This window comes from Streptomyces sp. NPDC058872, assembly GCF_042743065.1.
In the GTDB taxonomy this organism is placed as follows: Bacteria; Actinomycetota; Actinomycetes; order Streptomycetales; family Streptomycetaceae; genus Streptomyces.
Genome location: NZ_JBHYMK010000035.1, coordinates 1 through 56906, shown reverse-complemented (window position 1 = coordinate 56906; position 56906 = coordinate 1). Strand labels below are relative to the sequence as shown.

At 72.5% G+C, this 56906-nt stretch carries 45 protein-coding genes, 6 tRNA genes, 1 rRNA gene and 1 riboswitch (1 of these 53 running past the window's edge); of the genes, 33 read left to right on the top strand and 19 right to left on the bottom strand.

The features are described from left to right. Nucleotides 1-579, top strand: the 3' portion of a protein-coding gene (purQ, locus tag ACFW22_RS22295) for a phosphoribosylformylglycinamidine synthase subunit PurQ (protein ID WP_360797885.1). Its footprint begins 102 nt before the window's first position; only the last 579 of its 681 coding nucleotides appear in the window; its start codon lies beyond the left edge, outside the window; it ends in the stop codon at nucleotides 577-579. After that, nucleotides 579-2828: a phosphoribosylformylglycinamidine synthase subunit PurL gene (gene purL / locus ACFW22_RS22290; protein WP_386407381.1), complete on the top strand. Its 2250-nt coding sequence runs from the start codon at nucleotides 579-581 to the stop codon at nucleotides 2826-2828. Before purQ ends, purL begins: the two co-directional genes overlap by 1 nt. A 71-nt stretch (nucleotides 2829-2899) precedes the next feature. On the opposite strand, the gene ACFW22_RS22285 is transcribed toward purL, so the two are convergent. Then, nucleotides 2900-3304 (bottom strand): nuclear transport factor 2 family protein, encoded by a 405-nt coding sequence (locus ACFW22_RS22285; RefSeq protein WP_386407378.1) that lies wholly within the window; start codon nucleotides 3302-3304, stop codon nucleotides 2900-2902. Nucleotides 3305-3370: 66 nt separating this feature from the next. On the opposite strand from ACFW22_RS22285, the gene ACFW22_RS22280 reads away from it, so the two are divergent. The 4 genes from ACFW22_RS22280 to purM all read left to right on the top strand — a co-directional run bounded on the left by ACFW22_RS22280 (nucleotide 3371) and on the right by purM (nucleotide 7894). Then, on the top strand, nucleotides 3371-4159 hold the full coding sequence (locus ACFW22_RS22280) for a sterol carrier family protein (RefSeq protein ID WP_386407375.1): 789 nt from the start codon (nucleotides 3371-3373) through the stop codon (nucleotides 4157-4159). A 63-nt stretch (nucleotides 4160-4222) separates the two neighbouring features. Next, nucleotides 4223-5041, top strand: a complete 819-nt coding sequence (locus tag ACFW22_RS22275) for an META domain-containing protein (RefSeq protein WP_386407372.1) — start codon at nucleotides 4223-4225, stop codon at nucleotides 5039-5041. 216 nt (nucleotides 5042-5257) lie between these two features. After that, the gene (gene purF, locus ACFW22_RS22270) at nucleotides 5258-6784 is read left to right on the top strand and encodes an amidophosphoribosyltransferase (RefSeq protein WP_384873948.1); all 1527 of its coding nucleotides are present in this window, start codon (nucleotides 5258-5260) and stop codon (nucleotides 6782-6784) included. A 42-nt stretch (nucleotides 6785-6826) separates the two neighbouring features. Next, nucleotides 6827-7894, top strand: a complete 1068-nt coding sequence (gene purM / locus ACFW22_RS22265; protein ID WP_386407369.1) for a phosphoribosylformylglycinamidine cyclo-ligase — start codon at nucleotides 6827-6829, stop codon at nucleotides 7892-7894. A gap of 229 nt (nucleotides 7895-8123) precedes the next feature. Here purM and ACFW22_RS22260 read toward each other — a convergent pair whose 3' ends face one another. Further along, complete coding sequence (locus ACFW22_RS22260) at nucleotides 8124-8378, bottom strand: DUF3073 domain-containing protein (RefSeq protein ID WP_053648317.1); 255 nt, start codon at nucleotides 8376-8378, stop codon at nucleotides 8124-8126. A 304-nt stretch (nucleotides 8379-8682) separates the two neighbouring features. Further along, a complete protein-coding gene (locus ACFW22_RS22255; RefSeq protein WP_386407366.1) occupies nucleotides 8683-9774 on the bottom strand; it encodes a Leu/Phe/Val dehydrogenase in 1092 nt (363 codons plus the stop codon). 155 nt (nucleotides 9775-9929) lie between these two features. Between ACFW22_RS22255 and ACFW22_RS22250 the strand changes: the two genes are divergently transcribed. Beyond that, the gene (locus ACFW22_RS22250; protein WP_386407363.1) at nucleotides 9930-10790 is read left to right on the top strand and encodes a hypothetical protein; all 861 of its coding nucleotides are present in this window, start codon (nucleotides 9930-9932) and stop codon (nucleotides 10788-10790) included. Nucleotides 10791-11360: 570 nt separating this feature from the next. Then, nucleotides 11361-11567, top strand: coding sequence for a developmental transcriptional regulator BldC (bldC, locus tag ACFW22_RS22245; RefSeq protein WP_003949541.1), 207 nt, complete (start codon nucleotides 11361-11363; stop codon nucleotides 11565-11567). Nucleotides 11568-11900: 333 nt separating this feature from the next. On the opposite strand, the gene ACFW22_RS22240 is transcribed toward bldC, so the two are convergent. The 3 genes from ACFW22_RS22240 to hrpA all read right to left on the bottom strand — a co-directional run bounded on the left by ACFW22_RS22240 (nucleotide 11901) and on the right by hrpA (nucleotide 16345). Next, nucleotides 11901-12092, bottom strand: a complete 192-nt coding sequence (locus tag ACFW22_RS22240) for a DUF6274 family protein (protein ID WP_386407360.1) — start codon at nucleotides 12090-12092, stop codon at nucleotides 11901-11903. Nucleotides 12093-12217: 125 nt separating this feature from the next. Beyond that, a tRNA-Asp gene (locus ACFW22_RS22235) sits at nucleotides 12218-12291 on the bottom strand. Between the two features lie 67 nt (nucleotides 12292-12358). Next, on the bottom strand, nucleotides 12359-16345 hold the full coding sequence (gene hrpA / locus ACFW22_RS22230) for an ATP-dependent RNA helicase HrpA (RefSeq protein WP_386407357.1): 3987 nt from the start codon (nucleotides 16343-16345) through the stop codon (nucleotides 12359-12361). Nucleotides 16346-16491: 146 nt separating this feature from the next. Between hrpA and ACFW22_RS22225 the strand changes: the two genes are divergently transcribed. From ACFW22_RS22225 to ACFW22_RS22215, 3 genes are all read left to right on the top strand, one after another. Further along, nucleotides 16492-16845 carry a hypothetical protein gene (locus ACFW22_RS22225; RefSeq protein WP_386407354.1) on the top strand — a complete coding sequence of 118 codons (354 nt, stop codon included), beginning with the start codon at nucleotides 16492-16494 and terminating at the stop codon, nucleotides 16843-16845. 62 nt (nucleotides 16846-16907) lie between these two features. Beyond that, nucleotides 16908-17705, top strand: coding sequence for a DsbA family protein (locus ACFW22_RS22220; RefSeq protein WP_386407351.1), 798 nt, complete (start codon nucleotides 16908-16910; stop codon nucleotides 17703-17705). Next, nucleotides 17702-18535, top strand: coding sequence for a cytochrome c biogenesis CcdA family protein (locus ACFW22_RS22215; RefSeq protein ID WP_386407348.1), 834 nt, complete (start codon nucleotides 17702-17704; stop codon nucleotides 18533-18535). Before ACFW22_RS22220 ends, ACFW22_RS22215 begins: the two co-directional genes overlap by 4 nt. A gap of 132 nt (nucleotides 18536-18667) precedes the next feature. Here the strand turns inward: ACFW22_RS22215 and ACFW22_RS22210 are convergent. The 3 genes from ACFW22_RS22210 to ACFW22_RS22200 form a co-directional block, all read right to left on the bottom strand. Next, nucleotides 18668-18741, bottom strand: a tRNA-Phe gene (locus tag ACFW22_RS22210). Nucleotides 18742-18795: 54 nt separating this feature from the next. Continuing rightward, nucleotides 18796-18869, bottom strand: a tRNA-Asp gene (locus ACFW22_RS22205). A 39-nt stretch (nucleotides 18870-18908) separates the two neighbouring features. Next, a tRNA-Glu gene (locus ACFW22_RS22200) sits at nucleotides 18909-18981 on the bottom strand. 127 nt (nucleotides 18982-19108) lie between these two features. Between ACFW22_RS22200 and ACFW22_RS22195 the strand changes: the two genes are divergently transcribed. From ACFW22_RS22195 to ACFW22_RS22175, 5 genes are all read left to right on the top strand, one after another. Continuing rightward, the gene (locus tag ACFW22_RS22195) at nucleotides 19109-19459 is read left to right on the top strand and encodes a metallopeptidase family protein (RefSeq protein ID WP_386407345.1); all 351 of its coding nucleotides are present in this window, start codon (nucleotides 19109-19111) and stop codon (nucleotides 19457-19459) included. A gap of 220 nt (nucleotides 19460-19679) precedes the next feature. Next, the gene (locus ACFW22_RS22190) at nucleotides 19680-20282 is read left to right on the top strand and encodes a hypothetical protein (RefSeq protein ID WP_386407342.1); all 603 of its coding nucleotides are present in this window, start codon (nucleotides 19680-19682) and stop codon (nucleotides 20280-20282) included. Nucleotides 20283-20480: 198 nt separating this feature from the next. After that, nucleotides 20481-22481, top strand: coding sequence for a DEAD/DEAH box helicase (locus ACFW22_RS22185; RefSeq protein ID WP_386407339.1), 2001 nt, complete (start codon nucleotides 20481-20483; stop codon nucleotides 22479-22481). A gap of 207 nt (nucleotides 22482-22688) precedes the next feature. Further along, nucleotides 22689-22761, top strand: a tRNA-Lys gene (locus ACFW22_RS22180). A 161-nt stretch (nucleotides 22762-22922) separates the two neighbouring features. Beyond that, the gene (locus ACFW22_RS22175; protein WP_386407336.1) at nucleotides 22923-23156 is read left to right on the top strand and encodes a hypothetical protein; all 234 of its coding nucleotides are present in this window, start codon (nucleotides 22923-22925) and stop codon (nucleotides 23154-23156) included. A 127-nt stretch (nucleotides 23157-23283) separates the two neighbouring features. Here the strand turns inward: ACFW22_RS22175 and ACFW22_RS22170 are convergent, their stop codons facing one another. Together ACFW22_RS22170 and ACFW22_RS22165 are read right to left on the bottom strand one after the other, a co-directional pair. Then, entirely contained in the window at nucleotides 23284-23496 is a 213-nt protein-coding gene (locus tag ACFW22_RS22170; RefSeq protein WP_386407333.1) for a DUF4287 domain-containing protein, read from the bottom strand. 69 nt (nucleotides 23497-23565) lie between these two features. Continuing rightward, entirely contained in the window at nucleotides 23566-24219 is a 654-nt protein-coding gene (locus ACFW22_RS22165; RefSeq protein ID WP_386407330.1) for a DUF998 domain-containing protein, read from the bottom strand. A 277-nt stretch (nucleotides 24220-24496) separates the two neighbouring features. On the opposite strand from ACFW22_RS22165, the gene ACFW22_RS22160 reads away from it, so the two are divergent. Continuing rightward, nucleotides 24497-25861, top strand: a complete 1365-nt coding sequence (locus ACFW22_RS22160; protein ID WP_386407327.1) for a diacylglycerol/lipid kinase family protein — start codon at nucleotides 24497-24499, stop codon at nucleotides 25859-25861. Between the two features lie 57 nt (nucleotides 25862-25918). Further along, entirely contained in the window at nucleotides 25919-26500 is a 582-nt protein-coding gene (locus ACFW22_RS22155; protein ID WP_386407324.1) for a phosphatase PAP2 family protein, read from the top strand. 24 nt (nucleotides 26501-26524) lie between these two features. On the opposite strand, the gene ACFW22_RS22150 is transcribed toward ACFW22_RS22155, so the two are convergent. Then, on the bottom strand, nucleotides 26525-27493 hold the full coding sequence (locus tag ACFW22_RS22150; RefSeq protein ID WP_386407321.1) for a sigma-70 family RNA polymerase sigma factor: 969 nt from the start codon (nucleotides 27491-27493) through the stop codon (nucleotides 26525-26527). Nucleotides 27494-27687: 194 nt separating this feature from the next. Here ACFW22_RS22150 and ACFW22_RS22145 point away from each other — a divergent pair, with 194 nt between their 5' ends. The 9 genes from ACFW22_RS22145 (at nucleotide 27688) to ACFW22_RS22105 (ending at nucleotide 35836) form a co-directional block, all read left to right on the top strand. Further along, the gene (locus tag ACFW22_RS22145) at nucleotides 27688-28182 is read left to right on the top strand and encodes a rhodanese-like domain-containing protein (RefSeq protein WP_386407318.1); all 495 of its coding nucleotides are present in this window, start codon (nucleotides 27688-27690) and stop codon (nucleotides 28180-28182) included. A gap of 54 nt (nucleotides 28183-28236) precedes the next feature. Further along, nucleotides 28237-28310: transfer RNA gene (locus ACFW22_RS22140), tRNA-Met, on the top strand. Between the two features lie 101 nt (nucleotides 28311-28411). Next, nucleotides 28412-29155: a MerR family transcriptional regulator gene (locus ACFW22_RS22135; protein ID WP_386407315.1), complete on the top strand. Its 744-nt coding sequence runs from the start codon at nucleotides 28412-28414 to the stop codon at nucleotides 29153-29155. A 167-nt stretch (nucleotides 29156-29322) separates the two neighbouring features. Next, nucleotides 29323-29685, top strand: a complete 363-nt coding sequence (locus ACFW22_RS22130) for a hypothetical protein (RefSeq protein WP_386407312.1) — start codon at nucleotides 29323-29325, stop codon at nucleotides 29683-29685. A gap of 66 nt (nucleotides 29686-29751) precedes the next feature. After that, nucleotides 29752-30807, top strand: a complete 1056-nt coding sequence (locus tag ACFW22_RS22125; RefSeq protein WP_386407309.1) for a PLP-dependent cysteine synthase family protein — start codon at nucleotides 29752-29754, stop codon at nucleotides 30805-30807. Next, nucleotides 30804-32033 (top strand): MFS transporter, encoded by a 1230-nt coding sequence (locus ACFW22_RS22120; protein ID WP_386407306.1) that lies wholly within the window; start codon nucleotides 30804-30806, stop codon nucleotides 32031-32033. The genes ACFW22_RS22125 and ACFW22_RS22120 overlap by 4 nt, the downstream gene beginning before the upstream one ends. Nucleotides 32034-32141: 108 nt before the next feature. Next, nucleotides 32142-33353, top strand: a complete 1212-nt coding sequence (locus ACFW22_RS22115; RefSeq protein ID WP_386407303.1) for a PP2C family protein-serine/threonine phosphatase — start codon at nucleotides 32142-32144, stop codon at nucleotides 33351-33353. A gap of 212 nt (nucleotides 33354-33565) precedes the next feature. Beyond that, a riboswitch (cyclic di-AMP (ydaO/yuaA leader) is annotated at nucleotides 33566-33730 on the top strand. An 11-nt stretch (nucleotides 33731-33741) separates the two neighbouring features. Continuing rightward, nucleotides 33742-34848 (top strand): M23 family metallopeptidase, encoded by a 1107-nt coding sequence (locus tag ACFW22_RS22110; protein ID WP_386407300.1) that lies wholly within the window; start codon nucleotides 33742-33744, stop codon nucleotides 34846-34848. Nucleotides 34849-34891: 43 nt separating this feature from the next. After that, entirely contained in the window at nucleotides 34892-35836 is a 945-nt protein-coding gene (locus tag ACFW22_RS22105) for an aldo/keto reductase (protein ID WP_386407297.1), read from the top strand. Between the two features lie 274 nt (nucleotides 35837-36110). Here ACFW22_RS22105 and ACFW22_RS22100 read toward each other — a convergent pair whose 3' ends face one another. From ACFW22_RS22100 to ACFW22_RS22085, 4 genes are all read right to left on the bottom strand, one after another. Continuing rightward, nucleotides 36111-37442 carry a PrsW family intramembrane metalloprotease gene (locus tag ACFW22_RS22100; RefSeq protein WP_386407294.1) on the bottom strand — a complete coding sequence of 444 codons (1332 nt, stop codon included), beginning with the start codon at nucleotides 37440-37442 and terminating at the stop codon, nucleotides 36111-36113. 56 nt (nucleotides 37443-37498) lie between these two features. Next, complete coding sequence (gene trmB, locus ACFW22_RS22095; protein ID WP_386407431.1) at nucleotides 37499-38218, bottom strand: tRNA (guanosine(46)-N7)-methyltransferase TrmB; 720 nt, start codon at nucleotides 38216-38218, stop codon at nucleotides 37499-37501. Nucleotides 38219-38375: 157 nt separating this feature from the next. Continuing rightward, entirely contained in the window at nucleotides 38376-39560 is a 1185-nt protein-coding gene (gene lhgO / locus ACFW22_RS22090) for an L-2-hydroxyglutarate oxidase (protein WP_386407291.1), read from the bottom strand. Nucleotides 39561-39635: 75 nt separating this feature from the next. After that, nucleotides 39636-41078, bottom strand: coding sequence for an MFS transporter (locus ACFW22_RS22085; protein ID WP_386407288.1), 1443 nt, complete (start codon nucleotides 41076-41078; stop codon nucleotides 39636-39638). Nucleotides 41079-41648: 570 nt separating this feature from the next. Between ACFW22_RS22085 and ACFW22_RS22080 the strand changes: the two genes are divergently transcribed. Both ACFW22_RS22080 and ACFW22_RS22075 read left to right on the top strand, forming a co-directional pair. Further along, nucleotides 41649-43853, top strand: a complete 2205-nt coding sequence (locus tag ACFW22_RS22080) for an asparagine synthase-related protein (protein ID WP_386407285.1) — start codon at nucleotides 41649-41651, stop codon at nucleotides 43851-43853. A gap of 235 nt (nucleotides 43854-44088) precedes the next feature. After that, a complete protein-coding gene (locus ACFW22_RS22075; RefSeq protein WP_386407282.1) occupies nucleotides 44089-47451 on the top strand; it encodes an ATP-binding protein in 3363 nt (1120 codons plus the stop codon). On the opposite strand, the gene ACFW22_RS22070 is transcribed toward ACFW22_RS22075, so the two are convergent. Both ACFW22_RS22070 and ACFW22_RS22065 read right to left on the bottom strand, forming a co-directional pair. Then, nucleotides 47438-49555 (bottom strand): sigma-70 family RNA polymerase sigma factor, encoded by a 2118-nt coding sequence (locus ACFW22_RS22070; protein WP_386407279.1) that lies wholly within the window; start codon nucleotides 49553-49555, stop codon nucleotides 47438-47440. The two genes, ACFW22_RS22075 and ACFW22_RS22070, sit on opposite strands and share 14 nt — an antisense overlap. Nucleotides 49556-49760: 205 nt before the next feature. Next, nucleotides 49761-50546 carry a TetR/AcrR family transcriptional regulator gene (locus ACFW22_RS22065; RefSeq protein ID WP_386407428.1) on the bottom strand — a complete coding sequence of 262 codons (786 nt, stop codon included), beginning with the start codon at nucleotides 50544-50546 and terminating at the stop codon, nucleotides 49761-49763. Between the two features lie 358 nt (nucleotides 50547-50904). On the opposite strand from ACFW22_RS22065, the gene ACFW22_RS22060 reads away from it, so the two are divergent. Next, complete coding sequence (locus ACFW22_RS22060) at nucleotides 50905-52269, top strand: NAD(P)/FAD-dependent oxidoreductase (RefSeq protein WP_386407276.1); 1365 nt, start codon at nucleotides 50905-50907, stop codon at nucleotides 52267-52269. 106 nt (nucleotides 52270-52375) lie between these two features. Continuing rightward, nucleotides 52376-54007, top strand: coding sequence for a SpoIIE family protein phosphatase (locus ACFW22_RS22055; RefSeq protein ID WP_386407273.1), 1632 nt, complete (start codon nucleotides 52376-52378; stop codon nucleotides 54005-54007). A 7-nt stretch (nucleotides 54008-54014) separates the two neighbouring features. On the opposite strand, the gene ACFW22_RS22050 is transcribed toward ACFW22_RS22055, so the two are convergent. Next, a complete protein-coding gene (locus ACFW22_RS22050) occupies nucleotides 54015-55283 on the bottom strand; it encodes an MFS transporter (protein WP_386407270.1) in 1269 nt (422 codons plus the stop codon). Nucleotides 55284-55437: 154 nt separating this feature from the next. Here ACFW22_RS22050 and ACFW22_RS22045 point away from each other — a divergent pair, with 154 nt between their 5' ends. Then, the gene (locus ACFW22_RS22045) at nucleotides 55438-56004 is read left to right on the top strand and encodes a MarR family winged helix-turn-helix transcriptional regulator (protein WP_384883516.1); all 567 of its coding nucleotides are present in this window, start codon (nucleotides 55438-55440) and stop codon (nucleotides 56002-56004) included. 633 nt (nucleotides 56005-56637) lie between these two features. Next, nucleotides 56638-56906, top strand: a 16S ribosomal RNA gene (locus ACFW22_RS22040); the annotation flags it as partial.

The following is a 56906-nucleotide window of genomic DNA, read 5'->3' as shown; positions in this document are numbered from 1 at the left end:
CACCGGGACAAGGACCTCAAGCAGGTCGACGCCGTGGTCCTGGCCGGCGGCTTCTCCTACGGCGACTACCTGCGGGCCGGAGCCATCTCCCGCTTCTCGCCGGTGATGGAGACGATCATCGAGCAGGCGAAGGCGGGCATGCCCGTCCTCGGCATCTGCAACGGCTTCCAGATCCTCACCGAGGCCCATCTGCTGCCGGGCGCGATGCTGCGCAACAACCACCTCCACTTCATCTGCCGCGACCAGAAGCTGCGGGTGGAGAACGCGGAGACCGCCTGGACCTCGGACTACGTCCAGGGCCAGGAGATCGAGGTCCCGCTCAAGAACATGGACGGCCGGTACGTCGCCGACGAGCGCACGCTCGACGAGCTGGAGGCCGAGGGGCGGGTCGCCTTCCGCTACCTGGACGTGAACCCCAACGGCTCGCTGCGCGACATCGCGGGCATCACCAACGCCGCGGGCAACGTGGTCGGCCTCATGCCGCACCCGGAGCACGCCGTCGAGCCGCTGATCGGCACCGGCAAGACGGACGGCCTCGGTTTCTTCACCTCGATCCTCAAGAAGCTGGTCAACGCCTGATGAGCCTCGACACCGTCAAGCACGCGAGCGAGACGCCGGACAGCGAGCAGCCCTGGAAGGAGCTCGGCCTCAAGGAGGACGAGTACGCGCGCATCCGCGAGATCCTCGGCCGCCGTCCCACCGGCGCCGAGCTCGCCATGTACTCCGTCATGTGGTCGGAGCACTGCTCGTACAAGAGCAGCAAGGTCCACCTGAAGCAGTTCGGCGAGAAGACCCCCGAGAACGACGCCATGCTCGTCGGCATCGGCGAGAACGCGGGCGTCGTCGACGTCGGCCAGGGGTACGCGGTCACCTTCAAGGTCGAGTCGCACAACCACCCCTCGTACATCGAGCCCTACCAGGGCGCGGCCACCGGCGTGGGCGGCATCGTCCGCGACATCCTCGCCATGGGTGCCCGCCCGGTCGCGGTCGTCGACCCGCTGCGCTTCGGCGCGGCCGACCACCCCGACACCAAGCGCGTGCTGCCCGGTGTCGTCGCCGGCATCGGCGGCTACGGCAACTGCCTGGGCCTGCCGAACATCGGCGGCGAGGTCGTCTTCGACTCCTGCTACCAGGGCAACCCGCTGGTCAACGCCGGCTGCATCGGCGTGATGAAGCACGAGGACATCCACCTCGCCAAGGCCTCCGGCCCCGGCAACAAGGTCATCCTCTACGGCGCCCGCACGGGCGGCGACGGCATCGGCGGCGTCTCGGTCCTCGCGTCCGAGACCTTCGACGACACCAAGCCGACCAAGCGTCCCGCCGTCCAGGTCGGCGACCCCTTCCAGGAGAAGCTCCTCATCGAGTGCACCCTGGAGATCTTCCGGGAGAAGCTGGTCGCGGGCATCCAGGACCTCGGCGGCGCCGGTCTCTCCTGCGCCACCTCCGAGCTGGCCTCGGCCGGTTCCGGCGGCATGCGGGTCGAGCTCGACACCGTTCCGCTGCGCGACGCGACGCTCTCGCCCGAGGAGATCCTCATGAGCGAGTCGCAGGAGCGCATGTGCGCGATCGTCGAGCCGCAGCACGTCGACCGCTTCATGGAGATCTGCGAGAAGTGGGACGTCACCGCCACCGTCATCGGTGAGGTCACGGACGGCGACCACCTGGAGATCTTCTGGCACGGCGAGCTCATCGTGGACGTGCCCCCGGGCACGGTCGCGCACGAGGGCCCGACCTACCACCGGCCCTACGCGCGCCCGGAGTGGCAGGACGCCCTCCAGGCCGACGACGCGGGCAAGCTGCCCCGCCCGCAGAACGGCGCCGAGCTGAAGGACCAGGTCCTCAAGCTCGTCTCCTCCCCGAACCAGGCCTCCAAGTCCTGGATCACGGACCAGTACGACCGCTTCGTGCAGGGCAACACCGTCCTGGCGCAGCCCGAGGACGCGGGCATGGTCCGGATCGACGAGGAGTCGAACCTGGGCGTGGCCATGGCGACCGACGGCAACGGCCGGTACGCCAAGCTCGACCCGTACACCGGTGCGCAGCTCGCGCTGGCGGAGGCGTACCGCAACGTCGCCGCCTCCGGCGCCAAGCCGCTGGCCATCTCGGACTGCCTGAACTTCGGCTCGCCCGAGGACCCGGCCGTGATGTGGCAGTTCGCCGAGGCCACCCGCGGTCTCGCGGACGGCTGCCTCCAGCTGGGCACCCCGGTCACCGGCGGCAACGTCTCGCTGTACAACCAGACCGGTGACGTGGCCATCCACCCGACGCCCGTCGTGGCCGTCCTCGGTGTGATCGACGACGTCAACCGCCGCACCCCGATCGCCTTCGCGGAAGAGGGCCAGCTCCTCTACCTGCTGGGCGACACCAAGGAGGAGTTCGGCGGTTCGGCCTGGTCCGAGGTCGTCCACCAGCACCTCGGCGGCATGCCGCCGGCCGTGGACCTCGACCGGGAGAAGCTGCTCGGCGAGATCCTGATCTCGGCCTCCCGCGACGGCATGATCGACGCGGCGCACGACCTGTCCGACGGCGGTCTGGTGCAGGCGGTCGTCGAGTCCTGCCTGCGCGGTGGGAACGGCGCGCGCCTGGTCGTCCCGGAGGGCCTGGACGCCTTCACCTTCCTCTTCAGCGAGTCGGCCGGCCGTGCGGTCGTAGCCGTCCCGCGCAGCGAGGAGCTCCGCTTCACCGACATGTGCGGTGCACGGGGCCTGCCGGCGACCCGGATCGGCGTCGTGGACGGTGACGCCGTGGACGTGCAGGGCGAGTTCGCGCTCTCCCTCGCCGAGCTGCGCGAGGCGCACGAGGCGACGATCCCCGGCCTGCTGGCCTGATCGTCCGCACACAGACGGTGTGAGCCCCCGCCCCGGTCCCGGGGCGGGGGCTCACACCGTACGGTCGCCGTTCAGTCGTCCTGGGAGAAGAAGGCGTCCAGGACGGCGATGTCCTCGGCGCACTCGTCGATGTCGGAGATCTTCCCGCCGATGATCGTGAAGAAGAGCGCGCCCCTCATCTCGATCCCGCGGTCGCCGTGTTCGCCGAACAGGGTGTGGCTCGAGACGGCATGGCCCCGGCCGTCGACGTACACGCCCTTGAGGTCGACGCGCAGGGTGCCGTTCGTGTACTCGGCCAGGTCCCGGTACAGGCCGAGGACGTTGTCCCGGCCCTTGAAGTGCCCGCCGAACCGGGTGCTGCCGGGGGCGTGGTGGGTGCAGTCGCTCGTCATGAGGGCGCCCAGCGCCTCCATGTCACCCTTGCTGAACGCTTCGTAGCCCCGGCGCACCAGGGCGGCATCGGGGTGCTGGCTCATGGTTCTGTCACAGCCTCTCGCGAAGGGGTTCCCCCCTCCTTCCAGTCTCGGGGCTACCCTCTGGCCATGCCACCCGCCAAGAAGCGCCCCCGCCGTTACGACTCCGCCAGGACCCGGGCCGCCGTGCTGGCGCAGTTCCGGAACGTGCGGGAGGCGGTGGCCGCGCTGACGCCCGAACAGCTCGACGGGCCGACGCGCTGGGGGGAGTGGACGGTGCGTGACCTGGTGGCGCACCTCGCGCTGATGGTCGACTCGGTTCCCCGGTTGCTCGCCGAGCCCGCGCCGGCCGTACGGGAGGTGGACCTGCTCGACTGGGCGTCGAGGACGGCGACGGCCGCCGGGCGGATCGACGAGCAGGCCCGCGGGGTCGACGCCGCGGACCCGGTCGGACTGTGCGCGCGGGTGGCGGAGGAGTGCGAGCGGGCGCTGGTCGGGGCGGCGGACGAGCGGCTCCTGCCGCTGGGGATCGGGGCCATGGCCCTCGGGGACTTCCTCGTCACCCGCACCGTCGAGCTGGTCGTCCACACCGATGACCTCAACGCGGCGACCGGCGCGGACGTCCCGTACGACCGGCAGGCCCTCGCCGCGTGCACCCGGCTCCTCGCCGACACGCTCGCGGCGCGGGCACCGGGCGGTGCGGTCGAGGTGCGGATCCCGCCCCATGCGGTGGTGCAGTGCGTGGAGGGACCCCGACACACCCGTGGCACCCCGCCCAACGTGGTGGAGACGGACCCGCTGACCTGGATCAGGCTCGCGACCGGCCGCGCGGAGTGGGCGACGGAACGGGACGGGGCCCGGGTCAGCGCGAGCGGCGAGCGGGCGGACCTGGCGGACCTGCTGCCCCTGATGGGCTGATTCCCGGGAGCGGACGGTGCGGGGCCGGGGGAACCGGATCGTGCGGGCGGCCGTCCCACTGCCATGCCGAAGCCACGTGCACGCGTCGTCCTGCTCCCGCTGCTCCTCCTGCTCTCCGCCTGCGGTGCGGAGGGGGGTGCGGGTTCTGCCGGTGGGGACCTCGCCTCCCCGGACCTGCCGGTCGTCGGCACGCACTGGACGGTCGAGGCCGTCACGGTCGACGGCCGCAGATCGGTCGCGCCCGGTGGCGCCCGCATCGACGTCGAGGACGGGCGGGTCCGGGGGAACAGCGGCTGCAACGCCTTCGGGGGGTCCGTCGAGGTGCGGGGCGACGTCCTCACCGTTTCCTCGGTCGAAGCCACCGAGATCGGTTGTCCCGCCGACCGGCAAGGCTTCGAGGCGGAGCTGCTCAAGGCGTTCTCCGGTCCGCTGAAGGGCTCGTTGAAGGGCGATGCGCTACGGCTCGCCTCGCCCGACGGGCGGAACGGGCTGGAGCTGACCGCCGAGCCGGCGGCTCCGCTGACCGGCACCACCTGGAAGATCGACGGGCTGTTGTCCGGGGACGGGGAGACCGTGTCGTCCCTGCCCGCCGACAGCGGTGCGAAGGCGAAGCTGGTGATCGGTGCCGACGGTCGGGTCACCGGCAACCTGGGCTGCAACGACTTCTCCGCGTCCGCCCGGATCGACGGGGCGGCCCGGACCCTCACCGTGGAGGGTCCGGCGGCCACCACCCGCATGATCTGCACGGGTCCGCAGATGGAACTGGAGACGAAGCTCTACGAACTGCTCGACGGTCCGCTCGACTATCGGCTGAACCACCGAACCCTGACGCTCACCGACGGCTCGGGCCGGGGCCTCACGGCGACGGCGACCGCCCGCTGAGCGGACGGAGACTGCGGCGTCCGTCACATCGCGGGACCGCTCCGGGTCCGGTACGAGCGTCCGCTCGCCCGGGCCCGGGGGCCGGAAACCCTTACCCCGCCTGCTTCGTAGCCCCCTCCAAGCCGGAAACGATCTTTTTGTGTGATCGCACGAGTGGGGCCGACCCCGCATTTCCTCAATTCGGACCAGTGGTCGACCCCGTCTACACTCGGGAACGTGCCACGTGGTGACGGTCGACTCAATCACGACCTGCTCCCCGGCGAGAAAGGCCCCCAGGACGCGTGTGGCGTCTTCGGTGTCTGGGCTCCGGGTGAAGAGGTCGCAAAGCTCACGTACTTCGGGCTCTACGCCCTCCAGCATCGGGGTCAGGAATCCGCGGGAATCGCGGTCAGCAATGGCTCCCAGATCCTCGTCTTCAAGGACATGGGACTCGTGTCCCAGGTCTTCGACGAGACCTCTCTCGGTTCCCTCCAAGGTCACATCGCGGTCGGTCACGCCCGCTACTCGACCACCGGGGCCTCCGTGTGGGAGAACGCGCAGCCGACGTTCCGGGCGACCGCCCACGGCTCGATCGCGCTCGGCCACAACGGAAACCTGGTGAACACGGCTCGGCTCGCCGAGCTGGTCGCCGACCTGCCCAAGCGCGAAGGGCGCGCGACCCAGGTCGCCGCCACCAACGACACCGACCTGGTCACCGCGCTCCTCGCGGGCCAGGTGGACGAGGACGGCACGCCGCTCACCATCGAGCAGGCTGCCGCGAAGGTCCTCCCCGAGGTCCGGGGCGCCTTCTCCCTCGTCTTCATGGACGAGCACACGCTCTACGCGGCCCGCGACCCGCAGGGCATCCGCCCGCTGGTCCTCGGCCGTCTGGAGCGCGGCTGGGTGGTCGCCTCCGAGTCCGCCGCCCTCGACATCTGCGGTGCCAGCTTCGTCCGCGAGGTCGAGCCGGGCGAGATGATCGCGATCGACGAGAACGGCATTCGGACCTCTCGATTCGCAGAAGCGAAGCCCAAGGGCTGTGTCTTCGAGTACGTCTACCTGGCCCGCCCCGACACCGACATCGCAGGTCGGAACGTCTACCTCTCCCGTGTGGAGATGGGGCGCCGCCTCGCCAAGGAGGCGCCGGTCGAGGCCGACCTGGTGATAGCGACGCCGGAGTCGGGCACCCCGGCCGCCATCGGCTACGCAGAGGCCTCGGGCATCCCCTTCGGCGCCGGCCTGGTGAAGAACGCCTATGTCGGGCGCACCTTCATCCAGCCGTCCCAGACCATCCGCCAGCTCGGCATCCGACTGAAGCTGAACCCCCTGAAGGAAGTCATCAAGGGGAAGCGGCTGGTGGTCGTGGACGACTCGATCGTCCGCGGCAACACCCAGCGCGCCCTGGTCCGGATGCTCCGCGAGGCGGGGGCGGCCGAGGTCCACATCCGGATCTCCTCGCCGCCGGTGAAGTGGCCCTGCTTCTTCGGCATCGACTTCGCCACCCGCGCGGAGCTGATCGCCAACGGCATGTCCGTCGAGGAGATCGGCAAGTCGCTGGGCGCGGACTCGCTCTCGTACATCTCCCTGGAGGGGATGATCGAGGCGACCACGATCCAGAAGCCCAACCTCTGCCGCGCCTGCTTCGACGGCGAGTACCCGATGGAGCTTCCGGATCCCGAGCTGCTGGGCAAGCAGCTCCTGGAGACCGAGCTGGCGGCCGGTCCGGCGGCCACCGCGGCCTCCGACGCCCTGCGTCGCCCGTAAGACCCCGCTGCAACCGCAGTACGACACGAAAGTTCTCACACCATGTCTGAGACCACCGGTGCCAGCTACGCGTCCGCGGGCGTCGACATCGAAGCGGGTGACCGCGCCGTCGAGCTGATGAAGGAGTGGGTGAAGAAGACGCAGCGCCCCGAGGTCCTCGGTGGCCTCGGCGGTTTCGCCGGCCTCTTCGACGCCTCCGCCCTCAAGCGGTACGAGCGCCCCTTGCTCGCCTCGGCGACCGACGGCGTCGGCACGAAGGTCGACGTCGCCCGCCAGATGGGCGTGTACGACACGATCGGCCACGACCTGGTCGCGATGGTCATGGACGACATCGTCGTCTGCGGTGCCGAGCCGCTCTTCATGACCGACTACATCTGTGTCGGCAAGGTCCACCCGGAGCGGGTCGCCGCCATCGTCAAGGGCATCGCCGAGGGCTGCGTCATGGCCGGCTGTGCCCTGGTCGGCGGAGAGACGGCGGAGCACCCGGGTCTCCTCGGCCCGGACGACTTCGACGTCGCCGGCGCGGGCACGGGCGTCGTGGAGTACGACCGGCTGCTCGGCGCCGACCGCATCCGTACGGGGGACGCCGTCATCGCCATGGCGTCCTCGGGTCTTCACTCCAACGGGTACTCGCTCGTCCGGCACGTGGTCTTCGACCGCGCCGGGATGGCCCTCGACCAGCAGGTCGAGGAGCTCGGGCGGACGCTCGGCGAGGAGCTCCTGGAGCCGACGAAGATCTACTCGCTGGACTGTCTGGCGCTCACCCGGACGACGGACGTCCACGCCTTCAGCCACATCACCGGCGGCGGCCTCGCCGCCAACCTGGCCCGGGTCATCCCGGACGGTCTGCACGCCACGGTGGACCGCTCGACCTGGACCCCGGGCGCGATCTTCGACCTGGTCGGCAAGGCCGGTCGGGTGGAGCGCCTGGAGCTGGAGAAGACCCTCAACATGGGCGTCGGCATGATGGCCGTCGTGCCGGCCGAGTCCGTGGACGTGGCCCTGGCCACGCTGGCGGACCGGGGCGTCGAGTCCTGGGTCGCGGGAGAGATCACCGAGCGCGGGGACCACGGCACCGGCGCGGAGCTGGTCGGCGACTACGCGAAGTAGCAGGGCGGTACGGTACGGCGGGGCGCTCCGGCGGGGCGTCCCGCCGCCGTTTCTCCCCGTGGGGGCCTGCGGGGGGCGGGGACCTTCCCGCAGCGCGGGGAAGACGCCTCCGGCGGGCCCCTCGGCCTTCGCCCGCGGCCGGTGGCGCCCCGGGCGCTGGTGTCCTCTGTGCGGACAGCACAGAAACCCGGACGGGTGACCCCGGTCCGGGTTTCGGCGATTCAGAAGGTCAAGCGCGACGCGGGGACGAACTCGGACCGGACTGGTCGTCCTCGTCCTCGTCGTCCGTGTTGTAGAGATCCGCGTACTGGGCGTACGGGTCGTCTTCCTCGTCGTCGTCCTCGAACGGCTCGCCATTCGGCGGCTGGCTCGAAGTCGAAGCGCCCAGCTCATTGGCCAGACGCGTCAGGTCCGTCCCGCCGCTGCTGTACTTCAGCTGGCGGGCGACCTTGGTCTGCTTGGCCTTTGCCCGGCCGCGCCCCATGGCTCGACCCCCTCGGTGACGGGGCTCGGTGGCCCCAGAGTCTTGACACGCGTTCATGATTCGGAACGGACTCTCGACGGAGAGACCGGCCCGTAGGGCTTCAACGGTACCTGTTTCCGTGGGTCTACGGTACGCCGCACGCATCACATACCCCGGTACAGAACCCTCGAGGCGCCCTTTCCTCGCTGGTCAGTCGCGATTTTAACCTCTTCTTGAGTGCCGACCCGCCGAAGGGCGTGAGCGAAGTCTCTCCGCTGACCCCGCCCGGGCGGTTCCGACGGGCGGGCCGGCACCCCTGCGCGGCTCAGCCGCGGCGGGCGTCCGCCATCCGCTGTTCGGCGATGCGGTCCGCAGCGGCGGCCGGCGGAATGCCGTCGACCTTCGCACGTGCGAAGATCTCCAGGGTGGTGTCGAAGATCTTCGTGGCCTTCGCCTTGCAGCGGTCGAAGTCGAAGCCGTGCAGCTCGTCGGCGACCTGGATCACGCCACCGGCGTTGACCACGTAGTCGGGCGCGTAGAGGATCCCGCGCTCCGCGAGGTCCTTCTCGACGCCGGGGTGGGCGAGCTGGTTGTTGGCCGCACCGCAGACGATCTTCGCGGTGAGGACCGGCACGGTCTCGTCGTTCAGGGCACCGCCGAGCGCACAGGGGGCGTAGATGTCGAGGCCCTCGACGCGGATCAGCGCCTCGGTGTCGGCGACCACGGAGACCTGCGGGTGCTTGTCGGTGATCCGGCGCACCGACTCCTCGCGGACGTCGGTGATGACGACCTCGGCGCCGTCCTCCAGGAGGTGCTCGACCAGGTAGTGGCCGACCTTGCCGACGCCCGCGACGCCGACCTTGCGGCCGCGCAGGGTCGGGTCGCCCCACAGGGCCTGCGCGGAGGCGCGCATGCCCTGGAAGACGCCGAAGGCGGTGAGGACGGAGGAGTCGCCGGCGCCGCCGTTCTCGGGGGAGCGGCCGGTGGTCCAGCGGTTCTCGCGGGCGACGACGTCCATGTCGGCGACGTAGGTGCCGACGTCGCAGGCCGTGACGTACCGGCCGCCGAGGGAGGCGACGAAGCGTCCGTAGGCGAGGAGGAGCTCCTCGGTCTTGATCTGCTCCGGGTCGCCGATGATGACGGCCTTGCCGCCTCCGTGGTCGAGGCCGGCCATGGCGTTCTTGTACGACATGCCGCGCGCCAGGTTGAGGGCGTCGGCGATCGCCTCGGCCTCGCTGGCGTACGGGTAGAAACGGGTGCCGCCGAGGGCCGGGCCCAGGGCGGTGGAGTGGAGGGCGATGACGGCCTTGAGGCCGGAGGCGCGGTCCTGGCAGAGCACGACTTGCTCGTGGCCACCCTGTTCCGAGTGGAAGAGAGTGTGCAGTACGTCAGCAGGAACGCCGGTCACATCGGTCACGGTGGTGACTCCCAAGTAAGAAGCGGCGGTTTCGGCCACCCCTGCGGGTGGGGGGAGACCATTTCGGCAAGAGGGTAAGTCCTACCTGGGCGTAGGTACGCCGCAGTGCCCAGGATCACCCCCTCGGGGAGTACCTCCGTGGAAGGATTCGCGACATGTCGGTCGCCTCTCCGGTCCCCATCCCCTACGCCTCCTATCTGCGGGTGTACGAGCCGTTGGCCGCGTTTCCCGAGCCGGAGCGGAGCCACTGGGCCAGGTACGCCCGCCAGCCGCACACCCCGGGCGCACAGGAGGAACTGCGCCGCTCGCTCGCGGACCTGCTGCCGACGCCGCCGGTGCCGGTCCCGGTCCACGAGAGCGGGGACGCCTTCGTCGCGCATCTGGAGGGGGTGGTGGTGATCTGTCCGTGGCGGACCAGGTTCCGCGGCTGGCTGGCCATGGAGGAGCTGGCGGCCGACGGGTATCCGGCGTCGGTGCTCGACGCGATGCTGCCGCCGGTCGTCCGCGTCCAGGCCGCGGACGACTACGAGCGCTGGCGGAGCCGCAACCCGGACGCGCGGCCGTGGATCCGCACGGGGGTCTGGCACGTGCCGCTGCGCTGGTTCGCGCTCTTCGCCGACGAGGACCGCGAGTACCGGGCGGGAGAACCGGGGGAGGGCGGGGCCGGCCGGGCGCCGGTGCTGCGCTACCGGACGACGATGGCGCAGGCGCGGCGGAGGCTCGCACGCGCGCTGAAGGCGCTGCGCGGAGCGATCGACGACGGTCCCATGACGGAGGGTCTGGTCGAGGTGGGGCGCTGGTTGGAGGAGTTCCATCCGCGGGCGCTCGTGGAGCTGGACTTCGGCGGTCTGGTGCACGCGCTGCCGTCCGGGTGGCTGGCCGAGGAACGGTCGGCGGCCGAGTTGGCGGAGGGGATCGCCGCCCTGCGGGACGGGGACGGGGAGACGGCGAGCGAGGTGTACGGGAGGCTCGCGGAGCGCTGGCGGGTGGTCAGGGACCTTCGGTTCGCCAATTGACACCCGTCGGACGTGTTCGTCAGGTCGCTATCGACAAGACGTGTCCGACGGGTGTAAATGATCTTCATGTCCGGTGGCCGGATCTCGAGCGGTCCGTTGGCCGGGCCCTTCGTACCGGCGGGGCGGGGACGTTGGTCCCGATCCGGGCCTTTGGTTCAAGCGTGACGGATAGCACGTACCGCACCCTTGCGCCCATCACCCACCCTCGTGCCAAAATAGGACAAGGAGTCCGGGGAGGGTTCCTTCCGCCCAACTATGGGCGGAACGCTCAGCATTGCACTCTATGGGGGGTCTGAGGACTCCTGATCGCTCTGTGACTGATCGTCACAGTGGCGTGACTGTCCGTTATGGCATGGTCAGTCGACTTCTGCCGCTGATGAACACCTGCGAGGGCAATTCCATCGGTTTGGCCGACGTGGCTGGACGGATGGTGTAGTTGTAGTGCCGAGGACAAGCCGTTCGTCCTATAACCGACTCGACCCGCTTTTGCCATTTCGGGCATGGCGGGTCAAGGTGCAGAATTTAGAGGAAAGAACCGAGATTGGTTCGGTTCTCCCGAGGAGGCCGCTCATGACCGCTCGCACCCCTGATGCCGAGCCGCTGCTGACCCCTGCCGAGGTTGCCACGATGTTCCGCGTGGACCCGAAGACGGTGACCCGTTGGGCAAAGGCGGGCAAGCTCACGTCCATCCGCACCCTGGGTGGGCACCGCCGGTACCGCGAGGCCGAGGTTCGCGCGCTGCTGGCGGGCATTCCGCAGCAGCGCAGCGAGGCCTGAGGTCGCGCACGCAACACCCTGCAACACCCCGTAAGACCGGGCCCGGCTGGATCCCCCAATCCGGTGGCCCACCCCTAGAACTGCCGACGGGTCCCTGCCCCAACAGGGCTTCGTCAATGATCGCGCTGGACTCCGCCGGGTCCAGTGCGATCTTTTTTGTGCCCGCTCCCACGCCGCCAAGGGTCGTGCAATTGCACATATTAAATCGGGGTGGTGTAGGGAGGGTGTAAATGGAGCGGTTCCTGAAACGGTTTCAGTGACACCCGTCACATCGACGGACCCTTGCCAAGAACCAGCCTGCCACTTCCCGGGGCGCTCCCGGTCCGCCGATGGTCATGGACCGGAGGGACCTTCGTCCTCCGTGCCCTCCGCCGGCTCCTCGGGCTCCGGAAACTCCATGGCGAGCCGCAGGAGGCGATGGCAGACCGCACAGTGGCGGGTGAGGTGTCCGTACCGCGATGCGGCCGCCAGATGGGCACGCAGCAGCGCCCGCGTGTCGTGTCGTGCTGCGGATGCCGCGGCCATGCGCGACCACCTCCGGTGTGGGCCCCCGATTCCCTGAAGTCCGGGGTACCGGCGGCCGTGTCGCCCCGTCAAGACACGGGAACACAACGAAGGCCCGCATCTCACGATGCGGGCCTTCGGTAAGGCGATCCTGACGGGACTTGAACCCGCGACCTCCACCTTGACAGGGTGGCGAGCTAACCAACTGCTCCACAGGACCTCGTTGCGAGAGAGACTGTACAGCAGGTCAGGGGGTCTGGTCGAACTCACCCACGGCGAGCCCCCGCTTACGGGACGGCCGCGTCGATCGCCTTCACGATCCGCTTGTCCGAGACCGGGTGCGCGGTGCCCAACGCATGGGCGAAGTAGCTCACCCGCAGCTCCTCGATCATCCAGCGGATGTCGGTGACCTCCGACGGCACCGGACGCCCCTGGGGGAGCTGTTCCAGCAACCAGGCGTACTCGTCCTGCATCTCCCGGACCTTCTCCATCCGGGTGGTGTCCCGCTGCACCCCGGTGGGCATCTGCTGGAGCCGTCGGTCCACCGCCACCAGGTAGCGCATGAGGTCCGGCAGCCGCTTCAGGCCCGTGCGGGTGACGAAACCGGCCGGCATCAACCAGGCGAGCTGTTCCCGCACGTCGGCCAGGTTGCCGATGAGGGCCGGGCTGTTCGTCGACTTCAGCCGTCGCTCACAGGCCTGCCAGGCAGCCAGGACCTGCTGGACCTGGCCCACCGTGCGGACGGTCAGCTCGACGAGGTCCGCGCGGACCCCGTCGTACAGCTTCCGGAAGGACTCCTCGTCCCAGACCGGGCCGCCGCGGTCCGCGATCAGCCGGTCCGCGGCAGCGGTGGCGCAGTCGTCGAAGAGGGCCTGGATCGAACCGTGCGGGTTCGAGGACAGGGCCAGCTTCTGCTGGTTGGTCAGCTTCTCCGAGGCGAACTTCGCCGGGTTCACCGGGATGTTCAGCATGATCAGCTTCCGGGTGCCCCGCCACATCGCCTGCGCCTGCTCGGCCTCCGTGTCGAAGAGCCGCACGGCCACCGTGTCGCCCTCGTCGACGAGCGCCGGGTACGCCTTGACCGGCTGACCGGCCCGCCGGGTCTCGAAGACCTTCGTGAGCGTCCCGATCGTCCAGTCCTTCAGGCCCGTGCGCTCCAGGGAGGGCCCCGAGCCGTCCGGACCGCCGGTGGCCGCCGCAGCGGCCTTGGAGAGCGCCTGACGGGCCTTGGGGCGGAGGCGGAGGCGCAGCGCCTCCAGGTCCTTGTCCTCGGCCAGCTTCCGGCGCCGCTCGTCGACGATCCGGAAGGTCACCTTGAGGTGCTCGGGCACCTTCGCCCAGTCGAAGTCCTCGGCCGTGACCGGGACCCCGACCATCCGCTGGAGCTCGCGGGCGAGCGCGCCCGCCAAGGGCTCCTGCACGGGCACGACCGCGTCCAGGAAGCGGGTCGCGAAGTTCGGCGCCGGCACGTAGTGGCGGCGGATCGGCTTCGGCAACGAGCGGATCAACTCCGTGACGACCTCCGCGCGCAGACCGGGGATCTGCCACTCGAAGCCCTCGTCCGTCACCTGGTTGAGCACCTGGAGCGGCACGTGGACGGTCACGCCGTCCGCATCCGCGCCGGGCTCGAACTGGTACGTCACCCGGAACTTCAGCGCCCCCTGGCGCCACGAGTCCGGATAGTCGTCCTTGGTGACCGCCCCCGCCTTCTCGTTGATGAGCATCTCGCGCTCGAAGTCGAGGAACTCCGGTTCCTCCCGGCGCTTGTGCTTCCACCAGGAGTCGAAGTGGGCCCCGGAAACGACGTGTTCGGGGACGCGCTTGTCGTAGAAGTCGAAGAGCGTCTCGTCGTCGACGAGGATGTCCCGGCGCCGGGCGCGGTGTTCGAGCTCCTCCACCTCGGTGAGGAGCTTGCGGTTGTCGGCGAAGAACTTGTGGTGGGTGCGCCAGTCGCCCTCGACGAGCGCGTTCCGGATGAACAGGTCCCGGGAGACCTCCGGGTCGATCCGCCCGTAGTTCACCTTGCGGTCGGCAACGATCGGGACGCCGTAGAGCGTCACCTTCTCGAAGGCCATCACGGCCGCCTGGTCCTTCTCCCAGTGCGGCTCGCTGTACGACTTCTTCACCAGGTGCTGCGCCAGCGGCTCGATCCACTCGGGCTCGATCCGGGCGTTGACCCGGGCCCAGAGCCGCGAGGTCTCCACCAGCTCGGCCGACATCACGAAGCGCGGCGGCTTCTTGAAGAGCGCCGACCCGGGGAAGATCGCGAACTTCGCGTTGCGGGCGCCCAGGTAGTCGTTCTTCGCCGCGTACTTCCCGCCCTCGCTCCCGGCCCCCTTCCCGCCTTCCGCGCCGGAGCCCTTCACGTCCTTCATGCCGACGTGGGAGAGCAGACCGGCCAGCAGCGACACGTGGACGGACTGCTCGGGGGCGTCCTCCTCGTTCAGGTGGATGCCCATCTGCTTGGCGACCGTCCGCAGCTGGGCGTAGATGTCCTGCCACTCCCGGATGCGCAGGAAGTTCAGGTACTCCTGCTTGCACATCCGGCGGAAGGAACTGGAACCGCGCTCCTTCTGCTGCTCGCGGACGTACCGCCACAGGTTGAGGAAGGCCAGGAAGTCGCTGGTCTCGTCCTTGAAGCGGGCGTGCTGCTGGTCGGCCTGCGCCTGCTTCTCCGCCGGCCGCTCGCGCGGGTCCTGGATCGACAGCGCCGCCGCGATCACCATGACCTCGCGGACGCAGCCGTTCTTGTCGGCCTCCAGGACCATCCGGGCGAGCCGCGGGTCCACGGGCAGCTGGGACAGCTTCCGGCCCTGCGGGGTGAGCCTCTTCCGCGGGTCCTTCTCCGCCGGGTCCAGCGCGCCGAGCTCTTGCAGCAGCTGCACGCCGTCCCGGATGTTCCGGTGGTCCGGCGGGTCGATGAAGGGGAACTTCTCGATGTCGCCGAGGCCGGCCGCGGTCATCTGCAGGATGACGGAGGCCAGGTTCGTGCGCAGGATCTCGGCGTCCGTGAACTCCGGCCGGGTGAGGAAGTCGTCCTCCGAGTACAGCCGGATGCAGATGCCGTCGGACGTACGGCCGCAGCGCCCCTTGCGCTGGTTGGCGCTGGCCTGGCTGATCGGCTCGATCGGGAGGCGCTGCACCTTGGTCCGGTGCGAGTAGCGGGAGATGCGGGCGGTGCCCGGATCGATCACGTACTTGATGCCGGGGACGGTCAGGGAGGTCTCGGCGACGTTCGTCGCCAGGACGATCCGCCGGCCGGCATGGGGCTGGAAGACCCGGTGCTGCTCGGCGTGCGACAGCCGCGCGTACAGCGGGAGGACCTCGGTGTTGAAGAGCTTCTTCTTGAGCAGCGCGTCCGCGGTGTCGCGGATCTCCCGCTCGCCGGAGAGGAAGACGAGGACGTCGCCCGGCCCCTCGCGCTGGAGCTCGTCGACGGCCTCGCAGATCGCGGTGATCTGGTCCCGGTCCGCCTCCTCGGAGTCCTCCTCCAGGAGCGGCCGGTAGCGGACCTCCACGGGATACGTCCGGCCGGAGACCTCGACGATCGGCGCGTCGCCGAAGTGGCGGGAGAACCGCTCGGGGTCGATCGTCGCCGAGGTGATGACGACCTTCAGGTCGGGGCGCTTCGGCAGCAGTTGGGCCAGGTAGCCCAGCAGGAAGTCGATGTTGAGGGACCGCTCGTGGGCCTCGTCGATGATGATCGTGTCGTACGCGCGCAGCTCGCGGTCGGTCTGGATCTCGGCCAGCAGGATGCCGTCCGTCATCAGCTTCACGAAGGTCGCGTCGGGGTTCACCTGGTCGGTGAACCGGACCTTCCAGCCGACGGCCTCGCCCAGCGGGGTCCGCAGCTCCTCGGCGACGCGCTCGGCGACCGTTCGGGCCGCGATCCGGCGCGGCTGGGTGTGCCCGATCATGCCCCGCACGCCCCGGCCCAGCTCCAGACAGATCTTCGGGATCTGGGTGGTCTTGCCGGAGCCCGTCTCACCGGCGACGATCACGACCTGGTGGTCGCGTATCGCCTCCAGGATCGCGTCCTTCTTCTGCGAGACGGGCAGCTGTTCGGGATACGTGACCGCGGGCACGCGGGAGGCGCGCCCGTCGACGCGCTCCTTGGCCTTGGCCGCCTCTGCGGCGATCTCGTCCAGGACGGCCGCGCGGGCCTCGGGCTTGCGGATGCGGCGGGCGCCTTCGAGACGACGGCCGAGCCGGTGGGAGTCCCGCAGCGAGACCCCGGCCAGGACGGACTGGAGGGCGGCGAAGGAAGTAGACATACGGAACCCAGGATCGCACCTGCGGACGAGAAGCGGCGAACCGATTTACGAGCGGCTTGCCCGGGCGGGCCCGAGGGCCTTCGTCGGGGCGCGACCGGAGGGTGCGTACTATTTCGGACACGCCGCCCGGACCGGAGGGGTTTCGCATGTTCCGCACCACCCGCGCGCCGGCGGCGTTCGTCGTGCTGATGGGGCTGCTGCTCGGCCTGCTGGTCTGCGGGGCTTCCGCGGGCGCCCCCGCAACGCCCCCGGACGTACCCGTGCTCGGAGCCGCCGTGCCGGGCTGCGACCCGCTCCACCCGGTCGACGAAGGGGCCGTGAGCCCCGTCGTACCACCCCGCGCGCACGGCTTCGCCGATCTGCTGTCCACGCTCGCGGGCGACCGGGCGTCGTGCCGCGGCCGGCAGCCGGAACCGGTCGGCCGGGCCTTGCCGCCGGGGCGGGAAGCACCCGCGCGCGTCCCTCCGTCCCCCGTGGAGCTCTCGGTCCTGAGGGTGTAGACGGGACGACCCCTGCCGTCGTCCTCGTCCTTCCTCCCTTCCGTGTCCAGGAGCGCTTCCGCATGTCCACCTCCACGTCCAAGCCGATCGCCGTCGTCACCGGAGTGGCGGTCGCCGCCGTGCTGCTCGGCGTCGCCTCCTACACCGCCACCAAGCCCTCTTCCCCCGGGGCGCAGGGCTCCTCGACCGTCGCCGAGGTCTCCGCCGACCCGGCCGCCGGCACCTACCCCGAGCTGGCGGCGTACGCCCGCCGCGACCCGGCCGACGGCCTCGCCCTCGGGCGCGCCGACGCCCCCGTCGTCCTGATCGAGTACGCCGACTTCAAGTGCGGCTACTGCGGACAGTTCGCCCGGGAGACCGAACCCGTCCTGGTGGAGAAGTACGTCGAGAACGGCACCCTGCGCATCGAGTGGCGGAACTTCCCGATCTTCGGCGAGGAGTCGGAGGCCGTCGCCCGTGCCGCCTGGGCCGCCGGGCAGCAGGGCCGGTTCTGGCAGTTCCACGCCGCCGCCTACGCGAAGGGCGCCAAGGAGAAGGGGTACGGCAAGGACCGGCTCGTCGCCCTCGCCCAGGAGGCCGGCGTTCCCGACGCGGCCAGGTTCGCCGAGGACGCCGACGGCACGGCGGCCCGCGAGGCGGTCGGCAAGGACCAGGCGGAGGGGTACGAGCTCGGCGCCGCCTCCACCCCGTCCTTCCTGATCAACGGCCGCCCGATCGCCGGTGCCCAGCCCCTGGAGACCTTCACCGAGGCCATCGAAGCGGCGGCCGAGGCGGCCACGTCGGCGAAGGCCCCGGGGTCCCCGGGGGCCGAGGGGTCCCCGGCGGCCGAGGGGGCCGCCCCCTCCGGGGCCGTCCGATGACCTCCGGCATCGGTTACTTCGCCGCCTTCCTCGGCGGACTGCTCGCCCTGCTCAGTCCGTGCAGCGCCCTGCTCCTGCCCGCCTTCTTCGCGTACTCGATCGACACGCGGGCGAAGTTGGTGGCCAGGACGGGCATCCTCTACGCCGGGCTGGCCACCACCCTCGTCCCGCTCGGCGCGGCAGGTTCCCTCGCGGGCCGGTTCTTCTACGGCCACCGGGAGCTGCTCGTCACCGCCGGCGGTTGGCTGATCGTCGGGCTCGGCGTCCTCCAGATCCTCGGCCTGGGCTTCACCTCCCGCCGGATCGCCGAGGCGAGCGGCCGCATCCGGCCGACGTCCGCCCTCTCCGTCTACGCCCTCGGCTTGGTCTACGGCCTCGCCGGCTTCTGCGCGGGGCCGATCCTCGGCAGCGTCCTGACGGTGGCGGCGCTGAGCGGCAGCCCGGCGTACGGCGGGCTGTTGCTCGCCGCGTACGCGCTCGGCATGGCGGTCCCGCTGTTCGTCCTGGCGCTGCTCTGGGAGCGCTACGACCTGGGGCGGCGGCGCTGGCTCCGCGGGCGCCCGATCCGGGTCGGGCGCTTCGAGGCGCATTCCACTTCGGTGCTCTCGGGCCTGTTCTTCGTCGCCCTGGGCGCGCTCTTCCTGGTGTTCGACGGCACGACGGCCCTGCCGGGCCTGCTGACGGTGGAGGAGTCCTTCGCCGTGGAGGAGCGGGTCGGCGCGTGGGGGCGCTCGGTTCCCGACGGGGCGCTGCTCCTCGCGGTCGTGGCCACCGTGGCGGTGGTGCTCGCGGTGCGCGGCCGGAAGGGCCGACGGGGCGGCAAGGCCTGAGGAGTGCGGGGAAGGGACACGCACGCCCCTTCCCCGCAGCGCGGTTTCCCGAGGCCGCGGCTTCCCGGCACTACGGTTTCCCGACGGGCACACGAAGAAGGCCCCGTTCTTTCGAACGGGGCCTTCTTTTTGTGGCTGGGGCCGGGGTCGAACCGGCGACCTATCGCTTTTCAGGCGATCGCTCGTACCAACTGAGCTACCCAGCCGGGGCTGTCCCCCCTGCTCGAAGAGCGAGGAGACGAAGCCATTTCTGGCCTCAGCGATCCTGACGGGACTTGAACCCGCGACCTCCACCTTGACAGGGTGGCGAGCTAACCAACTGCTCCACAGGACCTTGCAATGTGCGAGCACTAGTCTCGCACACGTTAATGCGTGCCCCCAACGGGATTCGAACCCGTGCTACCGCCTTGAAAGGGCGGCGTCCTGGGCCACTAGACGATGAGGGCTAAAGGCCCGCCTGGGCGCTTCGCAGCGCCTCGGGGACGTGAGAAGCATATGGGATGGCGGCCGGTATCGCCAAAACGGTTTCCCCTCCCCCGTGGGAGGCGCCTCCGGGCGGGGGAGAATGGGCGCGTGCTGGAGATGATGCGCGAGGAGTTCGAGGAGCTCGTCGCTGAGGCCCTGGACCGGATTCCGCCGGAGCTGACGCGACTGATGGACAACGTCGCCGTGTTCGTGGAGGACGAGCCCTCCCCGGACGACCCCGAGCTGCTCGGCCTCTACGAGGGGACGCCGCTGACCGAGCGCGGCGAGTGGTACGCCGGCGTGCTGCCGGACCGGATCACGATCTACCGGGGGCCGACGCTGCGGATGTGCGAGTCGCGCGAGGACGTGGTCGCGGAGACCGAGATCACGGTGGTTCACGAGATCGCCCACCACTTCGGCATCGACGACGAACGGCTGCACGCGCTCGGCTACGGCTGAGTCGGGGCGCCCGGCGGGACCGGGTGGAGCGGTTGCCGCCGGGGACGGAGCGGCCCTGCGGGGCCGTGTCCCTTGCGGGGTCGGGGGAGTTGGGCAGTGCGACGCGTTCCGTTCCTGCCCGCTGTCTCCTGGAGGTGCCCCCGTGCGCCATTTGCCCGCCCCGGTGAAATGGGCTGCCACCGCGCTGGCCGTCGCGGCCTGTGCCGGTCTGAGTGGCTGTATGAGTGTGAGCGACGAGGGGGCGAAGCCGGCGCCCGGTGTGTCCGGCGGGACGAAGGGCGTGGCGGCGGAGGTCGACGGGGGCGGCGGGCTCCAGGGCGGCGGCGGTTCCTGGGGCGGCCGGTCGGAGCGGAGCGGACCGACCGCGGCCGGAGAGGGCAGCGAGTCCCCGGTGCCGAGCGGCTCGCCGTCGGGCACGGCGGAGCCCTCGCCCGGCGAGGTGCTGCCGGTGGAAGGTCCCGGGGAGTCCGGAGGCCCGTCCACGGCGCATCCGACGCCCGACGACCGTGACACCGCGGGCGGCGGGTCCGACGGCGACGGCGACGGCGGGGCCAGCGCGGGCGGTGGCGGCGGTGCCGGCGGCGCGGACGCCGGGGGGTCGGGCGGCGGGCCCGCGCCGACGGCCGCGCCCACCACTCCGAAGCCCACCCCGACGCCGGAGCCGACCTCGAACCCCACCCCGGAGCCGACGCCGGAGCCGACCTCGAACCCCACCGAGGCGCCGACGGCCGGCACCGATGCCCAGATGGGTGCGATGTGGGCGGCGGGCGAGTCGGGCACGTCCGCGGAGCCGGAGGCATCCCCGCAGGTCGAGCCGGCGTGACGGAGTCCGATTTGCCACGGGTGGGGGAGGGTGCGTATGGTGGTAGATCGCTTGATCCCATTGCCCGGCGCCGACACAGAAGAGCGCCGCGTGGCGCGTACTCTCCCTAGCCGTGGCTGACCGCATTGAGGCGGTCGATTTGCGAAAACACGGAGTTGACGGGCGCGTGCCGAGACTCCGGAAGGTTTCGCATTTCGCATGTCCATTTTCAGTTCTGACCACGCCGTCATGCCCGAGAACGACGAGATCGTCGAGGCCGTCGAGGCCACCGAAACCGTCGTGACCGAGGCCGACGACACCGTCGTCGAGGGCTCCTCCGACGAGGCCGTCGAGGCCGCCGAGCCCACCATGACCTTCGGCGACCTGGGTCTGCCCGAGGGCGTCGTGCGCAAGCTCGCGCAGAACGGCGTCACCACCCCCTTCCCCATCCAGGCCGCGACCATCCCGGACGCCCTGGCCGGCAAGGACATCCTCGGCCGCGGCCGCACCGGCTCCGGCAAGACCCTCTCCTTCGGTCTTCCGCTGCTCGCCACCCTCGCGGACGGCCGCACCGAGAAGAAGAAGCCCCGCGGCGTCATCCTCACCCCGACCCGTGAGCTCGCGATGCAGGTCGCGGACGCCCTCCAGCCCTACGGCGACGTGCTCGGCCTGAAGATGAAGGTCGTCTGCGGCGGTACGTCCATGGGCAACCAGATCTACGCCCTGGAGCGCGGCGTCGACATCCTCGTCGCCACTCCGGGTCGCCTGCGCGACATCATCAACCGCGGCGCCTGCTCCCTGGAGGACGTCCGGATCGCCGTCCTCGACGAGGCCGACCAGATGGCCGACCTGGGCTTCCTGCCCGAGGTCACCGAGCTGCTCGACCAGGTTCCCGAGGGCGGTCAGCGCCTCCTCTTCTCCGCCACCCTGGAGAACGAGATCGACACCCTGGTGAAGCGCTACCTGGTGAACCCGGTCACCCACGAGGTCGACCCGTCCGCCGGTGCCGTCACGACGATGACCCACCACGTCCTCGTCGTGAAGCCGAAGGACAAGGCCCCGGTCACCGCAGCCATCGCCGCGCGCAAGGGCCGCACCATCATCTTCGTCCGCACCCAGCTGGGCGCTGACCGCATCGCCGAGCAGCTGCGCGAGGCCGGTGTGAAGGCCGACGCCCTGCACGGCGGCATGACCCAGGGCGCCCGTACGCGCACCCTGGCCGACTTCAAGGACGGCTACGTCAACGCGCTCGTCGCGACCGACGTCGCCGCCCGCGGCATCCACGTCGACGGCATCGACCTGGTCCTGAACGTGGACCCGGCCGGTGACCACAAGGACTACCTGCACCGCTCGGGCCGCACCGCCCGCGCCGGTCGTTCCGGCGTCGTGGTCTCCCTGGCGCTGCCGCACCAGCGCCGCCAGATCTTCCGCCTGATGGAGGACGCGGGCGTCGACGCCTCGCGCCACATCGTCGGCGGGGCCGGCGCCTTCGACCCCGAGGTCGCCGAGATCACCGGCGCCCGCTCGCTGACCGAGGTCCAGGCGGACTCCGCGAACAACCTCGCCAAGCAGGCCGAGCGCGAGGTCGTCGACCTGACCAAGCAGCTGGAGCGCCTCCAGCGCCGCGCCGTCGAGCTCCGCGAGGAGGCCGACCGCCTGGTGGCCCGCGCCGCCCGTGAGCGCGGCGAGGACCCGGACGCCGCGGTGGCCGAGGTGACCGAGGCCGCCGAGGCCGAGGTCGCCGCCGCTGCGGTCGAGGCCGAGCGCGCCGCCCGCGCCGAGGAGCGCCGCGAGGAGCGTCCGACCTTCCGCGACGAGCGGGGCAACTTCGAGCGCCGCGACCGCGGTGACCGCGGTGGGAACCACCGCGATGACCGCGGCGGCTTCCGCGGTGGTGACCGCGGTGGTGACCGTGGTGGGTTCCGCCGTGATGACCGTCCGTCGGGTGGGTTCCGTCGCGATGACCGTCCGTCGGGTGGCTTCAACCGCGACGACCGCGGCGGCCGTTCCTTCGACCGTCGTGACGACCGCCCCTCCGGCGGCCACCGCGGCAGCGACCGCCCCTTCAACCGCGACCGTCGTGACGACCGCCCCTCCGGCGGCCACCGCTCGGGCGGCGACCGCCCGTACGGCCGTCGTGACGACCACCGCGGCGCCGGTTCCACCGGCGGCTCCTTCGGCCGCCGCGACGACAAGCCGCGCTGGAAGCGCAACGGCTGACATCGCGTAGTACGACGGGGCAGGGCCCGTACGAACACCAGGTGTTCGTACGGGCCCTGCCCCGTTTCCCCGCGCGCCCCGACCCGGACCGCACGCGGTCGAACCGCCCCGGCAGACCGGCGGGTCACCCGCCACGACGGCCCGTGTCGGATACCCGGTCGGTTCCCGGGCCCTCTCGGGCTATGCTGCTCGGGTGTGCTTGTCCACGGGCCGTTAGCTCAATTGGCAGAGCAGTGGACTTTTAATCCATTGGTTGTGGGTTCGAGTCCCACACGGCCTACACGAGGTGGGGGAGGGGAAACCCTTCGACCTGCCGAGGAGCGCCCCACCCGGTTGCGACCGGGTGGGGCGCTCCGGGGGCGTGCGGGAGTGCTGCGTGAGCGGACGGGGCCGGGTGCCCCGGGAAGGGGCTCGGTCGTCAGGAGAGGAAGGGTGTGCGCCGTGGCCGCACTCGTCTCTTTCCTGAAGGTCTCTGAGGACGGAGCGCTGGTCCGCTACCGGTTCGGGGACGATCCGGACGCATGCACGCGGTACCTGACCGTGAACAAGGAGTCCCGCAGGTCGTCGCCCGACGACGGCCGCACGGACTACGCGTTCGTCAAGGCGTCCCGGAGGATCAGCGCGCTGCGCGAGGAACGCGGCGTGTGGCCGGACCGGGGCATGAGCGCGAGCTGACCGGCCCGCCGGGCCGGTGGCGCGGCTTCCTGACGGTCCGTCCGAGGCGGACGCGGGACATCCTCCGGTCTGCCGGGGAGCGCCCCTCGCGTCGCGTGGGCGGGGCGCGCTGGCGCTCCCCGCCCGATCACTTCTCCTTGCGCTCCGCGAGGGTGTGGGCGACGAGGGCGTTGGCGTGGCCGTGGCCGAGGCCGTGCTCCGCCTTCAGCCAGTTCACGAGCTCCATGTGTCGGGTGAGCGGGGACGTGCGGATGGCGTCCTGCCAATCGGCGATCGGGCGGCCGTACTTCTTCTCGATGGAGGGGAAGTAGCTGGCGGGGCCCTTCACTGCGTCGGCCACGGGGCTTCCTCGCTTCCTGTGCGGTGGGTCTCGGTCGGGTGGGAGGGGGCTCGGAGGGTGGTGCGGCGGCTAGGAGGGGGTGTGGGCGGTGCCCAGCCGCACCAGTACGGCGGTCAGCCACAGCAGGCCGAGGCCGGCGCCCGTGGTGAAGGCGAGCACGGAGGCCGCGGAGGCCGTGAAACCGGCGAGCACGACGACCGGTGCGAGACGCGAGGCCACGGCCCAGCCCCGGTGGCCCCGGGCGGCGAGCGGGCGGGCCAGGACCAGGAACGCGGCGCACAGGGCGAGGTAGCCGACCGTTCCGGCGACCATGTGGGCGGCGCCGTGCCCGCTCATCGTCAGCGGGTCCGGGGAGCCCTCGGGGAAGCCCGCCCCCGCGTCTGCCGGGAAGGCCGCGGCGGCCCAGAAGGAGGTGCCGAAGACGCCGAGCAGTACCGGGCCCCAGGTGTTGCCGGGGCCGCCGTGCAGGGTTCGGCGCAGACCGGTGGCGCCCGCGAGCAACAGCGTTCCGGTGAGCAGGAAGTTGACCGTCTGGATCCAGCCGGACTGGCCGAGGGCGAGCTGGCTGAGGGCGTTGCGGGTGAAGTCGAATCCGTCCCGGGCCAGCCCCTGGGCCGCTCCCAGCAGGAGGAACGACGGTCCTGCCACGGCCGCACCGGTCAGCGCGGTGCGGTGCGCCGGCCGGGTCGCGGGCGGGGCGGGAGCGGTGAGTGCCTGGGCCATGGGGCCTTCCTCCGATCGTGTGGTGTCGCAGTCATGACCGGGGCGGGGCGGAGGATTCGTCGCCCCCGTGGTGTGATCCGGGTCACGTGGGGTGGGGAGGGGGGTTCGTACGGGGAACGTCGTTCCGGTAGGGGTTCCGTCCTTCGGAGAACTGCGCCCGGTGTTCCTCCGTCTTGTCCTCCGGGCGGTCCTTCCGTCCTTCCGTCGGGCGGGTCCGTCCGGGGGCGGTTCGCAGGAGCGTGCGCAAGCGTGGACGCGGAGTGTGGAGGTGGGGCCGGTGTCGGCCAGTGGTTCCGGTGATCCGGCGGGGGAGGCCCGGCGGTTGGCCCGTTGGGCGCTGCTCGCCACGGGGGCCGCGGTCGCGGCGCTGCTGACCGCCCTCGGCGGCGGAATGCTCATCCTGTTGAGCGGGGTCGCGGGGCTCGCGGCCTCGGCCGTGGGGCTCTGGTGGTTCCTCGCGTACCGGGGGCCGCAGCGGGTGGCCGGGGCACTGCTCGCGGTGGCCGCGCCGCTCGTGACCCTGGTCCTGTTCGTGGTCGGGGGCGTCTGGGGGAACGCGCTCGTGGCGCTCGCGCTGTGGGCCGTGGCGCTGTACTGCGCGCGGGCCGCGCTGCGCCGTCCCGAGGAGGGACGGGCCGTACGGGGGGCGGTTGCCCCGGTCACCAGGCCGCGGAAGCCCGTACTGATCATGAACCCGAAGTCCGGCGGGGGGAAGGTCGCCCGCTTCCGACTCGTCGAGCGTGCGGAGCGGCTGGGCGCTCGGGTGGTCCTGCTCGACCCGTCCCGGCCGGCCGACGTCGCCGAGATCGCCCGGAAGGCCGTGGCCGAGGGCGCCGATCTCCTGGGGGTGGCCGGCGGCGACGGCACGCAGGCCCTGGTGGCCGAGGTCGCCGCCGAGCACGGCCTGCCGTTCCTGGTCGTCTCGGCCGGCACCCGCAACCACTTCGCCCTCGACCTGGGGCTCGACCGGGCCGACCCGTCCCGCTGTCTCGACGCCCTGGTCGACGGGGAGGAGCTCCTGGTCGACCTGGGGTCGGTCGCCGGGCGGCCCTTCGTCAACACCGTCTCCTTCGGGGTGTACGCGGACGTCGTCCAGCACCCCGAGTACCGCGAGGCGAAGGCCGGCACCGCGCTCGACGTCCTGCCCGACCTGCTGCAGGGAGGGGAGGGCGGGCGTCTGGACGCGACCGCCGATGCCACCCCGCTCACCGGTCAGCAGGCGATCCTCGTGAGCAACAACCCGTATGCGGCGCCCGATCCGTTCGGCTCGGTCGCCGCCCGCCGGACCCGGCTCGACGGGGGTGCGCTCGGGGTGATCGGCATCCGGGTGGACGGTGCCGCGCAAGCCGCCGAACTGGCGGTGCTGGGGACCCAGGCGGCCGGCCTGAACGTCCTGACGGCCCGTAGGGTGGTGGTCGGGAACGGTTCCGGGGAGGTCATCCCCGTCGCCGTGGACGGCGAGGCGCTGACCCTGCCCACGCCCGTCGTGTGCACCCTCCGTCCGCGGGCGCTGCGGGTCCGGGTGCCGCGCGACCGGCCGGGGGCGCCCCCGCCCCCGCCGCCGCTCGACTGGCGGCGCTTGGTCCGACTGGCCTTCGACGGGCCCGTCCCGGGGGCCGGGTCGCGTGCGGCGACCCGGTGAACCCCCGTACCCCTCACCCCCCCGTACCCCCTACCCCCTGCACCTGAGGAGCGGCGCATGACGGACGACTCGACGAACGGGACCCTCCGGGCGGTGCTGCACGACGTCCGGGCCGTTGACGGCGCCGTGTACGCCGCGGTGGCCGCCACGTCCACCCCCACGCTCGACACGGCGTTCCGCCGGCTCTCCACGGCCGCCGACCACTCCAAGATCTCGTTCACCGTCGCCGCTGCACTGGCCCTGGTGCCCGGTCGGCCGCGGCGGGCCGCGCTCGCCGGGGTCGGGGCGATCGCGGTGGCCTCGGCCTCGGCGAACCTGCTGGGCAAGCGGTTGGTGCGGAGGTCGAGGCCGGACCGGGAGGCCGCCCGGGTGGTGGTGGGCCGGCACGTCCCCATGCCGGCCTCGGCCTCGTTCCCGTCCGGGCACACGGCGTCGGCGGTGGCCTTCGCGACCGCCGTGGGCTCGGTGCTGCCGGCCGCCACGGTGCCCCTCGCGGCCCTGGCGTGGGCCGTGGGCTACTCCCGCGTCCACACCGGTGTGCACTATCCGGGGGACGTCGCCGCCGGTGCCCTCCTGGGCGTCGCGAGCGCGGGGGTGTCCCTGGCCGCCACGACCTGGCGGGCGGCCAGGGAGAAGTGACCTCCGTCGGGTCGTGGCGGAGCTTCAGTACGTCGCGCGGGCCAGGTCCTCCTCGGTGAAGCCGAGCGCGGCGATCCGCTCCGGGTCGGCCAGGACGTGCAGGTGGACGATGCGGTCCTCGACGATGGTGAAGGCCATGAGCGCCCCCGGGCGCCCGTCGGTGACGGAGAGGACCGCGGGCTGACCGTTGGCCACGACCCGCAGCGACCCCCTGCGGAACTTCGCGTAGGTGAGGGCCTGCGCGATGACGGCCTCGGCGCCCCGCACGACCTTGGAGGCCGCCGCGAGGGTCATGCCGCCGTCCGCGCGCAGCACCACGTTCGGGTCGAGGACGGCGAGCAGGCCTTCGAAGTCGCCGCCGTTCGCCGCGGCGAGGAAGGCGTCGGCGATCTCCCGCTGGCGGCGTGCGTCCGGGCCGGGGGCCGGGGCGGCGTCCTGCACCCGGCGCCGGGCGCGGCTGGCGAGCTGGCGGGTCGCGGCCGGAGCGCGGTCCACGATCTTCGCGATCTCGTCGAAGGGGACGGCGAACATGTCGTGCAGGACGAAGGCGAGTCGTTCCGCCGGTGCCAGGGTGTCCAGGACGACGAGGAGCGCGAGCCCGACGGATTCGGTCAGCTCGGCCGTGTGCTCGGGGTCGGTGGTGTCGGCCACCCGGACGACCGGGTCGGGGACGTAGTGCTCCAGCGGCTCCTCGCGGCGCGAGCCGCGTGAGCGCAGCATGTCCAGGCAGACCCGGCCGGTGACCGTGGTCAGCCAACCGCTGAGGTTCTGCACCCCGCTGACGTCGCTGCGGTTGAGCTTGAACCAGGTCTCCTGGACGGCGTCCTCGGCCTCGGCGAGCGAACCCAGCATCCGGTAGGCGACCGCCCGCAGGTGGCCGCGGTCGGCGTCGAAGCGTCGGGCCAGGAGCTCCCGGTCGGTGCGCGTGCCGCCGTCCTGGAGGTGGTTCCTGTCGTGGTCCACTCGTCGATCTCCCCGTTCGAGTCCCGTCATGCCCTGATGACGGTTGGCATCCCGTCGATGTGACACCCGTGCCGGCACCGGTCCGCGTGGCGGAGGGGCCCGGCGGCCCGCTGGGTGAGATCCCCGGCATCCTGTGCCAAGTGCCGGGGATTTCACGGCAATGCATCCTCAGTGCCGTGGATCTGCACTTCAGTGCCGCGTCCTTCGTTCGTAGATTGATCACCATGACGACGACAACGACACGGGTCAACCCCGTGCTCCGCACCCCGCCCGCCCCTCCCGCCGCCGCGGTCGCGCACTTCTCCGCGAGCCTGGCCTTCCACGCCGACGTCTCCGACGTGGCCTCCGCGCTCGACACCGCCGCCGCCGAGGGCGTCGACCCGGGCTTCGTGGTCCTCGACTCCCGCTCGACCGCCTCCTGGGACCAGGGGCACGTTCCCGGCGCGGTCCACCTGCCGACCGCGCTCATCGCCGAGCGGGCCGAGCAACTGCTCGACCGGTCCGTGCCGGTCGTCACCTACTGCTGGGGCCCGGGGTGCAACGGCGCCACGCGCGCCGCGCTGGCCCTCGCCGAGCAGGGCTTCCTGGTGAAGGAGATGCTGGGCGGCTTCGAGTACTGGGTGCGCGAGGGCTTCGCGTACGAGACCTGGGAGGGGGACGCCCGGAAGGCGGCCGACCCCCTGACGGCGCCGCTCGAATCCGAGGACTGCGGCTGCTGACGGGAAACCGATTTCGTGATTGCCCCGGTCATGCCGTAGAGTCAGGTTCACCGACGCGGGGTGGAGCAGCTCGGTAGCTCGCTGGGCTCATAACCCAGAGGTCGCAGGTTCAAATCCTGTCCCCGCTACTGAAGGACGAAGGCCCGGATCCATGAGGATCCGGGCCTTCGTCGTGTCGTGCCGCCTTCCGCTTGACCTTGACGCTACGTCAAGATCTAGCGTTCTCGGCATGGAGTGGTCGATCCAGGAGATCGCCAAGAAGGCCGGTACCACCAGCCGCACCCTCCGGCACTACGGGGAGCGCGGACTGCTGGAACCGAGCCGGATCGGTGCGAACGGTTACCGGTACTACGACCAGGCGGCGCTCGTCCGGCTGCAGCGGATCCTGCTGCTGCGCGAGCTCGGGCTCTCGCTGCCCGCCATCGCCGAGGTCCTCGCAGGGCAGCGGGACGCCTCCGCCGCCCTGCGCACCCACCTCGCCCTGCTGGAACAGGAACGCGAGCGCATCGGACGCCAGATCGCGTCGGTGCGGACCACTCTGGAGAAGACCGAGAAGGGAGAAGAGCTCATGGCCGACGAAGTGTTCGACGGCTTCGACCACACGACGTACGAGGAGGAGGTCACCGAGCGCTGGGGGAGCGAGGCGTACGCGGAGGGCGACCGCTGGTGGCGCTCGCTCGACGCCGGGCAGAAGAAGGCGTTCGTGGCGGAGCAGGCCGACATCGCCCGCGACTTCGGGCGGGCGGCGCGGGCCGGTCTCGCCGCCGACGGCGAGGAGGTGCAGGCCATCGTGCGGCGCCAGGTCGCATGGCTGTCGAAGACCGCGACGCCGAGCAAGGAGTATCTGATCGGACTCGGCCAGATGTACGTCGACGACCCGCGCTTCACCGCCCACTACGACAAGCACGGGGAGGGCGCCGCGCTCCTGGTCCGGGACGCGATGACCGTCTATGCGGAGCGGCACCCGGACTGATCCGCTGCCCACGGCGTGCGGAACCCCCGGGGAACGGCAGCCCGCAGCCCGCGGGACCCCGGTGATCCGCTGCCCGAAGTAAACGGTGGCCAAAACCGTGCCCGCCTCTTTGTGGGCGCGCGATGCCCCACCGTAGTCTCACGCGCACCATGAGTGACGACGGGTGCATGAGGGACCTGAGCCGGCGGGCGCCCGCCGTGCTCGTCCTGCTTGCGCTCCTCGCGCTCCTCGTCGGCGTCTGCCACGGCTCCCACGGGCACGGGCTGCCGACCTCCGCCCCGGCCACCGTCTTCGCCCCCGTCTCCCCGCACGGTTGTGAGCGCTCCGGTGACCCGTGGTCCCTCGACGCGCCCCTGCCCGCGCAGGGTGCGGCCTCCCAGCTCGCCGCGCCCGACGCCGGCGGCGCCACGGCCCGGTCGTACGCGGCGGACCTCCGCACCGACCCCCGCGCGCGCTGCGTCCGGGGCAGGGCGGGACCCGGCCCCGAGCCGGGCCTTCTGCTGATCGCCCTCGGAGTGGACCGGAACTGAACCGGGTCCCGCACCCGCGTGACCAGGTTCCCTTCCGCGTACCCACCAGCAAGGACGTACCCCGCCATGAGCGCACCACGGACCGGCTCCCCGCTGTCCACCGCCCCGCTGCCCACCGCCCCGGCCCACGTCCAGACCGTCGGGAACACCCCCGTCCTGTGGACGGACGACGGCTACTGGGCCAAGCTCGAAGGCTTCAACTTCGGCGGCATCAAGGACCGCGCCGCCCTCTACATGGTCGAGCAGGCCCGTCGCCGCGGGGAGTTGCGGCCGGGCGCCCCGATCGTCGAATCCTCCTCCGGGACCCTCGGCCTCGGTCTGGCCCTCGCGGGCGTGCTCCACGGCCACCCCGTGCACATCGTCACGGACCCCGGTCTCGAACCGATCGTCGAGCGGATGCTCGTCGCCCACGGCGCCCGGGTCCACCTGGTGCGCGAGCCGCGCCCGCGGGGCGGTTGGCAGCAGGCCCGGATGGACCGGGTCGCCGAGCTGCTGCAGGGCCTCGACGGCGCCTGGTGGCCCGACCAGTACGGGAACCCCGACAACCCCGATGCGTACGCGGGGCTCGCCGCCGAGCTGTCCGCGCAACTGGACCGGATCGACGTCCTGGTCTGCGCGGTCGGCACCGGGGGCCATTCGGCCGGGATCGCCCGGGCCCTGCGCGCCACCAGCAGTCCGGCCCTGGAGCTGGTCGGCGTGGACTCCGTGAACTCCACCGTCTTCGGGCTGCCGGCCGGGGAGCGGTTGATGCGTGGCCTCGGTTCCTCCATCCACCCGGCCAACGTGGACCACGGGGCCTTCGACGAGGTCCACTGGGTGGGTCCGGCGGAGGCGGTGCGGGCGGCCCGCCGCCTGGCCTCCCGCCAGTTCGCGACGGGAGGCTGGAGCGTGGGGGCGGTCGCGCTGGTCGCCGGATGGCTGGCCCGCACCAGGCCGCGCGGGACCCGGATCGCGGCGGTCTTCCCGGACGGGCCGCAGCGGTACTTCGACACCGTCTTCAACGACGAGTTCTGCGCGGCGCACGGCCTCCTCGACGGGTCCGTGCGGGAGGAGCCGGCCGGGTACGTCCACGGCGAGACCGTCAGCGGCTGGACCCGCCGGGACCTGGGGAGGGCCCGGTGACCACGGCGACCGCGCCCGCCAAGGGCGGCATCTGGAGGCAGACCCGCAGCTTCGACCCGGCCGTGCGGCTGCTCTTCCTCAACCAGCTGACCATCAATCTGGGCTTCTACATGCTCATGCCGTACCTGGCCGCGCACCTGGCGGACGGGCTCGGGATGGCCGCCTGGGCCGTCGGCCTCGTCCTCGGCGCCCGGAACCTCTCCCAGCAGGGCATGTTCCTCGTCGGCGGGGCGCTCGCCGACCGGCTCGGCTTCAAACCGCTGATCGTGGCCGGCTGTGCGCTGCGGACGGTCGGCTTCGGGGCGCTCGCCCTCGCACAGTCGCTGCCGTGGCTGATCGCCGCCTCGCTCGCCACGGGACTGGCGGGCGCGCTGTTCAACCCGGCGGTGCGGGCCTGCCTCGCGGCGGAGGCGGGGGAGGAGCGACGGGTGGAGGCCTTCGCGCTGTTCAACGCCTACTACCAGGCGGGCATCCTGCTCGGGCCGCTCGTCGGGGTGGCCCTGACGGGGGTGTCGTTCCGGCTGACGTGCGTGGTGGCGGCGGTGCTGTTCGCCGGGCTGACCCTGGTCCAGCTGCGGCACCTGCCCGTGCGGACCGCCTCCGGTGCCGCCGGGGAGGGGGAGCGGGGGCAGTTCCGCACCGTGCTCGCGCACCGCACCTTCTGGCTCTTCTCGCTGGCCATGACCGGCTCGTACGTGCTGTCCTTCCAGGTCTACCTGGCGCTGCCGCTCGCCGCGGGCGGTAGGGCGACGACGACCGCGCTGTTCGTGGTCTCGGCGCTCGTCGCACTCGTCGGGCAGTTGAGGATCACGGCCTGGTGCCGGCGCCGCCTCAGCCGGGAGCGGTGCCTGGTCCTCGGACTCGGTCTGATGGGCAGTGCCTTCCTGCTCCCGGCCGCCCTGGGCCGGGGCGTGGCGGGGCTGCTGCTGTGCGCGGCGGTGCTGGCCGTTGCGAACGCGGTGCTCTACCCGTACGAGATGGACACCGTCGTCGCCCTGGCCAGGGGCCGCTGGGTCGCCACCCATTACGGGCTCTACAACACGGTGTGCGGGATCGGCATCACCCTGGGGAACCTGGGGACGGGCGCGCTGTTGGACGTCACCGGGTGGTCGGCGGTGCCGTGGCTCGCGCTGTGCGGGGTCGGTCTGGTGTGTGCGGCGGCGATGGCCCTGCTGGCCCGGGGCGGGCGGCTCGCCGAGGGGGTCGCCGTCCCGGCGTCGGGCTGACGCCGTCCACCGGTCGGCCGCCCGGGAGTCGCCGCCGCGCGGGACGGCGGCGACCCTGGGAGGGCGCGGTGCGGACCGCGGCCGGTCGGACCGGGCAGGAGAGCACAGGTGGGGCACCCCGTGGGAGCGGCGCGCGGAGCACGGCGGCGCGACGAGGCCCGTCCGGCGTACGGCGGGGTGCGGCGGTTCCTCCGCACCCTGCCCCCGCTGGTCATCGTGGGCGGTGTCGTCTTCGACCTGCTGACACCGCCCGCGTACACGGCGGCGCCGCTCTTCTCCGCCGCCCCGCTGATCGCCGCGCCCTTCTTCTCGACGCTGACCAGTCTGCTCACCGGCATCGCCGCGGTGCTGGCCTCCATCGGACTGCACGTCTACAACGGCACCTCCTTCGACATCCCGCCCCTCACCGAGACCCTGACCGTGGTCACCGTCTCCGTGCTCGCCCTGCTCATCAACCGGGTCGTGCGCCGCAGCGGCGAGCGGCTCGCCTCGGCGCGGGTGATCGCCGCCGCGGCGCAGAAGGCCGTGTTGCCGACGCCCGCCGAGCGGATCGGCGGGCTGCAGTGCGCGGCGCGGTACGAGGCGGCGCAGGCCGATGCGTTCATCGGCGGGGACCTGTTCGCCGTGCAGGACACCCCGCACGGGGTGCGGCTGGTGGTCGGGGACGTGCGGGGCAAGGGGATGGACGCGGTCGAGGCGGTCGCCGTCATCGTGGGGGCCTTCCGGGAGGCGGCCGAGCAGGAGCGGTCCCTGGAGGGGGTGGCGCAGCGGCTGGAGCGGGCACTGGCGCGGGAGGGCACCCGCCGGGACGAGCTCGACGCGGTCGAGGGGTTCACGACCGCGGTGCTGGCCGAGGTCCCGCACGCCGGCGGGAGCGGGACCTTCGACGGCTTCGTCCGGGTCGTCAACCGCGGGCACCCGCCGCCGCTGCTGTTGTACGGGGACGGGCGACTGGCCCCCCTGGAGCCGGACGAGGCCGCGCTACCGCTGGGCATGGGTGAGTTGGGTGCGTGGCCGGACCGGGCGCAGGCCCTGCCGTTCCCACCGGGTGCGACGCTGCTCTTCTCCACTGACGGCCTCTCGGAGGCCCGGAACGGGCAGGGCGTCTTCTACGATCCGGCGGCCCGGCTCGCCGGGCGGATCTTCCCGGGGCCGGAGGAACTGCTCGATGCCCTCGTGGACGACGTGCGCCTCCACACGGGTGGCGGTGCGACGGACGACATGGCGTTGCTCGCGGTGAGCCGGCCGGCGAGCGGGCAGCCGGAGCGGCGCCGGACGATGCCGGTCGTGCCGCCGACCGGCTCCGGTCACCAGGGGTAGTCGAGGGGTGTCACTGCGATAACAATTGACACAACGTCAGATTTTGAAGGTTTCGCCCTTCGTGCCCCTGGCCTTGTTGAGTGGGGGTCAAATCGCCTCATAGCGTGCTAATTCAATGAATGATCAAGGGGAACGGCTTGGAATCGGGAGGCCCTGTCTATTAACGTTCGATAACGCAGTGCGGTCGTCCCAGCCGTCGCAAGAGGCGGCACCGTGCGCATGCGCCGAATCCTGAAAAGGAACCGGGGAACCACCACTTGGGGTGAATCGGGCCCCTTCGCACGCGTGCGAACCACGCACCCGCGCGAGCGAGCCCGTAGGAGACCTTCCTGCTCCGAACCCGTCAGCTAACCCGGTAGGCGAGGAGGAAGGAAAGGAGCGCGCCCCCGTGGCGTCCAACACCCCCGCACCCGAGGCCCCCTTCGACGCCTTCGGCGGCGGTGCGGGTCCCGTTGCCGAAGGCACCGAGTGGAACCCCACCGAGGGCTCCCTCCGGGCCGAGAACCGTTCCGGCGGCCGGCACCGGGTCGTCAAGCAGCGCTCCAACTTCGCCCGCTCCTCCACCGTCCTCGGCGTCGGCGTGATCGCGGCCGTCGGCGCGGGCGGCCTCGCCACCGCGCAGGAGAAGCCCCCGGTGGCGATATCCCTCCCCGACCTCCCCGACCTGGACCTTCCGGACGCCCAGGACCTCCCCGGCGTCGGCGCGTTCCTCTCCGGCGACGAGGAGGAGGCGCCCGTCACCACGGCCGCCGCCAACCCGAACCCGCTCACCAGCACCACGTACGCCACCGCGACCGAGGACCGGAGCGGCCAGGCCGAGCAGGTCTCCGCCGGCACCGCCGACGCGGGAGAGGCCCTGCGCGCCCGCATCCTCCAGCAGGCCGAGCAGCAGCAGGCCTCCGCAGACGCCACCGAGAAGGCCGAGGCGGAGAGGGCGGCGGCGGAGAAGGCGGCCGTCGAGGCCGCGGCCAAGGCGGAGGCGGCGGCGAAGGCCGAGGCGGAAGCCAAGGCGAAGGCGGAGGCGGAGGCCAAGGCGAAGGCGGAGGCGGAAGCGGCGGCGAAGGCCGAGGCCGAGCGCCTGGCCCAGCTGGCCGCGAGCTACTCGCTCCCCCTCTCCTCGTACACGATCACCTCCACCTACATGCAGTCCGGCTCCATGTGGTCCTCCGGCTACCACACCGGCCTCGACTTCGCCGCCCCCACGGGCACCCCGCTGAAGGCCGTCCACGGCGCGACCGTCAAGTCGGCCGCCTGGTCCGGTTCCTACGGCTACCGGATCGTCCTGGAACTGGAGGACGGCACCGAGGTCTGGTACTGCCACCTGTCGTCCATGACGGTCAGCGTCGGCCAGACCGTGGGCACCGGCGAAACGATCGGCCGCGTCGGCGCCACCGGCAACGTCACCGGCCCCCACCTCCACCTGGAGGTCCACACCCCCGGCGGCGACGGCATCGACCCGGCCGGCTGGCTCCGCTCCAAGGGCCTGAGCATCTGACCCCGGTGGAATAGGCCCGGCGGCGGGACCCGTTGGTCGATTCATGACCACCCTCCGCCCGCTGGGCACCTCCGAGCTGCACGTCTTCCCCCTCGCCCTGGGCGGCAACGTCTTCGGCTGGACCGCCGACGAGGACCAGTCCTTCGCCGTCCTCGACGCCTACGCCGCGGCCGGTGGCAATTTCATCGACTCCGCCGACGTCTACTCCGCGTGGGCCGAGGGCAACGAGGGCGGCGAGTCCGAGACCGTCATCGGCCGCTGGCTCGCCTCCCGGGGCAACCGCTCCGAGGTCGTCGTCGCCACCAAGGTCGGCGCCCACCCCCACTTCAAGGGCCTCTCCGCCGCCACCATCAAGGCGGGCGCGGAGGAGTCGCTGCGTCGCCTGGGCACCGACCACATCGACCTCTACTACACCCACTTCGACGACGAGTCCGTCCCCGTCGAGGAGATCGTCACCGCCCTCGACGGGCTGGTGCGGGAGGGCAAGGTGCGGGCCGTCGCCGCCTCCAACATCTCCCCGGAACGGCTGGGCGCCTCCCTCGACTTCGCCGAAGCCGAAGGCCTCGCCCGGTACGTCGCCCTCCAGCCGCACTACAACCTGGTCTCGCGCGACACCTACGAGGGGCCGCTGCTGGACGTCGTCGCCGGGGCGGGCATCTCCGCCGTCCCCTACTACGGCCTCGCGTCCGGTTTCCTCACGGGCAAGTACCGCCCCGGGAAGACCGTCGAGAGCGCCCGCGCCCACCGCGCGGCGGCGCTCGCCGAGACCGGGCGCGGACGGGCCGTGCTCACCGCGCTCGACACGGTCGCCGAAGCGCACGGGGCGGAGCCCGCCACCGTCGCCCTGGCCTGGCTGGCCTCCCGGCCGACCGTCGCCGCCCCGATCGCCTCGGCCCGCACGGTGGAGCAGGTCCCGGCCCTGGTCGCCGTCGCCGACCTCACCCTGACCGGGGCCGAACTGACCCTCCTCACGGAGGCCTCGGCCTGAGCCGCCGACCGGGGTGCCGACGGCCGCGGCCCCCGGCCGACCCCCCCCCGCCCCGGGCCCCGGGCCGGCCCCGTCCCCCGGGCGCGCCCCGCCCCCGACCCCCGCCCCCGCCGCGGCCCGCGCGCGCGGCCCCCCCCCCCCCGCCCCCCCCCGCCCGCGCCGGCCCCCCCCCCGGGGGGGCCCCCGGCCGGCGCCCCGGGGCCCCCCCCGCGCCCCCCGGCCCCGCGGCCCTGCCCGGTCCGCCGTGCGCGCACGGCCCCGTACCGCAGCCGCCTCAGCTGCGGTACGGGTTGTAGCCGTCGTAGTCCAAGTACTGGGGAGGCGCCCAGGCCCGACCCGTCGCCCGGGCCGCGTAGGTGAGGGCGGGCGAGGCGACCGCGCGGCGCTGCCACAGGTGGTGCAGCAGTTCCTGCTCCCGGGCCGCGAAATCGGGCCCCGCGGTGCCGCGCCGGGCCCGGTTCCGGAGGAACGCCAGGGTCGTCGCGAAGGACTCGTACTCGCCGACCGCCCGCGCGGCCGGCTGACCGTACGTCCGGGCGGCGAACGAGCGGGCCACCTGGCGGGCCTGCATCGAGGAGAGCGCCAGCGGTTCCGCGGGGGCGAGCCAGCCGGCCGCCGCGTACGCCGGGAGCTCCCCGGAGATCGTGCGCAGCTCCCGCTGCCGGCTCCACACCGCCAGCCAGGTCAGCAGGCCGAAGGCCGGGACCATGAGCGCCCCGTACACGGTCAGGAAGGCGAGTGCACCGCCGAAGGCGACCGAGCCGTTCCACGCGGCGTGCAGGCCCATGGCGAGCAGCAGTCCGGCCAGCGGCAGCAGCACCTTGCGGAGCCGCCTTCCCCGCGGAGCGAGGGCCGCCAGCCCGAAGCCGATGCCGGTGAGCGCGGTGAAGAGCGGATGCGCGAACGGCGACATCACGATCCGGGCGAAGAAGGTCGCCACGGTGACCGAGCCGAGCCCGGAGGAGCCGAACTCCTGGTCCTCGCCGAAGGCGTTGCCCAGGTAGAGGATGTTCTCCGTGAAGGCGAAGCCGGTTGCGGTGAAGCCGGCGAACACCACCCCGTTGACCAGGCCGCCGAAGTCCTTCCGGCGGAAGAGGAACAGCAGCAGGATCGCCGCGGCCTTCGCGCTCTCCTCCACCACCGGAGCGACGGCGGTGGCGCCCAGGGTGTCCGCGGAGAGCGGGTCCGCGGTGGCCGTGGCGATCCAGCGGATCGCGAAGGAGTTCGCCAGGATCGCGACGAGCGCCGCGGCGAAGGCGCCCCAGGCGAAGGCGAACAGCAGGTTCTTCCAGGGGCCGGGATCGACCCGGTCGAGCCAGCGGAACGCCGCCGTCAGCAGCGGTACGGGCAGCACGGCGAGGCCCAGGCCGACGAGGAAGCCCTCCGTGCCCGTCTGCTCGCGGACCATGGCCAGGATGACCAGGGCGCAGAGCAGCAGCACGGCGACGATGACCACGGCCCGGAGCAGCCGGCTGCGCCAGAAGGCCCGGCGGGGCCGGTAGCGCCACTGGGAGCGGTCGGCGACGCCGGGGAAGGACGGTTCCTCGCCGTCCCGGTGCGGCACGGGAACGGCTTCCGACTGGTCGGGGGACACGGGGTTCGACACGTGAGCGACCTTAACGACCGGCACCGACGGCGGTCGACGAAGTTACCCGTTCCCGGTCACTTCCTGCGGAAGAGGAGGTCGTGCACCACGTGTCCCTTGTCCAGCCCCTGCCCCTCGAAGCGGGTGAGGGGACGGAAGTCGGGGCGGGGCGCGTAGCCGCCGTCGGCCTGGGTGTTCTCGTAGTCGGGGTGGGCGGAGAGCACCTCCAGCATCTGCTCGGCGTACTCCTCCCAGTCCGTGGCGCAGTGGAGCACGGCACCGGGCTTCATCCGGGGCGCGAGCAGGCTGAGGAACTCGGGCTGGATGAGCCGCCGCTTGTGGTGGCGCGCCTTGGGCCACGGGTCCGGGAAGTAGACGCGGCAGCCGTCGAGGGACGCGTCGTCGAGCATCTCCCGGAGCAGGATGACGGCGTCGCCGTTGGCGACGCGGACGTTGTTCAGGCCGTTCCGGTCGGCGAGGCCCAGCAGATTGCCCTGGCCGGGGGTGTGCACGTCCACGGCGAGGATGCCGGTGTCGGGGTCGGCGGCGGCCATCTGCGCGGTCGCCTCGCCCATGCCGAAGCCGATCTCCAGCACGACCGGGAGCCCGTCGAACATCTCGCCGAGGTCCAGGACCCGCTTGCCGTCGATGTCGAGCCCCCAGTCGGGCCACCGCTTCAGCATGGCCTCGGCCTGCCCGTAGGTGACGCGGCTGCGGCGCGGCTGGAAGCTCCGGATCCGCCGCTCGTGATGGGCCCCGGCGGGGTCGGGCACGGGCCCCTCGCCGGGGGCGAACATGCGACTGCCGCGCCGTGCGACGGGCTGGGCGGGGTCGGCGGCGGGACGCGGGCTGTTCTCGGTCTGCTCAGGCACAATGCGACCGATTCTACGGCGGTGGCCGGGGACCGGCCTCCGGTCGGCCGCGCCCGGGCGGGACGGCCTACAGCGGGACGGCCTACAGGTGGGCCAGGGCCCGGCGGGCCACCTCGCGCCCGATCGGGAGGGACGCCGTCGCCGCGGGCGAGGGGGCGTTCAGCACGTGGACCGTGCGCGCCGCCTCGCGGATCAGGAAGTCGTCGACGAGCGTCCCGTCCTTCAGGACCGCCTGCGCCCGCACCCCCGGCACCGCCCGCCGCAGATCGGACTCCTCGACGATCGGCAGCATCCGCCGCACCGCCTCGGTGAAGGCCCGCTTCGACAGGGACCGGTGCATCTCGCCGGCGCCGTACCGCCAGTGGGCCCGGGCGATCGCCCAGGAGCCCGGCCAGGCCAGGGTGGCGCCCAGCTCGCGCGGGCGGACGACGGACCAGCCGTACCCCTCCCGGGCCAGTGCCGGGACCGCGTTCGGTCCGACGTGGACGCCGCCGTCGATGCCCCGCGTCAGGTGCACCCCGAGGAAGGGGAAGGCGGGGTCCGGCACCGGATAGACCAGGCCCCGCACCAGGGAGGGGTCGGTGAGCTCGTAGTACTCCCCCCGGAAGGGCACGATCCGCATGCCCGGGTCGTCGCCCGCGAGCCGGGCGACCCGGTCGCAGTGGAGCCCCGCGCAGTTGACCAGGACCTTGCCCCGCACCACCCGCCCGTCCGCCGTCCGCACGGCGACGCCCCACGGCCGGCGGTCGACGGCGGTCACCTCCGCGCCCCGCAGGATCCGGGCCCCGGAGATCTCGGCGAGCCGAGCCGCCACCGCTCCGTAGTCGCAGATCCCGGTCGTGCCGACGTGGATCGCGGCGAGGCCCCGCACCCGGGGCTCGTAGGCACTGATCTGGGACGGGCCGAGCTCGCGCACCGGGATGCCGTTCTCCCGGCCGCGCTGCACCAGTGCGTGCAGCCGGGGGAGTTCCTCGCGCTCGGTGGCGACGACGAGCTTGCCCGTCACCTCGTACGGTATGCCCCACTCCGCGCAGAACTTCACCATCTCGGCGGCGCCCTCGACGGCGAACCGCGCCTTGAGCGAACCCGGCCGGTAGTAGAGCCCGCTGTGGATCACCCCGCTGTTGCGCCCGGTCTGGTGGCGGGCGAGGTCCTGCTCCTTCTCCAGGACGGTGACCCGGGTGCCGGGGGCGGCGCGCGTCAGGGCGTGCGCCGTCGACAGACCGACGATCCCACCGCCGATCACCAGCACGTCACAGTCAAACACCAGCGCCACCTCTCACCCCGATAGTGCACTGGCCCACTGACAACGCCCTTAAACGCCCATGCCGTGGGACGCGCATCACGCCGGTGCGACGAGCAGCGGCCTGGCCCGCTCGCGCAGCTCCATGACGCGTGGCTCGTGGCCGTACGGTTCGAGCCGGTGCAGCAGGTCCCGCACGTACTCGGTCGTCCGCGCCGAGGAGATCCGTCCCGCCACCTCCACCGCACGGGTACCGGCGGCGCAGGCCGCGTCCAGGTTGCCCGACTCCAGTTCGGCGACGGCGGAGACCACCAGGCGCAGGCCGTGCGAGCGGACGAACTCCTCCGTCGGCCGGGACAGGGCCTCCTCGGTGAAGCGCCGCACCTCGTGCGGCATCCGCAGGTCCCGGTAGCACTCGGCGGCATCGGCACAGAAGCGGTCGTAGGAGTAGAAGCCGAGCCAGGTCGGGTCGGCGTCCCCGTCCCGGGACCGCTCCAGCCAGCCCTCGGCGGACTTGAGCGCGGCGGCGGCGGCGACCCCGTCCCCCGCCTTGGCGTGCGCACGGGCCTCGACGAGGCGGAAGAAGGACATGGTGCGGGCGGTGGCGAGCCCCCGGTTGCGCTCCAGGGCGCCCTGCGCGAGGTCGACGCCCTCGTCGGCGAAGCCCCGGTAGGTGGCCTGGAGGGACATGGAGGCGAGGACGTAGCCGCCGAGCGGCACGTCGGCGGCGCCGCGGGCGAGCCGCAGGGCCTGGATGTAGTAGCGCTGGGCGGCTTCCTGCTGCCCGGTGTCGAAGGCCATCCAGCCGGCGAGCCGGGTGAGTTCGGCCGTCGCGCCGAACAGGGCCCGGCCGACCTCGTCCGAGTACGAGCCGAGCAGCAGCGGTGCCGCGTCCACGCGTAAGCATTCGGGGACCATCGAGGAGCGCCAATCCCCGCCGCCGTACTTGGAGTCCCAACGGCGGGCGTCCTCGGCGGCCTCGCGGAGCTTGGCGACGTCGCTGTGGCCCACGCGCACGTGCTCGGGGACCGCCGGCGCGGTCCCGACGGCCGTGGCGGGGCGCGGGACCTCGCGCTCCACCGACGGGTCGGCCGGGGTGATCAGCCAGCGGGACGTGGGGGTCGCATACGCGCTGACCGCGAACGAACCGGCCAGCGACTGCCAGATCCCCCCGCCGGCGCGGCGTCCGGCGAGGTCGAGCCGGTAGAGGTCGGTGGCCGAGCGGACCGCCTCGTCCACGTCGCGCGGGAAGGCCAGTCCGACCTCGGGTGCCGGGTCGGCGTCCGCGAGGCCGATCTCGTGCAGCGGCACCGGCCGACCGAGCTTCTGCCCGATCGCGGCGGCGATCAGGTGCGGTGCGGCCCCCTGCGGCACCATGCCCTTGGACACCCACCGGGCGACCGAGGTCTTGTCGTAACGAAGCGTCAGTCCCCTTTGCGCACCGAGGTCGTTGACGCGCCGGGCGAGCCCGGCGTTGCTGATTCCCGCGAGGGCGAGAACCGTGCCGAGCTTTTCGTTCGGCCCGCGTTGCTCCCTGGACATGACGCCACCCCTCGACAACCCAGACGGCCGCCACGACGCCGGGCATAGGCGTGCGGCATTCGTAAGCACAGCGTAGTTCGCCGCATCCCTACCGTTAAGGGGCGGTGTTCCGTATGGCGAGATTGTTGTGTGAAAGTGCGATGGATGGGCCCCGCGGGGCGGCTCGTGCTCCCGCCGTGTGGCCGTGCGCCCGGCCGTGCGCTCTCGTCGGGCCACCGGGGGAGCGCTTCCATGGGTCCTGCGTGGGTCGGCCCGCTCGGCCGGGAACGGTGTCCCGGACCAGTGGGCTGGGGGACACTGCCGCCCCATTCCCCGCGGGCGGCGGACGGCGCCGGGAGGCGGGAACGCCTCCCGGGCTGCCGAGGGACCCCCGTGAGGACGAAGACACCCGGACGCCTTTCAAACCTCCAAAGAGGGGCGATATTTGGCCGAATGGCATCGATGTGTTGCCGACGGCCAACTGGCGCATGCCAGGGGCGCATTCGCCTTTTGTGACCGTGCCCCCAGACCCCGCCCCGTGCGCCGTTGTCATGGCAGCATGTCTCCACCGAAACGGATGTGGAGGCGCCGATGCGATGGCTGGTGGGCTGGAGCAGTGTCGCCGCGAGCTTCGCCACGACCCCGGGGGCGGCGAGCGGCGCCCGCGGCTCCGGGGCGACGGCCCACGGGACCGTCCACGGCGCCGACTCCCCGTACGGCTCCCGTTCCCCGTACGGACCCGGCCCCGACCCGGCGGCCGAGGGGCGCACGGTGCAGCCGGTCGGCGCACAACTCCTGTGGGGCGATCCGGACCCCCTCTGGGCGGTCGGCGACTGGCGACCGGACGAAGTGCGCGTGGTGGCCGTCGACGACCACACCCGCCTCGCCGTGCTCGGCTGTTGCGCCGCGAGCGACGAAGAACTGCGCATCGGCCTGCTCACCGCCCGCGGGGGCGCGCTGCGCCACCTGACCGCCTGGCCCGGCAGCCACACCGTCGTCGTGAAGGCCGGCCGCCGCGTCACCGTCACCGGAGACCTCGCCGGCGCCCGACCGGTGTTCCACACCCCGTGGGCCGGCGGCACCGCGTACGCCACCGCCGCCCTGCCGCTCGCCGACCTCGTCGAGGCCCAGCTCGACATCGGTCACCTGGCCGCGCTGCTCGCCTGCCCCGAGACCCCGGAAGCACTGCGCGACTCCACCCCCTACGAAGGGGTCCGTCGGGTGCCGCCCGGCCACGCCCTGGTCCTGCGGGAGGGCGCGCGCGAGATCGTCGGCTACGAACAGGTGGCCTCGCTCGCCGTCGCGGCGCCCGAGTCCGACCCCGGGCAAGCCGTCGAAGGGGTGCGGGACGCCCTGGTCGAAGCCGTACGTGCCCGGCTCACCGCACCCCGACACGCGCCCGAGGTGCCGCCGCCCGATCCCGGCCCCGTCCCCGGCATGGGGCCCGCCGACCGGCGCGCGGCCCGGGGCGCCGGCCCGGCCCCCGGCATCGGCGCCGACCTCTCCGGCGGCAGCGCCTCCGGAACCCTGGCCCTCCTCGCGGCAGGCCTTCCCGGGGTGCCGGGCACGATCACCGGACACGGCACCGGTGCGGGGGAGCGGCTGCTCGCCGTCACCTTCAACGACCTGGCGACCCGGCCCGGTGCGGGCCGCGAGAAGGAGTTGGAACGGGCCCGGGAGATCGCGGCGGACCCGCGCCTGCACCACGTGGTCGTCGCGGCGGGCGAAGAGGCCCTGCCGTACGCCGCGCTGGAGGGACCGCTCACCGACGAACCGGGGCCCGCACTGGTCACGGCCGAGCGGCACCGCAGGCGACTGGTCGGGGGGAGCGCCGACCACTTCACCGGCATGGGCGCCAAACAGGTCCTGGACGCCCACCCGGCCCGCCTCGCCGACCTGCTGATGGACCGCAGGCGCCGTTCCCTGGTCCGTCCCGTGACGGCGCTCGCCAAGGCCACGGGCCCGTCGGCGGGCGCCCTCCTGGTGCCGCTGACCGTCTACCGGGCGGCCCGCAAACTGGCCCGGACCCCCTACCGCACCGGCCTGGAGACGGCGGCCCGACAGGTCCTGGAGGCGAACCGCACGCCCCCGGCCGGCTCCGGCCCCCTGGCGGCCTCGCTCTCGGCCCTCGCCTGGTCGCGACCGGGGCCGGCGGCCCGCTGGCTGACCGGGGAGGCACTGGCCGAGGTCGCGGTCCGCCTGAACCGGGCGGCGACGCTCCCGGCCTCCGTGCAGCGCCCCGGCGAAGCCCGTGCGCGTGCCGCCCTCGCCCGCGCGGCGGCCGACCACCGGGTCCTGGAGCAGGCCGCCGAGATCCGGGGCCAGCGGCTGCACGCCCCCTTCCTGGACAACCAGGTCGTACGGGCCTGCCGCAAGCTCCCCGAATCGCTCCGCGTCCAACCGGACGCCCGGGCCGGCGTCCTGCGCACCGTCCTGTCCGGCGCCGGCGTGCACGCCCTCCCGTCGGGGTGGGGCGCCCCCCACCGGGCCGTTCCGGCCGCCGCCGCGCGCGCCGGCCTGCGCGCCGCGCTCCCCCAACTGCTGGCCCTCTTCGACGCCCCGCTGCTCGCGGACGCGGGCCTGATCGAAGCCCGCGTCGTCCGCAGGGCCCTGCGTGCGGCGGCCGACGGCGAGCCCGTCCCCCTCGACGGCCTCGCCGACCTCGTCTCGACCGAACTCTGGCTCCGCCGCCTCCTCGCCCGCCGCGGCTCCTGCTGGACCAGCAGCACCGAGCCCCGGGCCCACCGCGCGGTCCAGGGACCGCTGATCCCGGCATCGAGGTCCCTCCTGGCCTGAGACCGGGCCCGCAGACTTCGGGACCTCCGGTCTTCCGTGCCTGCGGCCTCCCGTGCCTCCGGTCTTCCAGGCCTGCAGCCTTTCGAACTTCGGGCCTGGGCCCTTCCAGCCCGGGCGTCCGGAGGCACGCGCCGCGGCCCCCGCCCCACGGGCGGACCCGCCCGCCCGCGTCCGGGTCGGGGAACCCCCGACAAACCCCGAGGCGCACGCGGCGGTCGGCGGACACAATGGGGTCGTGCGGTATCTGATCCTCGGCACCACCGAGGCCCTACGTCCCGACGGCACCCCCCTCCCCCTCGGCGGCGCACGGCTGCGCGCGCTGCTCGCCGCGCTGGCGCTGCGCGGCGGACGGACCGTCTCCCTCGGCGAACTCACCGACGACGTCTACGGCGACGCGCCGCCGCAGGACGCCCCCGCCGCCCTCCAGGCCCTCGTCGGCCGGCTCCGCCGGACCCTCGGCCGGACCGCCGTCGCCTCCACCCCCGGCCCCGGCTACCGCCTCGTCGCCGACCCCGACGACATCGACCTGTACGTCTTCCGGCGCCGGGTCGCCGAAGGCACCGCACGCCTCGCCGCCGGCGCCCCCGACACCGCTGCCGCCCTCCTCCGGGACGCCCTCGGCCTCTTCCGGGGCCCCGCCCTCGCGGACCTGCCCGACCCGGCGGGCCTCCGGCCCGAAGCCCAACGGCTCGCGGCGCTCCGGCACCGCATCGAAGCGGACCTCCGCCGGGGCGCCACCGGCGGACTCGTACCGGAACTGACCGAACTCACCACCACGTACCCGTACGACGAAACCTTCCGCGCCCACCTCATCCGCGCCCTGCGGGCCGAGGGCCGGCACGCCGACGCGCTCGCCGCCTACGCATCGGCCCGCCGGACCCTCGCGGACGCCCTCGGCACCGACCCGGGCCCCGAGCTCGCCGCCCTCCACCGCGAACTCCTCGCCGGGAGCACCGCCCCGGTGGCCGGCGGACCCGCTGCCGGGGCGTCCGCCCCCGTCCCGGTCGGGCGCGGCGGAGCGGGACGGAACGCCGGGAACGTCCGCGCGGTCCGGAACACCGGGAACATCCGCCCCCGCCTCACCTCCTTCGTCGGCCGGGACCCCGAACTCGCCGCGCTCCACGCGGACCTGAGCCGCTCCCGGCTCGTCACGCTCACCGGGCCGGGCGGCTCCGGCAAGACCCGGCTCGCCGAGGAGACCGCGCTCCGCACCACCGGCCCCACCGCCTGGATCGCCGAACTCGCCCCCCTCGACGACCCCGACGCCCTCCCCGGCGCGGTGCTCTCCGCACTCCGCCTCCGCGAAACCCATCTGATCAGCCGCGACGGCCTGCCGCTCCAGGACGACCCCACCGCCCACCTCGTCGAGCACCTGACCCGCTGCCCGGTCCTCCTGGTCCTCGACAACTGCGAGCACCTCATCGACGCGGCCGCCGCCCTCGTCGAAACCCTCCTCACCCACTGTCCGCAGCTGCGCGTCCTCGCCACCAGCCGCGAGCCCCTGGGCGTTCCCGGCGAAGCGGTCCGACCCGTCGAGCCCCTCCCGCCGGAGCACGCCCACCGCCTCTTCGCCGAGCGGGCCCGCGCCGTGCACCCCGTTCCCGACCCCGCCCGCGGAAGCACCCGGGACGGCGGCCCGGACCGGGAAGACGACGAGGCCGTCGAAGAGATCTGCCGCCGCCTCGACGGCCTGCCGCTCGCCATCGAACTCGCCGCCGCCCGGCTGCGCCTCCTCACCCCGCGCCAGATCGCCGACCGACTCGACGACCGGTTCCGGCTCCTCACCTCGGGGGCCCGGACCGTACTGCCCCGCCAACAGACCCTCCGCGCCGTCGTCGACTGGTCCTGGGAACTGCTCGACCCGACCGAACGCACCCTGCTGCGCCAGCTGTCGGTCTTCACCGGAGGCTGGGACCTGGCCGCAGCAGAGGCGCTGTGCCCCCGTGCCGCGGACGCCCTCGGCGCCCTCGTCGACAAGTCCCTCGTCGTCGCCGCCCCCACCGAGGACGGCGAGATGCGCTACCGGTTCCTGGAGACCATCCACGAGTACGCGATCGAACGCGCCGCCGAGACCCCCGAACTGCTCGCCGCCGCCGAGACCGCCCACACCGCCCACTTCACCGCCTTCATCGAGGCCGCCGAGCCCAAGCTGCGCTCGGCCGAGCAGCTCCCCTGGATCGACCGGCTGGAACGCGACCTCGACAACATCCGAGCCGCCCTCCACCGCACCCTCGTCACCTCCCCCCGGCCCTCGGCCCCGCCCGAGCAGGGGGGACCCCCGCCCGAGGAGGCCGCCGCCCTCCGCCTGATCTTCGCCATGGGCTGGTTCTGGTGGCTCCGCAACTACCGTGCCGAGGGCCTGATGTGGGTCGAGCGCGCGGTCGACCTCGGCGAAGACCCCACCGACCCCGTCGATCCCCGCTACTGGCCCCGCATGCACCTGCGCATGTTGAACTTCTTCCTCGCCGTCGACAGCCGCACGATGAGCGACTTCCAGCAACCGGAGACCCTTGCGCTCCTGCGGCGCCTCCGGGACGCGTTCGCCGCGGCACCCGGCCCCGAGGCGGCCCGCTTCCCCGGCCTGCTCTGGCCCTTCACCGCGTACTTCACCGAGGAACCGGCCGTGATCCGCGCCCTCCTCGACGCCTCCGTCGACAACTGCCGTCGCCACGGCGGCGCATGGGAGCTCGGCGTCAGCCTCATGTTCCGCACCCACATGGTCGTCGACATGCCCGGAGACCTGGCCGGAGTCGACGAGGCGCTGACCGAACTCCGCGACCTCGCCCGACGCGTCGGCGACCGCTGGATGAACGCCCAGATCGCGAGCGCGGCCGGCGAGACCCACATGATGCGGGGTCGGCAAGCGGAAGCCGGCGAAGCCTACGAGGAGGCGCTCCAGCTCGCCCGCGAGGTCGGCGCCCACACCGAAGTCCCCTTCCTCCTCGCCCGCCGGGCCGAACTGGCCTACCGCGACGGCGACCTGGAGACCGCCCGGCGCAGACTCGACGGAGCCGCACGGGAGGCCGAGCGCTACGGCGTCCGGGAGACCCGGACGTACGTCTGCTTCCTCGGCGCCGCCCTCGCCCTCCACCGGGGCGACGTGGCGGAGGCCCGCGCCCAACTGGACGAGGCGGGCCGTGCCGTCGCGCTCGGCTCCTCGCCACCGCACTTCGAAGCCGCGGTCACCGGCCTCACGGCCCGCGTCGAGGCGCACGAAGGCAAGGGCGCCGTCGCCGTCGCCACGGCCGCCGCCGCGCTGCGCTCCGCGCGGGAAGCCCCCTGCGCGGAGTTCTTCGTCGCCGGCCTCGGGGAAGGACTCGCCGTCACCCTCGCCGAGGCGGGCGAGGCCGACCTCGCCGTACGGGTCCTGAGCGCCGTCGAGCACTGGCGCAAGGACGTTCCCCGCTCGGCCCTCGAACTGCAGGACGGCGAGAAGATCACGGCCCGGGCGCTCGCCGTGCTCGGCGTGCCGGGTCTGGCGGCGGCCCGCGCGGCCGGAGCGGAGCTCGACCTCGACGGGGTCCTCTTGCTCGTCGAGCCCTTCACCGGGCAGGAGGCGCACGAGGAGCCCGGTGGAAGGGCCGTCAGGAGCAGCTGATCCGGGACTGTGCCCAGTCGGCGACCGCGGCCCGGCCGAACGGCGTGTGTTCCTCCACCACCAGGCGGAGCGTGGACCGGCCGGAGATGTCGACGTGCACCGGCACCGCCGGGTCGTCCGCCCGGAGGACCTCGGAGCGCCAGAGCCGCACCCCGTCCCCGTAGACGGAGAAGCGGACGCCGCCGACGCCGAGCGGGGCGCTCAGGTCGTCGACGCCGACGACCGCGTCGTAGCTCGTGCACTGCCGGTTGAGGTCGATCGACAACGAGGACGGCGCATGGACGCTCACCCCGTGCGCGTACGGGGTGCCCCCGATGGACAGGCTCCTGCGCTGCCACATCCAACTGCTGTCCGCGAGGGACACCTCGGGCTTGGTGCCGTCGCCGAAGATTCCGTACTGCAGTTCATTGACCTGGTAGACGGACGGAGTGCGGGGCGCCGGTTCCGGCGCGGGCTTCGTGGGCGTGGGCGTCGGCTTCGGCGCGGGCGTCGTGGGCCGCTCCGAAGCGGTCGGCATCGGCGATGGCGTGGGCGTCGGTTTCGGCGTGGGCGCGGAGGGCTTCGGCGTGGGCGTCGGCTCCGGCGGGGGAACGGGCGCCGGTGGTGCGGAGACGACGGGTGGGGCCGGCTGCACGACCTTCGGGGACGGCTCCGCCGGCGGAGCGGGCGCGGGAGGCGCGAGCGGGGTGACGACCGGCTGGGTGGGCCGGGGCGAGGCCGCCGGCTGCGGATCCCCGGCCATGGCCCAGACGAGCCCGGCTGCCGCGGCGACCGCCACGGTCGCCGCGATCCCGGCCTTCGCGGGCGCTCCGAGCCCCTCGGCGAGGGCCCCGCTCGAAGTGGCGCCGCCGGAAGCGGCCCCGCCGGACGAGCCGGAGGCGGCGGCTGCCGCGCCCGCCCCGGCCGCCGCGGCGGCGCCGCCGACGGCGACACCGGCCGCCTTGAGGGAGTAGCCGGCGGCGAACCAGCCGATGACGGCGACCGGGAGGAGCGCGGGGATCCCGGCGTTCACATGGGCCAGCTCACCCGCCGCGAGCCGACACTTGACGCACTCGTCCAGGTGTTTGCGCAGGCCGCGCTCGGCCCGCATCCGCAAGCCGCCGCGCGCATAGGCGCCGAGTCGGTCCGCGTAGCGGGCGCAGTCGCCGCCCGCGGTCAGGGACTGGCTGACGTGCGCCTGGAGGTAGGCCTGCTTGAGGCCCTCACGGGCCCGACTGGCCAGTACGGCCGTCGCGTTGGCGGTCAGCCCGAAGAGCGGCGCGACCTCGCTCGGCGACTCCTCCTCGACCGTGGTGTGCCACAGCACGGCCTGCCAGCGTTCGGGAAGCGAACGGAAGGCCTGCATGGCGAGGGACCGCTCGGCCTCGTGCATGGCCCGCACGTCCGCACCGAGGTCCATCGTCTCCTGGTCGGAGACCTCGGAGGAGCGTGCGGCGTCCGAGGCGAACACCGCGAAGTCCTCGACGAGGTGCTCCCGCTTCTGCGTCTTCGCCCAGTTCGCCGCGACCCGGCGTACGGTCGTCATGAGGTAGGCCCGGACCGCCTGCTCGGGACCGGCCCCGCCGCGGACCGCCTGCAGGGTGCGGGCGAAGACTTCGGCGGTGAGGTCGTCGGCGGTGTGCGCGTCACGACAGCAGGTCCTGGCGTACCGGCGCACGGCCTCGGAGTGGCGGCGGAACAGTTCCTCGTACGCGGAGCCGTCGCCGGTGCGCATGAGCCGGACGAGTTCGGAGTCCGGGGGCGGAAGGTCGCGCGGCGGCGGGAGCACCGTGTCGGGCACGTCGACGTCGGCCCCGTCATCGGCGGCACTTGCCGTGGCGCCACCGTCCTCCGCGGCGTCAGCGCCCTGTGCGGTTTCCGCGGCGGCTCCCGAGCCCGCTCCGGGAGCACCGCCCTCGCGCTGCTGCGGCACGCTCGCCTCGGCACCCCCGGCCGGCGTCCCGACGGGGCCGGGCGATCCCGGGCCGGGCGTGCCGACGGGGCCGGGCGTCCCGCGGTGGCCCACCGGTCCGCCCTGGCTCGGCACCTGCCGGGCCGGAAGGCCACCGCCCTCGGTCTCCGACCTGCCGTTGCCCGGAGGGCCTTCCCGACCGTCACCGCTCATCGCGGAAGCCCCCGTCAGCACGCTCGGACCAGAACACCGGCCAAGATTGCCACAGAGCACGGGCACACCGAAGCGCCGCGTCCACTTACCACCCGTCCGGGGCGACTTCACGTGTCCGGGCGTAACCGCTCACACGTTCGTGTCATGCCGGTTGGTCCGCCCGGACCAGGAGGAACACCGCCGTACGCGTACGCCGACCGGTCTGCTACCGGGAGCGCAGGCCCTCAAGGAGGATGTCGAGGAGCCGGGCCGAGGCCGCCGCCTGCTGCACCGCGTCCGGCAGCGCCGGAGCCGCGGTGGCGATGACCAGGAGAACGTCCGCCACGGTCACGTCCGCCCGCAGCGCACCCGCCTCGCGCGCCCGGTCGACCAGGCGGCCGACGACCTCCAGCAGCTCCGAGACGCCCGCGTCCTCACGCTCCTCGGCGGGCACCCCGCGCGGTGTGACCACCCGCGCGTCCACCTGCTCGGCAACGCTCCGCTGGTACGGCACCCGTGCCGACCCGTCGGCGCCCTCCGCCCCGAGCGGCATCTCGGAGTCGTCCACGCCCACCCGCAGCACCTGCGGCGGGAGCAGGCGCCCCGCACCCGAGGCCACCGAGGTCCGGAGGAACCGGGAGAGCGCCGACCACGGCTCGTCCTCCTGGCCCAGTGCGGCCCGCGCCTGCTCGGTCAGCCTGGCGGTCTCCTCCTCGGCTATCCGCCGGACCAGTACGTCCTTGCTCGGGAAGCGCCGGTAGACGGTGCCGACCCCGACCCGGGCACGGCGCGCCACGTCCTCCATCGGAGCGCCGTAGCCGAGCTCGCCGAACACCTCGCGCGCGGCGCGCAGCACGTGCTCCAGATTGCGCTGGGCGTCCACCCGCAGGGGCGCGGACCTCCCGCCCGTCGCCGCCGCACCCGTGCGCGGCTCGGCCGCCCCCGGGACGTTCCCGTTCTCGACGGTCGCCGTCCCGACGCCCGACTGCCACCGCGAATCCTGCATCTGCATAAGCGTTCCCCCGCTCATGGACGTCTCCCCCCGGAGACTCCCCGCCCTGACACGGGCCCTCGACCGGACGCGTGCCTTGGTCCACGCACGCCATCCGATCCGACACCCCGATGAGGTACGAACATAGTTGAGTCGGGGTCAATTCAGAAGGGGGAGTTCCGTACGGTGCGCCCCCCGATCGGAGCAAGGATCGGAAGACTCCCGATTCCGACCCCCCTTCGGACCCGTTCCACCCCATGTGACCTGCGGCCTTCCGTTCCCCCCGACCCGGTGTCCCGCCCGGCGCTTTCATATCCCTCCGGTCACACAATGTGCCGGGCCTGTGGACAAACCACGGACGGGGGTGCGTCATGGGACAGTGACCGAACCTGCGCGCATTCTCGTGGTCGGCGGTGGCTACGTCGGCATGTACACCGCGCTGCGCCTCCAGCGGCAGCTCAGGGCCGAGCTCAGAGCCGGCACCGCCGAGATCGTGTTGGTCACGCCCGAGCCGTACATGACCTACCAGCCGTTCCTGCCGGAGGCGGCGGCCGGCTCCATCTCCCCCCGCCACGTCGTCGTCCCGCTCCGCCGGGTCCTCGACCGCTGCCGGATCGTCATCGGCGAGGTCCGCTCGATCGACCACGCCAAGCGGACCGCCACCCTGAGCACCCTCGCCACCGAGGAGGAGGGCGCCGGCGCCGTCGACCTCGTCTACGACGAGCTGGTCATCGCACCCGGCTCCGTCTCCCGCACCCTCCCGGTCCCCGGCCTGCGCGACCACGGCATCGGCTTCAAGACCGTCGAGGAGGCCATCGGCCTGCGCAACCACGTCATCGAGCAGATGGACATCGCCTCCTCCACCCGCGACCCCGCACTCCGCGACGCCGCCCTCACCTTCGTGTTCGTCGGCGGCGGGTACGCGGGCGTGGAGGCGCTCGCCGAGCTGGAGGACATGGCCCGCTACACCGCGCGGTACTACCACAACCTGAAGCCCGAGGACCTGCGCTGGGTCCTCGTCGAGGCGTCGGACCGGATCCTTCCCGAGGTGGGCGAGGAAATGGGCCGGTACGCCATCCGCGAGCTCCGCGGCCGGAACGTCGACGTGCGACTGGAGACCCGCTTGGAATCCTGCGAGGACCGGGTCGCCGTCCTCAGCGACGGCACCCGACTGCCCACCCGCACCGTCGTCTGGACCGCCGGGGTCAGACCCGCGCCGCTCCTGGCCGCCACCGACCTGCCACGGGACGAACGGGGCCGACTCCGCTGTACCGCCGGGCTCGCCGTCGAGGGCGTGGAGCACGCCTGGGCGGCCGGCGACGCGGCCGCCGTCCCCGACGTGACCGCGGAGGAACCCGGCAAGGAGTGCGCCCCCAACGCCCAGCACGCCGTCCGCCAGGCCAAGGTGCTCGCCGAGAACGTCGCGGCCTCCCTGGCCGGCCGGCCGCCCAAGGAGTACGCGTACGCGTACGCGGGCTCCGTCGCCTCGCTCGGCCTCCACAAGGGCGTCGCCCACGTCTACGGACGCAAGTTCAAGGGATACCCGGCCTGGTTCATGCACCGCGCCTACCACCTCAGCCGGGTCCCCACCTTCAACCGCAAGGCCCGGGTGCTCGCCGAATGGACCCTGTCCGGCCTGTTCAAGAGGGAGATCGTCTCCCTGGGCTCGCTGGAGCACCCCCGGGCCGAATTCGAACTCGCCGCCGCCCCGCCCCCCGACGACGGCGAGAAGCCACGTTCCTGACATCACTGTCAGTGCACTCGTCCACACTGGACGTGTGACCATAGGTGGGCTCACACCTGCACAGCGTGACTCTGCACGGCACCGACACCACGAGGCATAGAGATCCGTGAACTTCACCCGTTGGAGCGCCCGGCTCCCCGGCACGCAGCGCCGCGCGGCGCGGGGGACCGAAGGCTCCGTGCCCGCCGCCCGCGGTGAGTACGGTCAGCAGCTGGAGCACCTCGTCGACGACCCCGGCGACGTTCCCGCCCTGGAGGACTTCTCCGTGCGGGAACTGCTCGGCCGGCTCCCCGGCCTGGTCGCCCTCGTGTACGGCCCGGACCACCGCATCGCCTACGTGAACGACGCGTACGCCGCTGCCTTCGGCCCGCGCCCCGCCGGCGCCACCGTCGCCGACAGCTGCCCCGAGGCCGAGGAGCTCGGTCTGCTGCCCCTCCTGGACCAGGTGCTGCGCAGCGGCAAGCCCCGCACGGTCAAGTCCCGCCGGACCCGGGACGGCGGCTCGTACACGGTCACCTGCCTGCCCGTCGACAGCCCCCGCCTCGACGGCGGCGGAGTGCTCGTCCACGCCGCCGACGTCACCGACCACGCGGAGGCCGCGGAGCGGCTCCGGGCCAGCGAGCGCCGGCACCGGGAGACCGCCGTCACCCTCCAGCGCTCCCTGCTGCCCCAGGAACTGGAGCAGCCCGACGACCTGCGGATCGCCGCCACCTACCAGCCCGGCGTCGCCGACGCCGCCGTCGGCGGCGACTGGTACGACGTGATCACCCTCGGCGCCGGCCGCACCGCACTCGTCATCGGCGACGTGATGGGCCGGGGCGTGCGCGCCGCCGCCGTCATGGGCCAGCTCCGCACCGCCGTCCGGGCCTACGCACGCCTCGACCTGCCGCCGCACGAGGTGCTCCAGCTCCTCGACGGCCTCGCCGCCGAGATCGACGCCAGCCAGATCGCCACCTGCGTGTACGCGATCCACGACCCCAACGAGGGCAGGCTGGTGTACGCCTCCGCCGGCCACCTCCCGATCCTGGTGCGGGACGAGGACGGCACCGTCCGCTGCGCCGAGGACCCGACCGGCCCGCCGCTCGGCACCGGCGGCTGGCTGCACGCCTCGGGCTCCATCGACCTGCCGCCCGGTTCCACCGCCGTCCTCTACACGGACGGTCTGGTCGAGCGCCGCCGCGAGGACATCGACGAGGGAGTCGCCGCCCTGGCCCGCGCCCTCACGGGCGCCACCGGCACCCCGCAGGTGGTGTGCGACCGGCTCCTGCGCGCCCTGGGCGTCACCGCCGAGCACGATGACGACGTCGCCGTCCTGGTCGTCCAGCACCCCTCCCGCGAGGGCACGGACGCCGAGCTCTTCCACAACGCCGCCCTGGAACTGCTCGGAGGCGTGGAGGCGGCCCCCCGTGCGCGCGCCTTCGCCTCCGGAGTCCTCTCCTCCTGGCGTTTCCCGGTGGAGCTGCGCGACCTGGGGGTCCTCGCCACCAGCGAGCTGGTCGCGAACTCCCTCCAGCACGGCACCCCGCCCATGCGCCTGCGGCTGCGCCGCACCGACCGACGGCTGATCATCGAGGTCACGGACGGGGACGACCACCTGCCGCGCCGCCGCAGGGCGGAAACGGAGGACGAGGCGGGTCGCGGGATTTCGATCATCGCGACGATCGCCTCGTCCTGGGGGAGCCGCCGCACGCCGGGCGGCGGCAAAGCGGTGTGGTGCGAGTTCGCCCTGCGGGACTGAACCGGTCTCAGGCGGACGCGGTCTCGCGGAGGGGCTCGTGCCGGGCGACCACCTTGGACGGCTTGGCGACGAGCGAGGGCTGGTCCTGCTCGGGGCTGAGCTGCCGGCCCAGACGGACGGCCAGCACGGTGATGCCCAGCGAGAACAGGACGAAGGTCACGATGTACGGGCCGTGCAGCGCGGCGCCCATCGGCCCGCCCACGGCCGGGCCGACCGCCAGCGCCAACTGCTTCACCAGGGCGAAGGCCGAGTTGTACTGCCCCACCATCGATTCCGGCGCCAAATCGGCCACCAGGGGCGCCACGGTCGGCGACAGCATCGCCTCACCGAGCCCGAAGAGCGCGTACGTGGACACGAACGCGGCCGTCGCCATGGCCTGGCTGCCGTGCCCGAGGCCCGCGTACCCGGCGATCAACCAGGCCACGGTCCAGATCAGCCCCACGGCCGCGATCACCCGGGTCCGACGGCGGCGCTCGACGAACCGCAGCACCAGGAACTGGGCGACCACGATCACCGCCGTGTTGGCGGCCAGGGCGATCCCGAGCGTCGACGGCTGGATGCCGGCGGCCTCGGTGCCGTACGCGGCCAGACCCGACTCGAACTGTCCGTAGCAGGCGAAGAACAGCACGAAGCCGAGGACACAGAGCTGCACCATCGCCTTGTGCCCGAGCAACGTGCGCACGCCGCCGCCCTTACCGCCCCCGGACGGGCGAGCCCCCTGAAGCGCAGGAGAGCCGGCCATCCGGACGGTGCCCACGATCGCGGCGAGCACCAGGAACATCGCCGCCTCGATCGAGAACAGCAGGATGAAGCTGCCTGGCCTGCTGGTGTCGACCAGCAGGCCGCCGATCAGCCCGCCGATGCCGAGCCCGAGGTTCTGCAGGAAGAACTGCATGGCGAAGGCCCGTGTGCGGCCGGCGGGTGACGAGCACCAGACGATCATCGTGGCGAGGGCCGGCTGGAGGACGGCCGTGCCGGCACCGAGCAGTGCTGCGGCCCCCACGGCCGCCGGCACGCTGGACGCCAGCCCCATTCCCACCGCACCGACGGCCGCGACGACCGAGGCCGTCAGGAGGACGGGCACCGGACCGCGCCGGTCGATGGACCGCCCGCTGAAGGGCAGCACCACCAGTGCGGCCATGGCGAAGACGGCCAGCACGATGCCCGCCGTGGCCGCGCCCAGATCCCGCACTTGGGCCACGTACACATAGAGGTACGGCACCGTGAAGCCGAGTCCGAACGCGCTCAGCGCGCTGCCTGCCTGGATGCGGCGCATCGCTGCGCTCCTCGCCTTGGTCACACTCACCCACTTCGGTCACAGGTTCAGGGGTGTATGCCTGAACCTTGAAGACTTCAACTCTAAAGTTAACGTCTTAACAGTACATGCCGAAGGACTTCAACGCCAACGACACCCGTGGGATACTCCCCGCATGTCCGACACCACCGAGCGGCCCGGCTCGCAAAGCCCGCAGGAGCCGAGCCTCGACGAGCAGATCGCCGCCTACCAGCGCGAGTTCCGCGACCTCGACCCCCAGGTCGAGAAGGTCGTCTCCGCCCTCGGCCGGCTGAACCGCCGAATGAACGTGGCGTACGGCCGGCAACTCGCCGACCTCGGCATCAGCAATGCCGAGTGGGAGGTCCTCAAGACCCTGGTCCTCTCCGGCGAGCCCTATCGACTGGGGCCCGGAGAGCTCGCCAAGAGGTTGGGCCTCACACCGGCCGCCATGACCCACCGCATCGACCGCATGGCGGGCGAAGGCCTGGTCACCCGCGACCGCGACGAGAACAACCGGGTACGCGTGATCGTCGAGCTCACCGATGAAGGCCGCTCGAAGTGGCTGGAGGCCATGCGCATGGCCACCGCCTTCGAGGAGGAGCTGCTCCAGGACCTGAGCAGCGAGGAGCGCGGAGCCTTGGGAGAGGCACTCATCCACCTCCTGCGCCGCGTGGAGCTCACCCAGCCCGATGCTGACGGCCGTCTGACGGACCTCGACTGACTTCACCGGCCCGGGGTTGACACGCCCCTCCTGGATGCGTAGTGTTCTCCGAGTTGTCACGGGGCCGGAACGGTTCTTCGACGACCACTTACGCCGCGCGTGCGGCACCTCTACTCAGCACGGACTCCCATTCGGGATCTATTTCGGCATGCCGAAATTCATTTCGAATCGCTCGATTATGAGCGATCGGAGAAACCCGCTAGAGTTTGAGACGTCGGAACGGCCCAACAGCCGGAAAGACAAACCCCGCTGACTGGGGATCAGGCGCCGAAAGGGTCTGATAGAGTCGGAAACGCCGGAAGGGCCCGGAGCGAAAGCAAATGGGACCGGAAAGCACCGAGGAAATCGGGTCGGAAAGATCTGATAGAGTCGGAAACGAAGGAAGCGCCCGGAGGGCCTGGGAACAGGAACGATGGAAGCGTCCGTATCTTGAGAACTCAACAGCGTGCCAAAAATCAACGCCAGATTAGTTGATACCCCGTCCATCTTCGGATGGTCGTGGTTCCTTTGAAAAGTCCATTCCGCCCTGGTGGTGGGGTGGCACACTACAGCGAGGACGCTGTGGATGATCGGCCTTATTCCGGCCTGATTGTCCCGCTCAACGCGAGTGTCTGACCCGATTACGGGTAAACATTCACGGAGAGTTTGATCCTGGCTCAGGACGAACGCTGGCGGCGTGCTTAACACATGCAAGTCGAACGATGAAGCCCTTCGGGGTGGATTAGTGGCGAACGGGTGAGTAACACGTGGGCAATCTGCCCTTCACTCTGGGACAAGCCCTGGAAACGGGGTCTAATACCGGATAACACCGGCCTCTGCATGGGGGCTGGTTAAAAGCTCCGGCGGTGAAGGATGAGCCCGCGGCCTATCAGCTTGTTGGTGGGGTAATGGCCTACCAAGGC

What these genes read in the sequence shown, in the direction of transcription:
- hrpA (WP_386407357.1), bottom strand. Translation starts at nt 16,345, where the DNA reads ATGTCTACTTCCTTCGCCGCCCTCCAGTCCGTCCTGGCCGGGGTCTCG.
- ACFW22_RS22225 (WP_386407354.1), top strand. Translation starts at nt 16,492, where the DNA reads ATGTTCCGCACCACCCGCGCGCCGGCGGCGTTCGTCGTGCTGATGGGG.
- ACFW22_RS22050 (WP_386407270.1), bottom strand. Translation starts at nt 55,283, where the DNA reads ATGCGCCGCATCCAGGCAGGCAGCGCGCTGAGCGCGTTCGGACTCGGC.
- ACFW22_RS22125 (WP_386407309.1), top strand. Translation starts at nt 29,752, where the DNA reads ATGAGCGCACCACGGACCGGCTCCCCGCTGTCCACCGCCCCGCTGCCC.
- bldC (WP_003949541.1), top strand. Translation starts at nt 11,361, where the DNA reads ATGACCGCTCGCACCCCTGATGCCGAGCCGCTGCTGACCCCTGCCGAG.
- ACFW22_RS22220 (WP_386407351.1), top strand. Translation starts at nt 16,908, where the DNA reads ATGTCCACCTCCACGTCCAAGCCGATCGCCGTCGTCACCGGAGTGGCG.
- ACFW22_RS22240 (WP_386407360.1), bottom strand. Translation starts at nt 12,092, where the DNA reads ATGGCCGCGGCATCCGCAGCACGACACGACACGCGGGCGCTGCTGCGT.
- ACFW22_RS22070 (WP_386407279.1), bottom strand. Translation starts at nt 49,555, where the DNA reads ATGAGCGGTGACGGTCGGGAAGGCCCTCCGGGCAACGGCAGGTCGGAG.
- purL (WP_386407381.1), top strand. Translation starts at nt 579, where the DNA reads ATGAGCCTCGACACCGTCAAGCACGCGAGCGAGACGCCGGACAGCGAG.
- ACFW22_RS22135 (WP_386407315.1), top strand. Translation starts at nt 28,412, where the DNA reads ATGGAGTGGTCGATCCAGGAGATCGCCAAGAAGGCCGGTACCACCAGC.
- ACFW22_RS22150 (WP_386407321.1), bottom strand. Translation starts at nt 27,493, where the DNA reads ATGACGGGACTCGAACGGGGAGATCGACGAGTGGACCACGACAGGAAC.
- ACFW22_RS22260 (WP_053648317.1), bottom strand. Translation starts at nt 8,378, where the DNA reads ATGGGGCGCGGCCGGGCAAAGGCCAAGCAGACCAAGGTCGCCCGCCAG.
- ACFW22_RS22250 (WP_386407363.1), top strand. Translation starts at nt 9,930, where the DNA reads ATGTCGGTCGCCTCTCCGGTCCCCATCCCCTACGCCTCCTATCTGCGG.
- purM (WP_386407369.1), top strand. Translation starts at nt 6,827, where the DNA reads ATGTCTGAGACCACCGGTGCCAGCTACGCGTCCGCGGGCGTCGACATC.
- ACFW22_RS22190 (WP_386407342.1), top strand. Translation starts at nt 19,680, where the DNA reads ATGAGTGTGAGCGACGAGGGGGCGAAGCCGGCGCCCGGTGTGTCCGGC.
- ACFW22_RS22065 (WP_386407428.1), bottom strand. Translation starts at nt 50,546, where the DNA reads ATGCAGATGCAGGATTCGCGGTGGCAGTCGGGCGTCGGGACGGCGACC.
- ACFW22_RS22285 (WP_386407378.1), bottom strand. Translation starts at nt 3,304, where the DNA reads ATGAGCCAGCACCCCGATGCCGCCCTGGTGCGCCGGGGCTACGAAGCG.
- ACFW22_RS22215 (WP_386407348.1), top strand. Translation starts at nt 17,702, where the DNA reads ATGACCTCCGGCATCGGTTACTTCGCCGCCTTCCTCGGCGGACTGCTC.
- ACFW22_RS22080 (WP_386407285.1), top strand. Translation starts at nt 41,649, where the DNA reads ATGCGATGGCTGGTGGGCTGGAGCAGTGTCGCCGCGAGCTTCGCCACG.
- ACFW22_RS22185 (WP_386407339.1), top strand. Translation starts at nt 20,481, where the DNA reads ATGTCCATTTTCAGTTCTGACCACGCCGTCATGCCCGAGAACGACGAG.
- ACFW22_RS22105 (WP_386407297.1), top strand. Translation starts at nt 34,892, where the DNA reads ATGACCACCCTCCGCCCGCTGGGCACCTCCGAGCTGCACGTCTTCCCC.
- ACFW22_RS22275 (WP_386407372.1), top strand. Translation starts at nt 4,223, where the DNA reads ATGCCGAAGCCACGTGCACGCGTCGTCCTGCTCCCGCTGCTCCTCCTG.
- ACFW22_RS22130 (WP_386407312.1), top strand. Translation starts at nt 29,323, where the DNA reads ATGAGGGACCTGAGCCGGCGGGCGCCCGCCGTGCTCGTCCTGCTTGCG.
- ACFW22_RS22145 (WP_386407318.1), top strand. Translation starts at nt 27,688, where the DNA reads ATGACGACGACAACGACACGGGTCAACCCCGTGCTCCGCACCCCGCCC.
- ACFW22_RS22155 (WP_386407324.1), top strand. Translation starts at nt 25,919, where the DNA reads ATGACGGACGACTCGACGAACGGGACCCTCCGGGCGGTGCTGCACGAC.
- ACFW22_RS22165 (WP_386407330.1), bottom strand. Translation starts at nt 24,219, where the DNA reads ATGGCCCAGGCACTCACCGCTCCCGCCCCGCCCGCGACCCGGCCGGCG.
- ACFW22_RS22085 (WP_386407288.1), bottom strand. Translation starts at nt 41,078, where the DNA reads ATGTCCAGGGAGCAACGCGGGCCGAACGAAAAGCTCGGCACGGTTCTC.
- trmB (WP_386407431.1), bottom strand. Translation starts at nt 38,218, where the DNA reads ATGTTCGCCCCCGGCGAGGGGCCCGTGCCCGACCCCGCCGGGGCCCAT.
- ACFW22_RS22045 (WP_384883516.1), top strand. Translation starts at nt 55,438, where the DNA reads ATGTCCGACACCACCGAGCGGCCCGGCTCGCAAAGCCCGCAGGAGCCG.
- ACFW22_RS22280 (WP_386407375.1), top strand. Translation starts at nt 3,371, where the DNA reads ATGCCACCCGCCAAGAAGCGCCCCCGCCGTTACGACTCCGCCAGGACC.